The organism is Deinococcus sp. AJ005 (assembly GCF_009017495.1).
Classification (GTDB): Bacteria; Deinococcota; Deinococci; order Deinococcales; family Deinococcaceae; genus Deinococcus.
Map to the genome: position 1 here is coordinate 2,503,484 of NZ_CP044990.1, position 57,671 is coordinate 2,561,154.

At 63.8% G+C, this 57,671-nt stretch carries 47 protein-coding genes and 1 tRNA gene (2 of these 48 running past the window's edge); 14 read left to right on the forward strand and 34 right to left on the reverse strand.

Features of this window, described 5'->3' with window-relative positions:
- A protein-coding gene (locus DAAJ005_RS14035) for an AAA domain-containing protein (RefSeq protein WP_151847657.1) crosses the window boundary here: on the forward strand, positions 1 to 4,831 show its 3' portion. Its footprint begins 320 nt before the window's first position; the window shows 4,831 of its 5,151 coding nt (coding positions 321-5,151); the start codon falls outside the window, past its left edge; it ends in the stop codon at positions 4,829 to 4,831.
- A gap of 777 nt (positions 4,832 to 5,608) precedes the next feature.
- Here the strand turns inward: DAAJ005_RS14035 and DAAJ005_RS14040 are convergent.
- From DAAJ005_RS14040 to DAAJ005_RS14130, 19 genes are all read right to left on the reverse strand, one after another.
- On the reverse strand, positions 5,609 to 5,929 hold the full coding sequence (locus tag DAAJ005_RS14040) for a hypothetical protein (RefSeq protein WP_151847658.1): 321 nt from the start codon (positions 5,927 to 5,929) through the stop codon (positions 5,609 to 5,611).
- Positions 5,930 to 6,676: 747 nt separating this feature from the next.
- Positions 6,677 to 7,618, reverse strand: coding sequence for a hypothetical protein (locus tag DAAJ005_RS14045; RefSeq protein ID WP_151847659.1), 942 nt, complete (start codon positions 7,616 to 7,618; stop codon positions 6,677 to 6,679).
- Between the two features lie 378 nt (positions 7,619 to 7,996).
- Positions 7,997 to 10,963 carry a type I restriction endonuclease subunit R gene (locus DAAJ005_RS14050; protein WP_151847660.1) on the reverse strand — a complete coding sequence of 989 codons (2,967 nt, stop codon included), beginning with the start codon at positions 10,961 to 10,963 and terminating at the stop codon, positions 7,997 to 7,999.
- Between the two features lie 63 nt (positions 10,964 to 11,026).
- The gene (locus DAAJ005_RS14055) at positions 11,027 to 12,154 is read right to left on the reverse strand and encodes a GIY-YIG nuclease family protein (RefSeq protein WP_151847661.1); all 1,128 of its coding nucleotides are present in this window, start codon (positions 12,152 to 12,154) and stop codon (positions 11,027 to 11,029) included.
- The gene (locus DAAJ005_RS14060) at positions 12,151 to 12,408 is read right to left on the reverse strand and encodes a helix-turn-helix transcriptional regulator (RefSeq protein ID WP_151847662.1); all 258 of its coding nucleotides are present in this window, start codon (positions 12,406 to 12,408) and stop codon (positions 12,151 to 12,153) included. Before DAAJ005_RS14060 ends, DAAJ005_RS14055 begins: the two co-directional genes overlap by 4 nt.
- 172 nt (positions 12,409 to 12,580) lie before the next feature.
- A complete protein-coding gene (locus DAAJ005_RS14065) occupies positions 12,581 to 12,994 on the reverse strand; it encodes a macro domain-containing protein (RefSeq protein ID WP_226342437.1) in 414 nt (137 codons plus the stop codon).
- A gap of 56 nt (positions 12,995 to 13,050) precedes the next feature.
- The gene (locus DAAJ005_RS14070) at positions 13,051 to 14,139 is read right to left on the reverse strand and encodes a hypothetical protein (RefSeq protein ID WP_151847663.1); all 1,089 of its coding nucleotides are present in this window, start codon (positions 14,137 to 14,139) and stop codon (positions 13,051 to 13,053) included.
- 79 nt (positions 14,140 to 14,218) lie between these two features.
- A complete protein-coding gene (locus DAAJ005_RS14075) occupies positions 14,219 to 15,646 on the reverse strand; it encodes a restriction endonuclease subunit S (RefSeq protein WP_151847664.1) in 1,428 nt (475 codons plus the stop codon).
- A gap of 1 nt (position 15,647) precedes the next feature.
- Positions 15,648 to 17,441: a DUF262 domain-containing protein gene (locus DAAJ005_RS14080; RefSeq protein WP_151847665.1), complete on the reverse strand. Its 1,794-nt coding sequence runs from the start codon at positions 17,439 to 17,441 to the stop codon at positions 15,648 to 15,650.
- The gene (locus tag DAAJ005_RS14085) at positions 17,441 to 17,884 is read right to left on the reverse strand and encodes a DUF6508 domain-containing protein (protein ID WP_226342438.1); all 444 of its coding nucleotides are present in this window, start codon (positions 17,882 to 17,884) and stop codon (positions 17,441 to 17,443) included. The genes DAAJ005_RS14080 and DAAJ005_RS14085 overlap by 1 nt, the downstream gene beginning before the upstream one ends.
- Entirely contained in the window at positions 17,881 to 20,025 is a 2,145-nt protein-coding gene (locus DAAJ005_RS14090; protein WP_151847666.1) for a class I SAM-dependent DNA methyltransferase, read from the reverse strand. The genes DAAJ005_RS14085 and DAAJ005_RS14090 overlap by 4 nt, the downstream gene beginning before the upstream one ends.
- Positions 20,026 to 20,402: 377 nt before the next feature.
- Entirely contained in the window at positions 20,403 to 20,702 is a 300-nt protein-coding gene (locus DAAJ005_RS14095; protein WP_151847667.1) for a hypothetical protein, read from the reverse strand.
- A gap of 95 nt (positions 20,703 to 20,797) precedes the next feature.
- Positions 20,798 to 22,033: an AAA family ATPase gene (locus DAAJ005_RS14100; RefSeq protein WP_151847668.1), complete on the reverse strand. Its 1,236-nt coding sequence runs from the start codon at positions 22,031 to 22,033 to the stop codon at positions 20,798 to 20,800.
- Positions 22,034 to 22,123: 90 nt separating this feature from the next.
- Complete coding sequence (locus tag DAAJ005_RS14105) at positions 22,124 to 22,678, reverse strand: hypothetical protein (RefSeq protein ID WP_151847669.1); 555 nt, start codon at positions 22,676 to 22,678, stop codon at positions 22,124 to 22,126.
- Between the two features lie 454 nt (positions 22,679 to 23,132).
- Complete coding sequence (locus DAAJ005_RS14110) at positions 23,133 to 23,552, reverse strand: hypothetical protein (RefSeq protein WP_151847670.1); 420 nt, start codon at positions 23,550 to 23,552, stop codon at positions 23,133 to 23,135.
- A gap of 43 nt (positions 23,553 to 23,595) precedes the next feature.
- Positions 23,596 to 24,015 carry a hypothetical protein gene (locus tag DAAJ005_RS14115; RefSeq protein ID WP_151847671.1) on the reverse strand — a complete coding sequence of 140 codons (420 nt, stop codon included), beginning with the start codon at positions 24,013 to 24,015 and terminating at the stop codon, positions 23,596 to 23,598.
- The gene (locus DAAJ005_RS14120; protein WP_151847672.1) at positions 24,012 to 24,905 is read right to left on the reverse strand and encodes a tyrosine-type recombinase/integrase; all 894 of its coding nucleotides are present in this window, start codon (positions 24,903 to 24,905) and stop codon (positions 24,012 to 24,014) included. The genes DAAJ005_RS14115 and DAAJ005_RS14120 overlap by 4 nt, the downstream gene beginning before the upstream one ends.
- Before the next feature lie 126 nt (positions 24,906 to 25,031).
- Positions 25,032 to 25,106, reverse strand: a tRNA-Asn gene (locus DAAJ005_RS14125).
- A gap of 110 nt (positions 25,107 to 25,216) precedes the next feature.
- A complete protein-coding gene (locus tag DAAJ005_RS14130) occupies positions 25,217 to 27,055 on the reverse strand; it encodes an ABC transporter ATP-binding protein (RefSeq protein ID WP_151847673.1) in 1,839 nt (612 codons plus the stop codon).
- 86 nt (positions 27,056 to 27,141) lie between these two features.
- Between DAAJ005_RS14130 and DAAJ005_RS14135 the strand changes: the two genes are divergently transcribed.
- From DAAJ005_RS14135 to DAAJ005_RS14155, 5 genes are read left to right on the forward strand one after another with little or no spacing between them, the layout of a single operon-like run.
- Positions 27,142 to 28,059 (forward strand): STM4015 family protein, encoded by a 918-nt coding sequence (locus tag DAAJ005_RS14135; protein ID WP_151847674.1) that lies wholly within the window; start codon positions 27,142 to 27,144, stop codon positions 28,057 to 28,059.
- Positions 28,056 to 29,153, forward strand: a complete 1,098-nt coding sequence (locus DAAJ005_RS14140) for an STM4014 family protein (protein ID WP_151847675.1) — start codon at positions 28,056 to 28,058, stop codon at positions 29,151 to 29,153. Before DAAJ005_RS14135 ends, DAAJ005_RS14140 begins: the two co-directional genes overlap by 4 nt.
- Entirely contained in the window at positions 29,146 to 29,955 is an 810-nt protein-coding gene (locus DAAJ005_RS14145; RefSeq protein ID WP_151847676.1) for an STM4013/SEN3800 family hydrolase, read from the forward strand. The genes DAAJ005_RS14140 and DAAJ005_RS14145 overlap by 8 nt, the downstream gene beginning before the upstream one ends.
- Positions 29,952 to 31,295 carry an STM4012 family radical SAM protein gene (locus DAAJ005_RS14150; protein WP_151847677.1) on the forward strand — a complete coding sequence of 448 codons (1,344 nt, stop codon included), beginning with the start codon at positions 29,952 to 29,954 and terminating at the stop codon, positions 31,293 to 31,295. Before DAAJ005_RS14145 ends, DAAJ005_RS14150 begins: the two co-directional genes overlap by 4 nt.
- Positions 31,286 to 32,284, forward strand: a complete 999-nt coding sequence (locus tag DAAJ005_RS14155) for an STM4011 family radical SAM protein (protein WP_192930775.1) — start codon at positions 31,286 to 31,288, stop codon at positions 32,282 to 32,284. The genes DAAJ005_RS14150 and DAAJ005_RS14155 overlap by 10 nt, the downstream gene beginning before the upstream one ends.
- On the opposite strand, the gene DAAJ005_RS14160 is transcribed toward DAAJ005_RS14155, so the two are convergent.
- Positions 32,205 to 33,206, reverse strand: a complete 1,002-nt coding sequence (locus DAAJ005_RS14160; protein WP_151847678.1) for a DUF6745 domain-containing protein — start codon at positions 33,204 to 33,206, stop codon at positions 32,205 to 32,207. The genes DAAJ005_RS14155 and DAAJ005_RS14160 overlap by 80 nt on opposite strands.
- The gene (locus DAAJ005_RS14165; RefSeq protein ID WP_151847679.1) at positions 33,206 to 33,502 is read right to left on the reverse strand and encodes a hypothetical protein; all 297 of its coding nucleotides are present in this window, start codon (positions 33,500 to 33,502) and stop codon (positions 33,206 to 33,208) included. The genes DAAJ005_RS14160 and DAAJ005_RS14165 overlap by 1 nt, the downstream gene beginning before the upstream one ends.
- A gap of 208 nt (positions 33,503 to 33,710) precedes the next feature.
- On the opposite strand from DAAJ005_RS14165, the gene DAAJ005_RS14170 reads away from it, so the two are divergent.
- Positions 33,711 to 34,442, forward strand: a complete 732-nt coding sequence (locus DAAJ005_RS14170) for a zinc ribbon domain-containing protein (protein ID WP_151847680.1) — start codon at positions 33,711 to 33,713, stop codon at positions 34,440 to 34,442.
- Positions 34,443 to 34,473: 31 nt separating this feature from the next.
- Here DAAJ005_RS14170 and DAAJ005_RS14175 read toward each other — a convergent pair whose 3' ends face one another.
- The gene (locus tag DAAJ005_RS14175) at positions 34,474 to 35,475 is read right to left on the reverse strand and encodes an asparaginase (RefSeq protein ID WP_192930776.1); all 1,002 of its coding nucleotides are present in this window, start codon (positions 35,473 to 35,475) and stop codon (positions 34,474 to 34,476) included.
- 344 nt (positions 35,476 to 35,819) lie between these two features.
- Between DAAJ005_RS14175 and glmU the strand changes: the two genes are divergently transcribed.
- On the forward strand, positions 35,820 to 37,286 hold the full coding sequence (gene glmU, locus DAAJ005_RS14180; RefSeq protein ID WP_151847682.1) for a bifunctional UDP-N-acetylglucosamine diphosphorylase/glucosamine-1-phosphate N-acetyltransferase GlmU: 1,467 nt from the start codon (positions 35,820 to 35,822) through the stop codon (positions 37,284 to 37,286).
- Between the two features lie 58 nt (positions 37,287 to 37,344).
- On the opposite strand, the gene folE is transcribed toward glmU, so the two are convergent.
- The gene (folE, locus tag DAAJ005_RS14185) at positions 37,345 to 37,974 is read right to left on the reverse strand and encodes a GTP cyclohydrolase I FolE (protein ID WP_192930777.1); all 630 of its coding nucleotides are present in this window, start codon (positions 37,972 to 37,974) and stop codon (positions 37,345 to 37,347) included.
- 106 nt (positions 37,975 to 38,080) lie between these two features.
- Here folE and DAAJ005_RS14190 point away from each other — a divergent pair, with 106 nt between their 5' ends.
- Positions 38,081 to 38,422 (forward strand): PadR family transcriptional regulator, encoded by a 342-nt coding sequence (locus DAAJ005_RS14190; protein ID WP_192930778.1) that lies wholly within the window; start codon positions 38,081 to 38,083, stop codon positions 38,420 to 38,422.
- On the forward strand, positions 38,419 to 39,582 hold the full coding sequence (locus tag DAAJ005_RS14195; protein ID WP_151847685.1) for a permease prefix domain 1-containing protein: 1,164 nt from the start codon (positions 38,419 to 38,421) through the stop codon (positions 39,580 to 39,582). The genes DAAJ005_RS14190 and DAAJ005_RS14195 overlap by 4 nt, the downstream gene beginning before the upstream one ends.
- Before the next feature lie 46 nt (positions 39,583 to 39,628).
- Here the strand turns inward: DAAJ005_RS14195 and thrS are convergent, their stop codons facing one another.
- From thrS to DAAJ005_RS14240, 9 genes are all read right to left on the reverse strand, one after another.
- Positions 39,629 to 41,578, reverse strand: coding sequence for a threonine--tRNA ligase (gene thrS / locus DAAJ005_RS14200; protein WP_151847686.1), 1,950 nt, complete (start codon positions 41,576 to 41,578; stop codon positions 39,629 to 39,631).
- Between the two features lie 284 nt (positions 41,579 to 41,862).
- A complete protein-coding gene (locus tag DAAJ005_RS14205) occupies positions 41,863 to 43,926 on the reverse strand; it encodes a glycosyl transferase family protein (protein WP_151847687.1) in 2,064 nt (687 codons plus the stop codon).
- A complete protein-coding gene (locus DAAJ005_RS14210) occupies positions 43,923 to 44,984 on the reverse strand; it encodes a glycoside hydrolase family 26 protein (protein ID WP_226342439.1) in 1,062 nt (353 codons plus the stop codon). Before DAAJ005_RS14210 ends, DAAJ005_RS14205 begins: the two co-directional genes overlap by 4 nt.
- Before the next feature lie 68 nt (positions 44,985 to 45,052).
- The gene (locus tag DAAJ005_RS14215; RefSeq protein WP_151847688.1) at positions 45,053 to 46,774 is read right to left on the reverse strand and encodes a DUF2334 domain-containing protein; all 1,722 of its coding nucleotides are present in this window, start codon (positions 46,772 to 46,774) and stop codon (positions 45,053 to 45,055) included.
- A 297-nt stretch (positions 46,775 to 47,071) separates the two neighbouring features.
- The gene (locus DAAJ005_RS14220) at positions 47,072 to 48,778 is read right to left on the reverse strand and encodes a polysaccharide deacetylase family protein (RefSeq protein WP_192930779.1); all 1,707 of its coding nucleotides are present in this window, start codon (positions 48,776 to 48,778) and stop codon (positions 47,072 to 47,074) included.
- 277 nt (positions 48,779 to 49,055) lie between these two features.
- Positions 49,056 to 50,729, reverse strand: a complete 1,674-nt coding sequence (locus DAAJ005_RS14225) for a DUF2334 domain-containing protein (RefSeq protein WP_192930780.1) — start codon at positions 50,727 to 50,729, stop codon at positions 49,056 to 49,058.
- 153 nt (positions 50,730 to 50,882) lie between these two features.
- Positions 50,883 to 51,512, reverse strand: a complete 630-nt coding sequence (locus tag DAAJ005_RS14230) for a hypothetical protein (RefSeq protein ID WP_151847691.1) — start codon at positions 51,510 to 51,512, stop codon at positions 50,883 to 50,885.
- Entirely contained in the window at positions 51,509 to 51,823 is a 315-nt protein-coding gene (locus tag DAAJ005_RS14235) for a PadR family transcriptional regulator (protein WP_151847692.1), read from the reverse strand. The genes DAAJ005_RS14230 and DAAJ005_RS14235 overlap by 4 nt, the downstream gene beginning before the upstream one ends.
- A gap of 31 nt (positions 51,824 to 51,854) precedes the next feature.
- The gene (locus DAAJ005_RS14240) at positions 51,855 to 52,643 is read right to left on the reverse strand and encodes a TatD family hydrolase (protein WP_151847693.1); all 789 of its coding nucleotides are present in this window, start codon (positions 52,641 to 52,643) and stop codon (positions 51,855 to 51,857) included.
- 123 nt (positions 52,644 to 52,766) lie between these two features.
- Between DAAJ005_RS14240 and DAAJ005_RS14245 the strand changes: the two genes are divergently transcribed.
- Genes DAAJ005_RS14245 through DAAJ005_RS14255 form a run of 3 tightly spaced genes read left to right on the forward strand, consistent with a single transcriptional unit; the run spans position 52,767 to position 55,500 of the window.
- The gene (locus DAAJ005_RS14245) at positions 52,767 to 53,390 is read left to right on the forward strand and encodes a hypothetical protein (protein ID WP_151847694.1); all 624 of its coding nucleotides are present in this window, start codon (positions 52,767 to 52,769) and stop codon (positions 53,388 to 53,390) included.
- Between the two features lie 51 nt (positions 53,391 to 53,441).
- Complete coding sequence (locus tag DAAJ005_RS14250) at positions 53,442 to 54,329, forward strand: LptA/OstA family protein (RefSeq protein WP_151847695.1); 888 nt, start codon at positions 53,442 to 53,444, stop codon at positions 54,327 to 54,329.
- Between the two features lie 46 nt (positions 54,330 to 54,375).
- Positions 54,376 to 55,500: an LptA/OstA family protein gene (locus tag DAAJ005_RS14255; RefSeq protein WP_226342440.1), complete on the forward strand. Its 1,125-nt coding sequence runs from the start codon at positions 54,376 to 54,378 to the stop codon at positions 55,498 to 55,500.
- Here DAAJ005_RS14255 and DAAJ005_RS14260 read toward each other — a convergent pair.
- Together DAAJ005_RS14260 and DAAJ005_RS14265 are read right to left on the reverse strand one after the other, a co-directional pair.
- Complete coding sequence (locus DAAJ005_RS14260) at positions 55,469 to 56,383, reverse strand: L-lactate dehydrogenase (protein WP_151847697.1); 915 nt, start codon at positions 56,381 to 56,383, stop codon at positions 55,469 to 55,471. The genes DAAJ005_RS14255 and DAAJ005_RS14260 overlap by 32 nt on opposite strands.
- A 10-nt stretch (positions 56,384 to 56,393) precedes the next feature.
- The gene (locus DAAJ005_RS14265) at positions 56,394 to 56,843 is read right to left on the reverse strand and encodes a universal stress protein (RefSeq protein ID WP_151847698.1); all 450 of its coding nucleotides are present in this window, start codon (positions 56,841 to 56,843) and stop codon (positions 56,394 to 56,396) included.
- A 383-nt stretch (positions 56,844 to 57,226) separates the two neighbouring features.
- On the opposite strand from DAAJ005_RS14265, the gene DAAJ005_RS14270 reads away from it, so the two are divergent.
- Positions 57,227 to 57,671, forward strand: the start of a protein-coding gene (locus tag DAAJ005_RS14270; protein ID WP_151847699.1) for an MBL fold metallo-hydrolase RNA specificity domain-containing protein. Its footprint extends 1,019 nt past the window's final position; 445 of the gene's 1,464 nt are visible here — the first part of the coding sequence; it begins with the start codon at positions 57,227 to 57,229; the stop codon falls past the right edge of the window.

Sequence of the window (57,671 nt, forward strand, 5' to 3'; positions counted from 1 at the left end):
GATTCAGGATGATGACTTGCGGCCGCAGACCATCAGCGAGACGCTGTTTCTCGATGAGCAGCCGGACGTGCTGCGTGCCTGGAAGACCTACGAGGGCCAGTGGCAGCGCTGGGCCAGCGAGGAGCTGCGGACCAGGGAGGTCCAGAAGGTCTACTCGCAGCTCTTCGACTTTCACCAGAAACTGAGCAACTTCGCCGAGACCTACGAGCTGCGGCTGGGCCTTGGCGCACTGTCCTGGCGAACACCCGGCGGCCACGAGATCAGACGCCACCTGCTGACCGCCCGCGCCGAGCTGACCTTCGATGCGCTGCGAGGTGTGCTGAGCGTTACCGCAGCCGGAGACGGTGCCCGCACGACGCTGGAGCAGGACATGCTCGACGCGGGCGAGCGGGTGGAGACCGGGGTGCAGGCCAGCATCGAGGCCACGCTCAAAGACAGCGGCGAGGACCTGTGGAACGCCGAGGTGCTGCCTTCCGAGCTGAAGAAGTGGGTCCACGCAGCGGGGGACCGGGGCACTTACGAACATGACCTCAAGCCGCCGCGCGGCGTCACCGAGCATCCCACCGTCCACTGGGCACCGGCCCTGATCTTGAGACCACGTGGAGAGCGCAGCCTGGCCGCCGCCTACAGCGACATCATCGGGCAACTGCCGCAACTGCGTGAGTTGCCGCAGAACCTGCGGGGTTTCCTTGAACGCGTCGAGGACCCGAACCCGCCACAGGAACCGGGCGAAGCACAAGAGACCGTGTACTTCCCGCTGCCTGCCAACGACGCCCAGCAGGAGATCGTTCGTCGGCTGCGCCGCCAGCAAGGCGTGCTCGTGCAGGGTCCGCCCGGCACAGGCAAGTCCCACACCATCGTCAACCTGGTCAGCCACCTGCTGGCCTCGGACCAACGCGTGCTGGTCACCAGCCACACGGCCCGCGCCCTCAAGGTGCTGCGCGACAAGTTCCCACCTGAACTTGCCAGCCTATGCGTGACCCACCTGCGCGGTGAAGAAGGCGCGCGCGCCATGTTGGAGCGCTCGGTGGGAGAGATCCTGGGCCGCTCTGCGGCCCGCCAGCCGTGGCAGGAGGCCGAGGACGAGCGGCGGCTGTTCAGCCTGCTTGAGCGCACCCGTCAGGACGAGACCCGGCTGCTAGACACGCTGCGTCAGATCCGTCAGGCCGAGACGGACTCTCTTGACGTGTTCGGCTACCGGGGATCGGCCCAGCACATCGGTGGTCAACTGCGTGACCAGGAGCCAGGGTACGGCTGGCTCGATGACCTGAGTGATCCTGCACAGGACGCGCCCCTGAGTGACGCTGGGGTGCTGCGGCTGCTGGCCCTGGGCCGCACCCTGTCCGAGGAGCAGGTGCAGGAAGCGGCGCTGCGCCAGCCGGATCCCACCCAGCTCGCCACGCCGGAAGACTTCGTGCGGCTCGTGCGGGCCGAGCAGGACGCCCAGACCAGCGCGCAGGAACGCCAGCAGATCCGGGCATCAGCCTCCTACGTCCCCATCGCAGATGCCGCGCCAGAGGTCCGCGCGGACCTGATCCGCGCCGTCCAGGCACTGGCAACCGCCGCCGAGACCGAGCGCCGACGCCCCATTCCGTGGCTGACTGGGGCTGTAGACGCTGCCCTGAAGGAACAGACCGGGCGCTGGCAGGAGGTGGAGACCCGCAGCGCCGCGCTCCTGCCAGATCTGCTGGCGCGTGCCGAATGGCTGGAGGGCCGCGCCGTCACGGGCCTGGACGGTCATGAGACGCCCGCAGTCCAGAGCGACGCCGAGGCCGTCTTGAAACATCTGAAAGACGGAGGAGGGTGGGGCAACTGGCTGTCCAAGCCACAGGCGGTCAGGAACAGGTTGTACCTCAAAGAGGTGATGGTGGGTGGACGCCCGGCGGCCACACCCGAGGGTCTTCAGGATCTGCTTGACCATCTGCGGCTCAGCGCGGACCTTGAGCGTGTCCAGGCACTGTGGGCCGCCGTCGACGTGCAGGTGAGTGGCCCCCTCAAGCTGCGTGTGACCGAGCTGGATGAGCAGCGGCAGGCCCTGGCACGGCTGGCCCAGCTCAAGCCGCTGCTGCGAAGCGCACAAGACGCCGTGCGTGCCATCCCTGGCCTGGATCAGCCGCAATGGTGGATGGCCGGGCAGCCCACGGCGCTGGTGGAGGCGGCCCAGTCTGCTGACCGTGAGGCTGACCTGCGTGCCAGACGGCACCTGCTCGAAGACGCTCTACCCTCGCTCCAGGCCCTTGCCACACTGAAACCTCACCCGGTGGTGGACAGCCTGATCAGCGCCATTGATGGGCGGGACCCCGACGGCTATGGCCGCGCGTACCTGGAGTTGGGCCGGGTGGCGGCCAACACCGCGCTGTGGCGTGAGAGACAGCAGTTGGAGCAGAAGCTGCGTGCCGCTGCTCCGACGCTGGCCGATGACCTGAGCAAGACCGCACACGAACCTGTCTGGGATGATCGACTGGCCGCCTTCGGGGCCGCGTGGCGCTGGACGCAGGCCAACGAGCGCCTGGCCGTACTCGCCAACCCCGACGCCGAAGATGATGTGCGTGAGCAACTGGCCGGAGCGCGGCAGGTACAGCGCGAGACCCTGGGCCAGCTCGCAGCCATCAAGGCGTGGCGCAACGCCCTGAGCCGCATGCGTGGACCGGAGCAGCAGGCGCTGGTGCGCTGGCAGCGGGCGGTCAAGAGCCTGGGCAAGGGCACCGGCAAGCACGCCGAGCGGCACCGCCAGGTCGCGCGTCAAGCGCTGGAAGAGGCCCGCACCGCCATCCCTGCCTGGATCATGCCGCTGCATCTGGTGGCGGAGACCTTCGGGATGTCAGCAGGCATGTTCGACGTGGTGATTGTGGATGAGGCGTCGCAGGCCGGTCCCGAAGCACTCTTCCTGAGCTTCATCGCCAAGAAGATCATCATCGTCGGTGACGACAAGCAGATCGAACCCGAGGCGGTGGGCATCCAGCTCAACAAGGTTGAGGACCTCAAGCGCCGCTACCTCTACGACTTTCCTGCCCCGGAGATCATCACCGATCCCAAGTCCAGCCTGTTCAGCTTCGGCGAGTACGCCTACTCCCCAATGATCAGCCTGCGCGAGCACTTCCGCTGCATGCCCGAGATCATCAAGTTCTCCAGTGACCTGAGCTATCCCGATCAGCCGCTGATCGCGCTGCGGCAGTTCGGGGCTGAGCGGCTGCGGCCCCTGGTGACCCACCATGTTAAAGATGGGTACACCATGCCGATGCGCGGCGATCCGGTGAACCCTGCCGAGGTGAGCGCCATCGTCGATCAGATCAAGGCATGTATCGTCAATCCGAAGTACGCGGGCAAGACCTTTGGCGTGATCAGTCTGCTGGGCAAGTCGCAAGCCGAGCAGATCGCCCTGGCGCTACGATCTGAACTTTCCGAGGCCGAGATCGAGGCCCGGCAACTGGTCTGCGGCAACGCCTACAGCTTTCAGGGCGACGAGCGCGACGTGATCTTCCTGAGCATGGTGGCCAGTCCCAGCAATGGGCGACTGGCCAAGGTGGGCCGCGACAGCGCCATCTTCCAGCCCCGCTACAACGTGGCGGTCAGCCGCGCGCGTGACCAGTTGTGGTTGTTCCATAGCGTGGAGTTGCGTGACCTGAACCCGGATGACCTGAGGGCTTCGCTGATCCGGCACGCCCACGCCCCGGAGATCGAGAGCGTCAACCCGCTGAGCGCCCAGAAGATCCAGGACCTGCGTGAAGAGGCCGCCCGGCCCGGACGCGGCAACCGCCCGCCCCCTGCGCCCTTCGATAGCTTCTTCGAGCTGGACGTGTATCTGGCTGTGGTGGCGCGCGGCTACCGGGTGGTCCCGCAGTACGCCATGAACGGCTACCGCATCGATCTTGTGGTCGAGGGCCTGCGGGGGCGGCTGGCGGTGGAGTGTGACGGCGACTTCTGGCATGGTCCCGAAAAGTACAGCGACGATCTGGCCCGTCAGCAGGTGCTCGAACGTGCCGGGATGCAGTTCTGGCGGGTGCGGGGCAGCACATTCGCCCGTGACCCGGACGCGGCGCTCGAAAGCCTGTGGCCCGCTCTGGACCGGCGAGGCGTCTTTCCTGAGGGTGATCCACGCAACTTCGCGCCGCTGGAGACGAACGCCCCGGTGCCAGCAGCGCAGGACAGTGACCCGCTCACCAGTGAGGTCTCTGAGACAGCCGCCGACATTGCTGAGCAGATGGGACAGTCTCCCATTGAGGACACGGCTGGCGAGGTCATTGCGCCTCACCGCTCAGAGACGGGCCTTGGGCTGGCCGCCTACACGCACTGGGCGGCCCACACGCTGCCCGATCCGCGTGCCCTGGGCAGCTTCGATCCGGTGATTGACGGACTGCGCGAGATCGTCGCCGCAGAAGGGCCAATGACCTGCCGCCAGGCGTACCAGACCTATTGCCGGGCAGCGGGCATCAACTTCGGTCAGACGGTCAAGAGCGCTTTGAACAAGGCCATGACCCGCGCCCTGCGGGCTGGGGTGTTCGAGCAGGCCGACGAGTGGGGCACGTCTGGGCAGATTGACAAGGTGGTGCGGCTGAGCGGCGCGCCTATGGTGGTGCGGCGTGAACGTGGCCCACGCGAACTTCCCGATATTCCTCCGTCGGAGGTGCGTGCATTGATGCGGGAGTTGATGGGTGACGATCCTGGCCTGAGTACAGAAGACCTGGACCCGCTCTTCCGCCAGGTGCTGAGCGTGTATGGCGCGCAGAGGCTCACTGCTAAGGCCCGTCAGGCTATGGAGCGGGCGTACGCCCTGGCCGATGAGGCGGGGCCACAGGCTGCCACACCGGCTTTGACTGGCGCGACGCACTGAGGGGATCGGGTTCACGGTCTTGCTGTGCTGTATGTGGACGTTGCAGGCGTACCCATGGAGTGATGCTGAGGCGGCTCCAGCACGGACCTGCCTGGCAGCGGGCCACCCACACTGACGCCCGCAGTAAGAAAGCGCTTGGCCAGCGCACAAGGGGCTGACAGGGCCGGGGCATCATCTGACGCGATCTGGTAGGTGCGCCAGATCAGGGGAGAGCGCCCACCCCTCCATCAACGGGCGCGCGAGTGGGTTGCTGCCGGCCACAGGAGGGTTCGAGTCCCCCCGCCCACCACCACAGCAAGGAGGCCAGAGGCGCAGTTGTCGCTCCTGGCCTTCTCTTTCGGAGCGATCAAGGCCGTGCCGCAGGGATGAAGTGCGTAACACAGGACAGTGTTTTGGAGCAGGAAGGCAGGACGTTGCTGGGCCACCGCGAGACCCGTCGAAGTTCTTGCCGTGTTGCACCCGAACGCCCCAGGCATGTCCCAGGGCGGGTGAGAGTGGCGGGGCGGGAGCACCAGCGCCCACCGGAGAGATCACGCGGTCCCGAACTCCCCGGAACTCACACAGGTCTGCCCTGGGTGCGGCCTGCGGCCTTGTCGACGCGTCAGAAGGAGCGTCTCCTGTGCAGATGTGCAGGCCGTTCATCTGCGTGTGTGACAGGAAAGCGTATGACCCGCACCGCTAAAGTGCGTCGTCTCACCGAGGCGAGAGAGACCCCACAGCAGCCCATCCATCAACCCCGAAGCGGGTGGTGCGTGGGCTGCTTGGCTGTGGCTCAAATCAGGCCGCGATGACCTGTCCATTGGCCTCCAGCACATGATCCAGCGTGAAGTGAACTTGCTGGCCGAAACGGATCTCGGCGAAGTGGTCCAGCGGCGTGATCAGGCGCCCCAGATAGACGCCGTCGTCAGAGCAAGCCAGCACTTCCACCCACCCCGTCTCGGAGCGCAGGGCGGCCCCAAAGCTGTCCTCGACGAGCAGACAGGCGTGTGTGCCAGGCGCAAGGTGGCGGTGATGCCTGTAGGCGGCGCGGAAGCTGTAGGTGCATTCGGTGGCGGTGGCCGTGTCGATGGCTGGCGTGGTACTGGATATTGGGTTCATGGTGTCTCCTCAGAAGCTGCTGTCTGCATACCTCTCGGTGAAGTTCTTGCCGTGTTCATCGCAGCGGGCAAGACAACGCCCGAAGCTGGTGCGCTTCGCGTAGGGGTGGGGAGTAGGGGGGCGTCCTTGCAACCTTGTCGTGGCCTGGTTGCGGGGCGACGCGCAGAGAACTGGGCAGGAACGGTGTCATGGCGGGGCCGAAGCCTCAATGTTTCTCTTCCGGTGAAAGCGTCAACGCTGGGTCTCCAACGTGGAAGGCAACCTGTCCCAGACAGCGCACAACACGGCAAGAACTTCGGTGAGCGGGGTTGACAGACGCACGACGAGCCTCGCAGATGCCCCCGGAGTGGGGGGGGGGTAGCAGCGGTCCCAGGTAGATGCGCCTCACCCCTGCATCGACGTAGATTTTTGTCCGGCGAACCCCGTAGAGGTCTTGCTTGCAGGCGCATGTCGTGGCGTGGGGTGTCTGCCGCACCGCGAGTCCCTAGACCGGCGCACCTCAACCGGACCAACGTGGGCGTCTGCTGTTAGGGCGACTTGAGGTGCTGTTGGGTGTTTAACTCAGCGTGCGGCGCTGAACTGACGCGGCTCAGATCCCGTAGCGCAGGGCCGGAGTCTCCCCACCGAAGTGCTTGGCATGACCAAGGAACAATAGCGTGTCCAACAGCTTCTCAACCGCTGTACACGATTGAGAAACCGTCGCGATGAGGCGACATCAGAAACTCATGTCAAGCAAAGCAGTGAGATCTAATAGGGACCGCCGAATACTAAACCATTTGAGAGCATTCTCTTGGTCTGATCCGAAAGTACAATTTCAACACCCTCACTAGCCGCCAGTTCCAATGCCTGTGGAAGTACTTGCCCCATAGCATAGATGCGAAGTTTTTCTCCTGGCTCTACTTCTCTCAATAGAGATCTAATTTGATGTCCCTTAATAGTTTCGCCAGAATCACTTATATACACTCTTACTACGTCATTGGAGTGTTTAAAAATAGCTTGACTTAGCTGCTCTGAGGATCGTGGAAAGATCCGATATGAATCTAAGTTCGGGACAACTTTAAGCAATAGATTGAGACGCTCGTAAGAAGAAAGACTAGGTAGTTTAGAAGAGAACCAGATGGATTCGGACTTCGCCTGGTGCCCATTGCTTATAGTAAAGCTACCTGACCCTATCCAGGAAAATATAGCACCTCTACTCTTCGAGTCAGCTTCGATTATTGCCTCGTTAAGAAAGGGAATCAAAGATCTTGGAGGAACATCTTTGATCACATCATAGTTATCAGCGACCACGTGCTGTAAAACCTCCTCTATCACTGCCTGATTCTGAAGGCTACTCGTGTTCTCAAGGAGTGCTTTCGTCATAAAGTCAACGATCATGTGCCCCTCTTCTGCTGTGGGTTCTTTCATGAATAAACCAGCGCTCATATATCTAGGGTCAGAGGGCAGATCGCCCGCATTCATCAGTTCTCTAGCCCAACTCGTCAGGGTGTAACTGTTGTATCCAACGCGCCTGATTGGGCTATATCCATCCGACTGGTTTAGTAATTTGGATGTAAGATTTGTGATGCCGCTTGCATCATCTTCAACTACCGTTTTAATATCTTCTATGCTCATAGGGTCATCTGAACTATAAAGCGCATTGAGTACTTCATTGTAGATTGTTTTAGTTCTGGGGGATCTGCTATTCATTTTCGACTCCTTTGCACCAGCTAGTCGTGCATCGTTACACCTTGATGAAGTAGCTGGCGTGCAGAGAGTAACTCAGAATTCATTTTTACGATCTGAGATTTTCGTCATTGAGCATTCAGACCGTTTTTTACTGTGGTTCGTCTAATAAAGTTAACCTATTTTCGACATAAACTGATGTGAGGTCAGGGACGGCCCGCAGCCCCTCAACGTCCTCAATTTTCCAGCGACTTGCTTACATGCACCGCAGGAGTCGCCTTGACTTACGTCCGCCCGCACGAGACGCCTGACTTACGTCCACCCAGTGACATGAATGACAAGGTGACAACCGGAGAGCGCCAAGTCATCCCGTCATTCATGTCACCCACTTCTAAAAGCTGCTCAGCGGCCCCCGCCCTTCTCCCTCGGCGGCGGCGAGTACGTCAGATCGAACACCATGTTCTGGAGCCACTTCTTGAAGCTGCCGTTGTCGGAGTACGCCTTGAAGACGTTGGTGTTGCTCTTCATGACCCTGATCAACACCCGGTCCACCGCGCGGTCATTCTCGACACGGGCGTTCTGTCTGTCGGAGTGCTGCACGGCGTTCTGATAGGCAGGGTCCAGGGCCACCAGCGCTGGGATCTCCTCGGTGATCAGCTTGTAGACGCGGTCATCGGCGCTCCAGCCCGTGTTGCCGAACTGGTCATGGAACGCCTTGAGGATGTTGCTCAGGCGCTCCAGCTCCGGGCCAATCTGGGCACCTGCCCCTGCCACCGGAACCGGGTCCAGCTCCGCGTCAGCGTCGGCCAACAAGATCTTGATCATCGCCTGCTTCTCAGCGCGGTAGCTGTCCATGTCGATGGTCTCCAGGATGCCGCGTGACAGGTCCTCGTCCCTGGGGGCAGGCAACTTGGGAATCAGGAAGCTCAGGAAGATCGAGAGCCGCTCCCAGGCCGCCGTCGTGTACGGCAGCAGCGATGCCAGAAAGCTGTACGTGCGCACGAAGGTCTTCGCCTGCCCCTTGAAGGCCACCTGCCCGTCCTCGTCCAGTTCGTTGTAGACGGCCACGCAGGCGTCCAGCACCGGGTCGAGCTGCTCACGCGGCGCGTCAGTCAAGTACAGCCCTGAGAGCGTATCCACGTCGATCTGCGAGTACACCTGCGCCCCGTCCAGGTCCGCCTTGAGGTCGTGCAGCTTGTTCGGGTCGGTCTCGTCGCTCAGGACCGTGGCGCGGTAGTACTCCTCGAAGGACTTCTGGATGGTCCCGGTGTCGTTGTAAAAGTCCAGCACGAACACGTCATGCTTCTTCGGGTGTGCCCGGTTCAGGCGCGAGAGGGTCTGCACCGCCTTGATGCCCGACAGCGGCTTGTCCACATACATGGTGTGCAGCAGCGGCTCGTCGTAGCCGGTCTGGAACTTGTCCGCGCAGATCAGGAAGCGGTAGGGGTCCTCCTGAATCCTATCGGGGATGTCCGTGGACGGGAAGCCATTGAGGCTCGCCTCGCTCACCTTTACCCCCCTGAACTCGGGTTCGCCTGAGAACGCCACGATGGCGCGGTACGGACTCTTGCGCTCCGCCAGGGCGGCGTTCACGGCGTGGAAGTACTCGAGAGCCTGCTGGATGCTGCCGGTGACCACCATCGCGCGGGCCTGACCGCCGATCTTCTGAAGGGCCAGCACCTGGGCGTGAAAGTGATCCACCATGATCCCGGCCTTGACGCGGATGGCGTGCTCGTGGCCCTCGACGTAGGCCCGCAGCTTCTTCTGGGCACGCCGCACGTCGAACTCGGGGTCCGCCTCGACGGTCTTGATCAGGCGGTAGTAGCTGCCCACGGGCGTGTAGTGCGCCAGCACGTCCAGGATGAAGCCCTCCTGGATCGCCTGTTTCATGCTGTACAGGTGGAACGGCTGGTGGGGCACCTTGCCGCCCCCTGGCACCGGGGTGCCGAAGATCTCCAGGGTCTTGTTCTTCGGCGTGGCCGTGAACGCGAAGTAGCTGGCGTTGGGCAGCATCTTGCGCGCCTGCATGCGCCGCTGGAGCGTGTCGTTGATCAGGTCCTCGGGATCGTCTGTACCTTCACTGCCGTCCTGAGCACCCGCCATCGCTTCGTTCATCGCGGCGGCGCTGCGGCCCCCCTGACTGGAATGCGCCTCGTCGATCAGGATGGCGAAGCGTCTGCCGCCCTCCAGGCTGATTTCATCAAGGATGAAGGGGAACTTCTGGACGGTGGTGATGATGATCTTCTTGCCGCTCTGGAGAAAGCCCTTCAGGTCGCCCGAGTGGACCGCGTGACCCACCGTCGCCCCCACCTGCGCGAAGTGCTTGATGGTGTCCCTGATCTGCTTGTCGAGGATGCGGCGGTCCGTGACCACCACCACCGAGTCGAAGACCGGCTGGCCGCCGCGTTCCAGACCCACGAGTTGATGCGCCAGCCACGCGATGGAGTTGGACTTGCCGCTGCCCGCCGAATGCTGGATCAGGTAGCGCTGCCCTGGCCCGTGTTCGCCCGCGTGGGCCAGCAACCGGCGCACCACGTCCAACTGGTGGTAGCGCGGGAAGACCTGCTCGCGGCGCTTCTTCTTGGTCTTCGGATGCTCGCGCTCCACGATCTGGGCGTAGTTCTCCAGGATGTTGGTCAGGCCCTCTGGCCGCAGCACCTCTTCCCAGAAGTACGCGGTCTTGAGACCGTGCGGATTGGGGGGGTTGCCGGCCCCATTATTCCAGCCCTGGTTGAACGGCAAGAACCACGACGCCTTGCCCTGGAGGTGGGTGCAGAAGCGGACCTCGGCGTCGTCGATGGCAAAGTGCGCCACGCAGCGGCCCAGGCCGAACAGCAGCTCGCGTGGGTCGCGGTCACGCTTGTACTGCTCCACGGCGTCGGCCACCGTCTGCTTGGTCAGGCTGTTCTTGAGTTCGGCGGTGGCGATAGGCAGTCCGTTGATGAACAGCCCCAGATCCAGCGCCAGCGCAGTCTCGTTGCGGCTGTAGCGGAGCTGCCGGGTCACGCTGAAGCGGTTGTGGGCATGCTGCTCGGCAGCCTTGACGTTGCCGGACGTGGGGGTGCCGTAGAACAGCTCCAGATGGTGCGCGCCGTGCGAGACCCCTTTGCGTAGCACGTCCACCACGCCCCGCTTGGTGATCTCGCCCTGAAGCCGCGACAGGAACTTGTGACGGGTCGGCGAGGCGCTGCGCAGGTCAAAGGCGTCCACCAGCGCGGGCTGTGTCACCTCCAGAAAGGCGGTGAGCTGTGCGAGGTCCACGGCGTACTCGCGCTCGTAGTCCTGTGGGGTGCCTGCGAGCCAGCCGCCCCCAGTCAGCGAGTCGACGATCAGGCGCTCCAGGCCCGCTTCCGAAGTGTCTGTGTGCATCACTGGCCTCCAGCCTGAACGTGCAGGGCCGCGCACACAACGGGACGTGTTCCGCCAAGTCGATCAGCCCTCATCTTCGTCCTCTCCCGCTTCTACCGCCGCGACGATCTCGTCCATCCGGGACACGAACTCCTGCATGGCGGCCCCGGCCAGATCGAGGCTGTGGAACTTGCTGAAGTAGGTGGGTCCCTTGCGCATCAGGCGCAGGTTGAACAGCCGCATGCCGTCCGTGTGGCCTGGGCTGAGCAGCAAGTCGCGTACGTCCTCAAAGCTGCCCGCCACGAGTTGCACCTGATCGTGGCCTCCCGGCTTGTACTGCTGGTCGGTGGTCTCCCAGCCCAGTTCGGTCAGGCGCGCTCGCCACTGTGCTCCGAACTCCTGCTGATAGACGCTGCTGGCGAGGTGAAAGCTGGCCCAGATGCCGTGCTCGTCGACGCCCAGCGCCAGCACTTCTTGCATGTTGAGGCTGACCCGGCAGTACAGCGAGGTGCGAGGTGGCCCGCCGTACGGCAGGCACGACACGTTCCAGAAGGTCAGCTCGGTACGCCGGGGGAACGGGACGGCCTGATCTAGGTACAGCCCCAGCAACAACAACACGTCGTGCGCCTGTGGCAACGTCATGAACCGCTCGAAGCTCCGGTGATGCCGACGGCGCAGGTCATCGTCCCGCACCTGCTCCTCGGCGTCCTGCAAGTCCGCCACGTCGCCGCCCAGCCAGCGCTCCTGCTCGTCGGGCGACACCAGCAGGTCCAGGTCGCGCTCCCCCGTCACCACACTCATGTGCGCGATGTTCCGCAGCCCCAGGCCCTGCGCTTCCAGGTGGTGGATGTGCTGCCGCTCCACCTCGTCGAGCTTGGCCCTGGACACGGGCTTGAAGGTCAGGTGTGAGAGGTCCGCGTGGGTCTTGCGGTGCTGGTTGAAGCGGCTGACCACGTCGACGGCCTGCCCAACGTAGCGCTCGCCGTTCTCGAAGCCCAGGACGTAGATGCCGCAGCGCTTGCCACGCGCGTGCAGGTCCGCCACCGACAGTCGCCCGCGCACGTCCTGCCACGCCGGGAAGCCCAGCGCCCAGAGGTCTTCGTCACCGGGCAGTACAGGAGCAGCCTGTGTCCGCTCGCCCTCGTTCTGCTCAGGGACGCCCAGTGCGTCCAGCCTCTCCAACTCCTGCCGCCTGCCCAGCTCACCCGTCACGCCCTCTCCTGTTTGCTCAGCAGCACTCCGGCTACCGCCGCGAGGTCCGGGTCAAAGGTCAGGAAGCGGATGTCCCCATGCGCCCGCGCCTCCAGTGCCGAGGCCAGATGCAGGGTGTCCAGGCTGGGCTGCCGCTTATCGATGTACATGTCGTTGATGGTGGCGTGGCGCACTCCTGAACCCTCGACCAGTTGCTTGCGGTTGAGGCGATGCTGCGCCAGCAGTTCGGGCAGCAGGACACGAATCTGGGTCATGACCCACTCTAGACGGTTGACTGTCACACGGCCTGCCAGGGTACATGCAGCACCCCGCTTCATCAAACACCCGTCAAAGCATGTGAGATGCGGAGAAGAGCGTGTCGGACGCTTTCAGAACCACACTCTCTACTGAGAACACCCTGAGCAAGCAAGACGCCCTCAAGCAAGCTCACAGCGGCCCGTAGACCACCACCTGCACGCCGGGCAGCGCACCTAGCGCCGCCACGATGCGGGCGCGCACCGCAGGCCAGGGCAGCCCACCCAGTCCGGCCCCCAGTGCAGGCAGGGCCGCGCTCTGCACACCCAGCCGCTGCAAGTCGGCGGCCAGCGCCGCCAGCCCGGACTCAATGTCTTCCATGCGGCTCGCATCCCACCAGTGACGCTTGGTGGGGAAGTTGATCAGGTACTCTGGCCCGCCAGAGTCGCCCCGCTCGGTGATAAACATGTACCCCGGCACCACCTCGCCGCGCTTGCACGCCGCCGCGTAGGCCCTAAAGTTCTCCGAGTACTGGGTCTTGAACTGCAACGCGATCCCCCGGCCCATCACGCCCACGCAGTTGACCGCGTTGACCAGCGCCTGCACGTCCGCTGCCAGCAGGTCACCCCGGACGTTGGGACAGGGTCAGTCATACGCTCTCCTCACGCGACGTACCGGTCCACCACGCGCTGAAAGGCCAGCTCGCACTCTGCCGCGTAGGCGGCCTCGGCCCGCTTGACCGCCTCGTCGCGGTTCCTGGCCGCCTTGCTCCGCACCTTGGCTGCCGCGATCTGAAGGTCATGCAGCGCCCTGTGGAACGCCTGATCCACGTCGTCCTTGAGGCCAAGCGTGACCAGCAGCTTCACGACGAGTTGTCCCGTCGCGGCGGTCACGGGCTTCACGGTGCCTCTGGTTCCCACCTGCTGCCGGGCGACTTTCAGGTACAGCCGGGCCTCGGCGCGCTCATCGAAGGCCATGGAGAACACCTCCGCGTCGTCGTCCAAGTCCCAGCGCCCCTCGCTCTCGCGCCTGACCCGCTCGGCCTCACGCTGCCGGCGCTCGTCTGCCGCCTGCCGTTCACGGTCACGGCGCAGAGCTTCGGCCTGCTGGCGTGCTGCCTCGGCCTGCTGTTGCTTCTCCTGCCTCTGCTTGAACTGCTCGGCCCTGCGCCGTTCCCCGGTCTCGGCCATGTACCCAGCGCGGCAGTAAGCCACCAGATCCTCGAAGATCGTGTGCGAGGCGGGCCGGGACTCCACGCGGGACCCCTGACGCGACAGCGCGTGGCCCAGCCAGACCATCAGCTCACCGTCTCCGAGACCCACCCCCACGTTGGAGCGGTCCAGCGAGTGAATCTCGGCCAGCAGGCGCATGTAGGCGCTGGTGCGCTCGACGGCCCTCAGCAGCCCCTGACTGAACAGCGGGCCTTGCAGCCGCCGCTTGCGCTCGGCCACGTCCATATGTTGAAACAGCAGGGACTCCAGATCAACGGGTGCCGTTCTGTGCGCCTGACCCTGCCCCTCTGGACCCGCAGAGGCCGAGACCACCACCAGACCGATCCTGACCCGCAGCAACTCGGCGTCCCAGCTCCTGGGCAGCGAGGCATCGATGTCGCACAGCAGCAGCCCGTGCCGCTCGCCCAGACGCGACAGCACCTGCACGCACTTGAGCTTCTCGCCCGCGTGGCCCGTGGACACTCCCTGCCGGAACACCTTACCCGCCTTGTCGATGGCCCTTTGTCGATCTGTCGGCATGACCCTTATGCTCTCAGCCGCCCGCCCCCAGCACTGTCACGGCGTTCCCAGTTCAGCCGGAGTGAACACAGATTCAGGCTCACGCCTCCACCCCTTCCTCCTCAACCTCGCCTTCGCCCTCGTCCAGTTCAAGTTCGTCCACATCCGTCTCTACCTCATCGGGCAGCATATCGGCATCCAGCTCTGGCAACAGCGCTGCCGCGTCCCGCACGTCCAACTTGCCCGTGACCACATCGGCAATCAGGCGGGTGCGGTACTCGCGCAGGAGGGAGATCTCAGATTGTGCGCGGGAGATGACTTTGTCCAACTCCTCTGACTTGTGATCAATATGTTTGACGATGGCTTCTTGCTCAGATACTGGGCAAATAAGCAGTGGAATGGCAGTGATCTGTCCTAATCTAAGGTGGCCCACCGTGCTGCCGTTCAACTCAAGATCCATATAACGTTGTACCATCGGCCCGTAAATGCTGTGAAGCAAAAATTTGCTATTGAGCTGTGTAGGGTCAGGTCTGAAGTACATCATTCGTTGACCCATACACAATCCACCACCAGCAGGAACGAGACAGGCTTCGCCAACTGGAGCTTCACGGGTAAAGAACACATCACCTTCCTGCGGCGCTCCACGCTGAGTCCAGATAGTGAAGTTGTTCAAGTTCGTTTGGAAAGAGCCTTCTCGCTTAAACTGACCGTTTCTGATGTTAGTTGTCCTGACGACAGTGAACTCACCATCATCAACTTGCTCTGGAGTGCGGTTCTTGCAATCAATAATATCAAGGCAGACCGACTTCAGCCGCTTTACCTCCCACCCCTTCGGCACATCGCCCAGCCACTCCACGCCGCTCGGCTTCAGCTTCACGTCCGGGTCAAGGCCCCGCGTCACCGCCTGATGGATGATGACCTGCTTCTGCTCTTGCAGCAGCTTGATCAGCTTCTGCTTGGCGGCAATGGTGCGGCGGATACGGCGGTCTGCGTGATCCAGGTAGCGGACGATGGCGTTCTGCTCGTCGTGTGATGGAACAAGTACAGGCATGCGCCGAATGTCTTTGAAGTCCAGATTCTGTCGCAGGCCAGAGCCATAGCCGTAGATGATCTTCAACAGGTCATAGGCGTTGAGATACTGGTAGCCGAACTCGTTAAGAACGCGGTCAGTCGTCTCAAGACACATGTACGCCGAGGTGATGATGCCCCGGTCTTTGGCATGGCCGATGCGAAGACTGTTCTTGTCGTTCTGGAGATCAGTGGTTCGGACGATGATGTTCCCCGGTTCCACGATCTGGTACGTCTCGAAAGATTCAGGAACCAAGCCGCGCAACTTCTCTTCCGGCTTGATCACGATGCGCCCGTAGCTTAGCGACAACACTGTTTTTTCGATCATGCCTTTGTTCTTGATCTCACGAGGCTTGTACACGGCGAGGGCTGGTGTTACATCCCAATGCTCCGGCACCTGCCCCAGCCAGGGAACGCCACTGTCCTTCATGGCGGGGTAGGGGGTTAGGGCGTGGATCATCTCACAGCCCTCCGAACCACGCCTGGAGCTTCAGGGCCATTAGTTGGCGGCGCTGCTCCAGGAAAATCTGATACGGCATGGACGGGTCATCCAGCATGGTCTCCGGGATGCAGTGGGCGCGCAGGTTGGCCCGCATATCGGCCTCGTCGGTGATGCCACCGTACTTGACCTCGCCACCATTGACCTGTGTAAGCAGTTGCGTGAAGTACAGTTGCGGGTCCTTGTTGCCGATGGCGATGTTGATCTCGCTCTGCGCCAGCGCGAAGTTGGCGATCTGGTTGTACTTGCCTTTGGTCATCCCCTGCTTCTTCAGAAAGTCTGAGGGGTACAAGTGATGGACGTCAACGCGGTGCAACAACAGGTCAGGCACGGTGATGGCCTGCGACAGAAAGCCCCGGTCATTGGCCTTGACCTGCGCGGCTTGATACGCGAGGAAGAAGGGACTATTACCGCTTGAAGTGTCCATCTGCTGTGGCAGTAGCGCCGTCCAAAAGCTGTCAGTGAGAGTGGCCCTGACGACTTCACTAATGTGGGTGGCGAGGCCACGCTCGTTGATCTGCCGAATGTCGCGATCAAAGGCCGACTCAGAGCTGCCCGAATAGCGCCCGGTCAGGATGGACAGGGCGTACCAGCGGCGCACATAGCTCTCTAGTTCAGACTGCTTAATGCCTTTGGCCCGACCGTGCAGATATACGATGTACGCGGCGTTCAGGGCGTTCTGGCTGCTGATCAGACTGGTGCTGATGAAGCCAGCCGAGCGAATGATCATGGTGAACTTTTCAAAGTGGGCTTCGTTGATGAACTGGTGGATACCGTGGCTCAGGCTGGCAAACGATGCCTCGGCAATGGCCTCTTCATTCTGCTTGGTTTCAAAGTTGCGTCCAGACAACAGCGCCACCAGATCTTGCAGGCGGCCACGCCCGAACTGGCTGGTGAAGGCCACCCGCAGCATGTCGGTATAACCAGGCTCGTAGATGTCGTCCATCACATTGCCCCGCCATTTCATCTTGGGGTAGAAAGCGGATGCCTTGAACGCCGCGTCCTTCTCAAAGGTGCTGAGAAAGCTGGGGTGTGCGGCCAGGTGGCAGAAATAATCAATGGCTTTGCGGAGAGTATTGCCGCCGTAGGTTTCGTTGGCGGCGATCTTGGACATCACGAAGTCGGCCTGCGACAGCGCCACGCCCTCTGAGTTCACGCGAATGAAGATCTCGGTGACAGTCTCAATGTCAAGGTCTTTGTCCAGATCAATTACGCCCACCTGACTGGCTCTGATGTTGGCCAGTCTCTGAATGCTCTTCCGGACATCAGCAGTCTTCTGTTTTGGATTGGCGGCAGTATAGGCGTCCACAATCTCAAACAGATCGGCGTCATCTTGAAACATTGTGGCAACATCATGAATCCAGGCAGGATCTTTCTGAATCGCGGGATTGGATACTTCAAACTTCTCCTCGCCTGGATGAAATGCAATCTTCATACGCACCGACTCGTAATTTTTATTGACGACCTCGGTTGCCATTAGTGAAGCCATGAGCGCTGTTACACGCTGTTGACCGTCAATCAGAATACGCTGGCCTTTGGAAAAGGTGCCGTCCTTGAGCTTTATATTGGCGTTCTGCCAAGTGATCAGGTAGCCAACAGGAAAGCCACGGTAAAGCGAGTCCAGCAGATTGCGAACCTTGGAAGCCTCCCAGACAAAGGGGCGCTGTATCTCAGGAATGGCGATCTCGTTTGTGCTGATCCAATTCAGGAGCGTGCTGACGGTATACGGAGTAATAGTGTAGAGATCGCGTGCCATTAGGAAGATACTCCTTGTGTGTTGGTGGCAAGTTGTTCGGCCCGCCGCAGGGTGCCCAGCAGCACGCCGCTTTCCCAAAAGCCCAGCATGGCCCCGTCGTTGAAGCGCTCCTGGCGGGCGAAGACGGTCAGCAGCCGGGCGAGTTGGATGGGCGTGGCCTGCGCCAGCGTGCCGGGATCGTCGCGCAGTTGCCTGGCTTCGTCGGTCTGTGCCCACTCCGGCCAGCCGAAGATATCGTCGCTGTACACCCACCCGTAGCAGCCCAGCACGTCCAAGAACGCCCGGACCTGCGGGTCATAGGCGTAGCCCACCATCTCAAAGCTCTTCTCTCCGGTCTGGCGCAGCGGCGAGTCGTTATGGGCGAAGCGGAAGTCCGGGGCAGTGAAGATGGGCAGGAAGGCCGCCACGGCCTCCAGCGCCTCTGGCGTGAGGTCTGGCGTCACCGCGCCGTCCCGATGATCTCGGCCAGCAGCCCATCGGTCTCGGCTTCCAGGGCGCGGATGTCGGCGGTGATCTCGTCCAGCGTCCGCAGCGGCTGGGGCTTGTAGAAGTGGCGGGTGAAGCTGATCTCGTAGCCGGTCTTGAGGCTGCCCGCGTCCACCCAGGCGTCGGCGGCGTGCGGCCAGACCTCGCGCTCGACGAACGCGGCCACGCCGCCCTCTTCCAGCAGCGGGATCTGCTCGGTGTCGCGCAGCTCCGGGTCCGGCTCGTACTCGAAGACGCCGTGACGCGAGGCGTACAGGCCGTGCAGCGCGTCTTCCTGGGCCTTGCCGGGCTTGTGGATCTTCTTGACCACCGGGTCGGCGTCCTCGTCGCGTTCGGCCAGGCTGCTCTGGATCAGCTTGAGGCGCTTGGCGGTCAGCTTGAAGCCCTGCTGATCGGCCAGGAGCCGGAGCTGCTGGCTGAAGTCGTTGTAGTTGGTGTGCGGGCCGGCTCCGAACTTCCCAGCGGCCAGGGTGATTAGCTTGACCACGCCGGGTTCGTCCGCCTCGGTGCAGACCGTCTGGAACTGCCGCCGCCGCTCCTCACCTAGGTCCACCCGCAGGCGCAGGGGGCGCTCCACCGTGACCTTGTGATATCCGAAGGCTTCGTTGGGGAAGACTCTGGACTGCTCGCTCTCCTCCAGCGTCAGGAAGGCGGCCAGGATGCGGTTAATGTCGCCCTCGCCCAGTTCGCAGTTCTTCTTGCCGAGGTTCTTGCGCAGCGGCTTGCTCCAGCCCGTGGCGTCGATGAGCTGCACCTGGCCCCGGCGGTGCTCGGGCTTGCGGTTGGTCAGCACCCAGACGTAAGTGGCGATGCCGGTGTTGTAAAACATGTTCAGCGGCAGCGCAACGATGGCCTCCAGCCAGTCGTTCTCGATGATCCAGCGCCGGATGTTGCTCTCGCCCTGCCCGGCGTCCCCGGTGAACAGGCTTGACCCGTTGTGGACGCTGGCGATGCGGCTGCCGCGTGTGGAGTCCTGTTTCATCTTGCTCAGCAGGTTCGCCATGAACAGCATCTGGCCGTCGCTGCTGCGGGTGAGCAGCGAGTAGTCGCTCTCCCCGGCATGGTCGATCACAAAGCGCGGATCGTTGATGTCGTCCTTGCCGCCCATGCGTTCGAGGTCGCTCTTCCAGCTCTTGCCGTACGGCGGGTTGCTGAGCATGAAGTCGAACTCATGGCCTGGAAAGGCGTCGTTGGACAGCGTGGAGTACTCCGGGCCGCCGACGATGTTGTCTGCCCCTTCACCCTCACCCTTGAGCAGCATGTCGGCCTTGGCGATGGCGTAGGTCTCGGCGTTGATCTCCTGGCCGTACAGGTGGGTGGACACCTGCTTGCCGTGAGAGGCCGCCAGTCCGGTCAGCGTCTCCTCGGCCACCGTGAGCATGCCGCCTGTGCCGCAAGCCCCGTCGTAGAGCAGGTAAGTGCCGCTCTCCAGATCATCGGCAACGGGATCGAAGATCAGCCGGGCCATCAAGCGCACGGCGTCGCGGGGCGTCCAGTGTTCCCCGGCCTCCTCGTTGTTCTCCTCGTTAAAGCGGCGCACCAGTTCCTCGAAGACGGTGCCCATCGCGTGGTTGTCCAGGCCCGGCACCTTGACGCTGCCGTCGCCGTGCAGCACCGGGTCTGGCCCGAGGTTCACCGCCGGGTCGAGCAGCTTCTCGATCAGGGTGCCCAGCGCGTCGGCCTTGGACAGCCGGGAGATCTGGTTGCGGAACTCGAAGTTGTCCAGGATCTCCTGCACGTTGGGCGAGAAGCCGTCCAGGTACGCCTCGAAGTCGGCCTTCAGCGCCTGCTGGCTGGCCCGGTTGCGCAGGTCACGCAGCGTGAAGGGCGAAGTGTTGTAGAAGGCTTGCTCTGCCGCCTGCCGCAGCGCACCTTCCTGGTTGGCGATGCCGGCCTCGTCCAGGGTGGTTTTCATGCTCAACACGGCGAGCTTGGTGGGTTCCAGAACCGCGTCCAGGCGGCGCAGCACGGTCATGGGCAGGATGACGTCGCGGTACTTGCCACGCACGTACAGGTCGCGCAGCACGTCGTCGGCGATGCCCCAGATGAAGTTGGTGATCCAGGAAAGCTGAGGGGGGTGGGGGTGGGCTTGATCCATGTGGTCTCCATTGTCGCGTATAGGTGCGTCAGTTGATGTCGGGGGACGCGGTGGGGGGTAACGTGAATGACATGGGTGAACAGGCGGTCTGATGTCACCGTGTCACTCATGTCAGCCCCGGTTCGGGGTGGGTCAGAAGGAGGAGGGTGGTGAGGCACCCGTTGTTTGCAAGTGTCCTGCGGTGACGGGCTGGTGGGTGCAGATGGGCGCAAAGTCGGCAATCAACATGCGGGTGGATGTAAAGTCAGCAATGGACATGCGGGTGGATGTAAAGTCAGCAATGGACATGCGGCTGCATGCAAGGAGGCTCTTCATAGCCCCGATTCAGGGTGCGGTCAGAAGCCAGGCGACGACTTAAACACCCTTCTTTTGGCAGGCTAGTCGATGCGGAAGAACGCACCGTCGGCAATGGCCCAGCGGGCGTCTCGGAGGATGCTCTCCATCACCGAGTCGTCCAGCGCTTCCTCGTTTTCAGAGGCGCTGCTGGAGACGTACAGGTAGGCTTGGAGCTTGCCCGGCCCATAGTTGCGGTGGTCCTGAGCGGGGAACAGTGGGGCCACTGCCAGCGTGCCGTCGGAGTGGATGGTCAGGTGCATGGCCTCATGCGGGATGTCAGTGGCCACCAGCAGGGCGCGGAGTTGGGCGGGGGTGCAGGTGGTCAGGTTGGGGTTGGTCATGGTGGGGTTCCTTTGGGGATGAGCAATGGAGCGCCGGCGCGGCCTTGCGCGGACGCCCCAAGAGAGAGGGTTGGTGAAGTGGATGAATGGGTGACTCAGATCAGGGCGGAGTAGTCGGGTTCGGCGATGTCATCCAAGTCAGTCATGTCACCCAGGTCTGTGGCAGCATGTCCTGGCAGGTGGTAGGAGCCTCTAAATGTTTTTTCGATGTGGCCGTCGTCGCAGAGGATCTTGAGCATGTTGGCAACGGCAGTCCGGCCTTTGCCCACATGAGCCACGATGTCGTTGGTCTTGGTGCATCCCGCAGCGACAGCGTCAAGGACTTTCTGGCGCTCTGGCGAGAGGGAGGGTGCGAGCTTGCCGCCCACCTCGTTCCAGCGGAAGCTATCGCGGTCAAAGTTCAAGTTGAACTGCCGTTCTTCGATGTCACGGCCCGTGATTCTCAGGACCGCATCATTCTCCATGCGGGTACGCGTGAGCATCATGGTGGCGTCCATGTTGCTGGTCAGCGCCTGGCTACCGAGAATCCCGTCGAATGGATCAGCAGAACTAGAACCGTCGCTTGACGACTTCCGCGTGTGGTGGACAAGACAGATCGCGATGCCGTACTTGTTCGCCAGAGCTTGGAGCGGCTGCATTGCTCTGGTCGTCTGCTCGTACTCGTTCTTAGAGACCCCGGATGAAGTGGGGGCGAAGCGGCCCCACACGTCAATGATGACCAGCTTCGGGTTGCTGGCGGCTTTCAACCAGTCTTCAATGTACTCAAGCCCACCCTCATCGGCACGCGCACACAGGGTCTCAAAATCGAGCGGGATCTCGCTGAAGTCCACATCAGGCGCAACTTTGGCGAGACGGTCTGCCAGACGTCGGCCCGTGTCTTCTAGAGCCAGATACAGAACGGCACCTTGCGACGTGTTGCGTTCCAGGAAAGGCTGCCCACTGGCAACGCTGACGGCGAGCTGCAAGAACCACCAGCTCTTGCCAATCTTGGGTGCACCTGCCGTCATGATCAGGCCCGTTGGCAGGAGGCCGTCGACCAGGAACACCTGCTCAGGAAAGTCCATCTCCATCAACTCAGCGGCTGAGAACCTGGTGAGGCGCCTGCGTGGTGCGGGCGGCACTCTGGTCGGGAACTCCCTGCCGTACTTCCGCTCGTAAGCTCGCCGAAGTTCGCGGTTAGGCTGGTACGAAGGCATCTTGGTGATCAAACCTGCGTGCGACGACTTGGAGAGATGGGTCCTGAACGGAACCTCTTCCTTCATCGGGCTGGCGGCCATCATGGCGGAGGTGGCGAGGGCAGCAGGAAAGTTGATCTGGTGAGCTAAGTTCATGAAATCTCCTGGCGGCCCGTACAGGACCTGAAAAGGCTGCCCCCGACGGTGTGTCGGAGGCTGGCGGGCGAGATGCGTTGGCGTGTGGACTCAGGCTTGGATCGTGGCAGTTGGAGCAAGCAGTCCCCAGTCCTCACGCGCTGGCTCGAAGGGGCCGCCCCGGCGGATGCGGATGTCTTCGGGCAAGGTAAGGCTGCTCAGCAAGTAGAAGTCGGGCGGAGTTTCATCGGGGTACAGCGCCACGAGCGCGATGACCTCGCAGTCTTCGGCGTAGTTCTTGCGGTAGGCGTACTGCCCGAAGAGGCTCTCCCTCATGCGGTGCATCCTGAAGCGCCACAGGCCGTCCGTGAGCTGCATGGCCGCCTTGGCATCAACGCGCTGGCCGCTGATGAGCAAGTCATGGCCGTCGCGCTCCCGCGCGTGCCAGTCCACCGTGAGGCCCCGCCGGGCGGCCTCGGCGGCCACCAGTTGCTCGCCCAGCTTGCCGCGCTGGGCCGTGACGCAGTGGGTGGTCAGGCCCAGCCGATCCCTATAACGTTTGACGGTGGCGAGGGACACCCCGGCGTGCTGGGCGATGGCAGGGTCGAGCATGCCTGCGGTGTGGGCGTCTTTGATCTGCTGAACCTGAAGTGCTGTGATGGCCATACGGCCTCCCCACGCGCATCCGGCAGGGCCGGGTAGGAAGGAGATGTTCAGGGATGTTGGGAGGGTGTCTGGCACGAGAAAGCGGCCAACAGGCGAAGAACCTGGAAGCCGCTTGATGTTGAGTTCTGGATGTCGGTTGGACTGCGCGTGCTGTCCTATAAAAAAAGTAGCACACCGGTTTTTCCAAAATTCTCTGGAACTTGAAGCGCGAGGAGCAGTTGGAGGATCAGGGCATGGGGTTCTCCTGGGTTGAGGTGTGAGAGGGCGGTGGCTAAGCAGCAACCACGGCAGGCGCCCCCACCAGAAAGGCAGGGGCGCACGGGTTGGTTCAGTCCGATGAGGGAGACGCTTCTGACACTAACAGCACTGTCAACCCCCCCCTGCACCTGGCTCATAGGAGGAGGAGTGTTCTGGCATTGACGGCGTGCTGGAGCTTGCCAACGCCACTTTCTCCTCAGTGGATCTGGGGCACGTCCGTGACCGTCAGTGCCAGTGGTCCTGTCCCAGCCAGCCGTGCCTGCTCGATGTGCTGGGCCAGCATCGCGCCCAGTTCTTGAAGATCGAGATGCTGGGTATCAACGAGTTTGCGGTTCAGGGCCAGGAGGACAGGTAGAGGAAGAGGCCCAGACCAGATCACCAGCGCGTGACCGAAGCCTGCGTTGCTTACGGCCTGAACGGTCTGCTCAAAGTTCTCTGGACGGACATGCAGTTGGCCGAGCCGGATGCCCGTCAGGTGGGCTGCGTCGGTGGGGATCTGGGCGTGATCCGGCCCCACGTACAGGACCAAGACGCAGTGTTCCAGGGACGCCAGGTGGTAGGCGAGTGAGATGATGAAAGGGGTGGACTCAGGGCCGAAGAAGGTGAGCTGGGTCATCACCGCAGTTCTTAAGCCCTGACCCCGGTGAGCAACAGCGCCACTATTTCTCAAACTCGCCCGTGAACTGCACCCACAGCACCAGGCGTTGAAGACGGCGGTTCCATTCCACCAGCTCCACCAGCTCACCAATCAGATCGGTGTGGTGCCGGCCGGTGGCGTCGATGGTCACCTGCTGGGGGTAGGAGGGTCCGAAGTGCTCCTCCAGGCGCGTGCAGATCAGGTGGTCAAGCCACGCCGCCCGCGCCATACGGATGGCGGTGTTCAGCTCGCTCTCCGGCACCCGGAGTTCGCCCAGGCCCGGTGGGTTGAAGGGATCGACGTAGCGGGCGTCCAGAGGACTGGTGGATCTGGAGACCAGGCAGGTCACGGCCCGCTGGCCCCGGCGGTGCAGTGCGTGGCCCAGCGGGTGACACAGATGGTTAGCCTCCCAGTTGATCGTCGTGCAGAGCATGCCCTTCACAGGCGGTCTCCCGGCGAGAAGCGCAGGTGGGCCACCTTGAGGTCGTCGTCAAGGAAGTTCACGTAGCGCCGCGTCATCTCCAGGCTGCTGTGGCCCAGGATCTGTTGCAGCGTGAACACGTCGCCGCCGTTGCGCAGGAACTCCACGGCAAAGCCGCGCCGGAAGGTGTGCGGTGAGCAGTCGGCGCGCGGCACCCCGAGGGCCTGGGCCAGCTTGAGCAGCCGGATGCCGATGCCGCTCTTGGTCAGCGGCTGGCCGCCGCGACCCAGGAAGACGCTGGGTACCCCAGCGTGGGCCGGACGGCGTTCGCGGCGCAGGTAGACGTTCAGGGCCTGCATGGCCCGCGCCCCGATGGGCACGAAGCGCTCCTTGTTGCCCTTGCCGTGGATGCGCAGCAGCCCGCGCCCGAACAGCAGGTCGCCCAGTTGCAGGTTGATGGCCTCCTGAACCCGGATGCCGGTATCGAACAGGACCAAGACCACCGCGCAGTCCCGCAGCGGCTGCTGCCCCTTGCGGCACAGCTTGAGCAGTTGCTGAACCTGCGGCCCGGACACGGCGGGCAGGCGGCGGCGGTCCACGCGGGGCATCTCCAGCCGCTTGACGGGGTTGACGCTGAGCAGCTCTTCCTTGAACGCCCAGGTGAGCAGCGCCCGCAAGGCTCGGGCGTGTGCGTGGACGCCTCCTGGAGCCAGGCCATCGGCTTCCAGATGCCGCAAGAAGCCTCGCAGGTGATGGACCGTCAGGGTCGTGGCTTCTTGTGGGAGGTCGTGGGCCGCCATGTAACGCCCGAACACCGTCTGGGTGTTGGCGTAGTACCGCAGGGTGGCCGGGGTGCGGCGGCGGGCCTGGAGGTGGAAGAAGAACTGCTGCCAGAGTTCGTCGGTGGTCATACCGGCTCCTTCTGACGGGGTGTGCGCAGCCCCTTTCGGAGAGCGCACGATCACGGTTGTCACTCGCGTGTCGTCCAATGAGGGACAAAACAAAAAAACCCCGTCAAGAACGAGGTTTTCTTCTCTTGGCTCGGCAGGTAGGGGTCGAACCTACGACCATTCGATTAACAGTCGAACGCTCTGCCACTGAGCTACTGCCGAACATGGGTCCTTCTCGCGGTGGCGGGCCGTTTCCGGCGCGAGAAGGATAGTACCATTCCCCCCCAGAACACGCAAGCCCCAGCCAAACGGCGCAGGCCGGGCCGCCTGTCTCAGGCCAGTTCCGCCTGCGCTTCCTGCTCCTGACGGAATTGCAGTTCGTACAGGTCACGGTACAGGCCGCCCTGGGCCAGCAATTCGGCGTGGGTGCCGTCCTCGATGACTTCGCCGGCGTTCATGACCAGAATGCGGTCCGCATTGCGGATGGTACTCAGGCGGTGGGCGATCACGAAAGTGGTGCGGTGCTGCATTAAGCGTTCCAGCGCGGCCTGCACCAGATATTCGGATTCGTTGTCCAGCGCGCTGGTGGCCTCGTCCAGAATCAGGATGCGCGGGTCTTTCAGGATCGCGCGGGCAATGGCGACGCGCTGGCGCTGACCGCCCGACAGCTTGACGCCGCGCTCGCCCACCACCGTTTCGTAGCCGTGTTCAAAGGCGCGGATGAAGTCGTCGGCGTTGGCAGCTTTCGCAGCGGCCTCCACCTCCTGCGGCGAGGCGTCCGGGCGACCATACAGGATGTTCTCGCGCACGCTGCCGGAGAACAGCAGCGTTTCCTGCGGCACCAGCCCCACCTGGGCGCGCAGGTCCTCCAGCGGGTACTCGCGGATGTCCTGGCCGTCCACGCGCAGAGAGCCGCCCGTCACGTCCCAGAAACGCGGAATCAGGTTGACGAATGTGGTCTTGCCTGCGCCGCTGGGGCCAACCAGGGCGACAACCTGCCCGGCGGGAACGTCCACATTGATGTGACGCAGCACCGCCGCGCCCGCAAATTCCGATTTGCCATCGTAGGCGAAGCTCACGTCGCGGAATTCCACGCGGCCCTCGGCACGGGCCAACGGCAGCGGCGTGGTGGGAGCGGGCAGATCGGTGCGCTCATCCATCAGCTCGAAGATGCGGCTGGATGCCCCCAACGCTTCCTGAAACTGGTTGAAGATGCCGGTCAGCCCAGCCACCGTGCCGCCCACTTGCAGGGCGTAAATCAGGAACGTGACCAGACTGCCGGGGGTCAGGCTGCCCGCCATGACCTGTCGCCCGCCGTACCACAGCACCACGGCCAGCGCCCCGAAGGTCAGGAAGCTCAGGACGCCGCTCATCAGGGCTTGCAGGCGGGCACGGCGCAACGCGGCCAGAAAGCTGACGACGATGCCCCGCCCGTAGCGGCCTCTCTCCACATTTTCAGCGGTGAAACTCTGGACCACACGCACACCGCTGATGGCTTCCTCTGCGTCGGCGTTGGCGGCGGCCACGGCGTCCTGCACCTCGCGGCTGACCTTGCGGATGCGCCGCCCGATGAACACAGCGGTGCCGATGATCAGCGGAATCACCGCCAGGGTCAGCAGGCTGAGTTTGAAACTGGTCAGGATTAGCAAGATTACAGCCCCGATCAGGCTGACCGACTGCGCCGCCAGTTGCGCCAGCGCCGTGCTGGTCACGGTCTGCACGGTGCCCACGTCGGCGGTCAGTCGGCTGGTCAGGTCACCGGTCTTGTGGTCCCCGAAAAAGCGCGGCGACAGCGTGAGCAGGTGCGAGAATAGCGAACGCCGCAGGTCCGCCACCACGCCCGCCCCCACCCGTGAGAGCAGGTACGACTGCGCCGCCCCGAACAGCGACGACAGCGCGAAGATGCCCAGCAGCAGCAGCACGGTACGGTCCAGCGGCCCGGTGTCGGTGCTGCCCACCTTCAGGAACGAGGCGTCGATCAGCCGCCCGAACAGCAGCGGAAAGACCAGATTCAGACCGCTGGAAACCAGGGTGGCCAGCGCACCCAGAATAAAGATGACCCGGTACGGCCTGGCGTAGGCTAGCAGCCGGATGAGTTGCCGGGGATCGCGTTTGGGACGGGGCGCATCCGGGTCGAAGGTGGATGTGGGACGGCCAGGGCGCGAGAACATGGGTTCAGGGTACGCCTGCGTGCGGGGTCAGATGGCCGTAAAGATGACCGAGCTTGCCATGAACGCCACCCAGCTTAAACTGGCGCATGACCATCGGTGAACATCTGACGGAATTTGGCGGCTTTCAGGTTACGCAGTGGGAGCCGGGGCAGCCGCTGGGCGACCCCGCCACCACCATTCACCGCATTGCCGTGGATTACGACAACGAAACGGAATGGACCGATAAGTTCCGCGCGTTTCTGGCGCTGCCAGGGGTGGAGGCCAGCCAGGGCTTCGTGGTGGGTTTGTGGACCGACGAAAGTATGGACGGTGTGCCCGACGAGGTTATTGAGGCATTAGTGGCCGCCCACACGCAGCTTTCCAACATCAGGGTTCTCTTTATCGGCGACATCACTTACGAGGAAAACGAGGTGTCGTGGATCACGCAGGGCGATCTCTCCCCCATTCTGGCCGCCTACCCGCAGTTGACGCATCTGGGCGTGCGCGGCGGCAACAGCCTGAGCCTGGGTCAGATTGAACTGCCAGAGCTGCGCGAACTGATCGTCCAGGCGGGCGGCCTGAGCGCCGAGGTGGTGCGCGAGGTGGTCACTGCCAACTTGCCCCGGCTGGAACATCTGGAACTGTATCTGGGTACCGAAGACTATGGAGCAACGAACGCCGCCGATGACCTGACGCCGCTGCTGGACGGCTCGCGCTTTCCGGCCCTGAAATATCTAGGGGTCAAGAACAGCGAACATCAGGACGAGATCGCGCAGATGTTCGCCCACGCGCCAATCCTGGATCAACTGGAGGTGCTGGACCTGTCGCTGGGCACCCTGACCGACGAGGGCGCGGCAGCGTTGCTGGACAGCGAACGCGTCAAAACCCTGAAGAAACTGATCCTCACCCACCATTTCTGCACCGAGGAAATGATGGAAAAACTCGGCGCACTGCCCATCGAGGTGGACACCTCCGATCATCAGGACGACGAGGACGACTGGCGGTTCGTGGCCCTGGGGGAATGACCCCGGCACCCCGCGATGTACTGCTGATCGCCCCGCCCGATGGCCGACGCGCCCGCTCTTTCGGGGCCACGTTAGAGAGCATGGGCTGGCCCCCAGGGCGGGTGCTGTCGTATCTGAATTTGATGACAGGCCGTGCGAATCTGGCGCAGGAGGTGCGCCCCGGCAGCGTGGTGCGCTTCGAGTCGCCGGGCGAGGACATTCAAACCGAGTTGGCCCTGATCGAATTGGGTGGCGGGCAGCCCGTGGACCTTGAGGCGGGCGAAATCGCACCGTCGCGGGCATGGTACGCGGGCTTCAGTCAGGTTTTGCGGGAGCTGGACGCGCAGTTGCAGGGTGCGCCACCCCATACCCGAATGCAAACCACGGCCCACATCCTGACCATGTTCGATAAACCCGCCACCCACACGCTTTTACAGGCGGCAGGCGTGTCAGTGCCAGAGGCGTTACCAGACATTCAATCATTCGACGGGTTGATGCACGCGGCGAAGGAACGTGGCTGGTCACGGCTGTTCGTCAAGCTGGCCTACGGCTCCAGCGGTTCTGGCATCTTGGCCTTGCAGTGGACCGGGAAAAGGGTCAGCGCCGTCACCACCGTTCGTCATGAGGGCAGGCGGCTGTTCAACTCACGGCGGCTGATCAAACTGGAGGACTGGGCGGAGATCGAGGCGCTGATTGACGCGCTGGCCCCGCACCGCCTGCATGTGGAACGCTGGCTCCCCAAAGCCAGTTTTGGCGGCGGCACCATCGATCTGCGCGTGGTGGTCATCGGCGGGCGGGCGCAGCACGCGCTGGTGAGGGCGTCACGCGGACCGATCACCAATCTGCATCTGGGCAATGAGCGGGGCGACATCGAGGCGCTGAAAGCTGGGCTGGGCGCGGAACGCTGGGCAGAGGTGGGCCGCACCGCCGAGGCCGCCCTGGCTGCCTTTCCCGGCGCACTCTACGGCGGCGTGGACCTACTGCTGACGCCAGGGTGGAAACGTCAGGCCGTGCTGGAAGTGAACGCGTTTGGCGACTACCACCGAGGCGTGCTTGTGGACGGATGGGACACCTACGCGGCGGAGTTGCTGGCGCTGGAGGTGCGGAATGCTTGACGCGCGTGAGCTGATCGGACGCTGCGACGTGGCCCTAATCACGCTGGACAGCCTGCGCTACGACGTGGCCGTGGCCGCGCTGGAGGCGGGCGAGACTCCGAATCTGGCCGCCCTGCTGCCCGGCGGCGTGTGGGAGAAGCGGCATACGCCCGGCAGCTTTACCTACGCTGCCCACCACGCCTTTCTATCGGGCTTTCTGCCCACGCCCGCGCGTCCGGGACGGCATCCGCGCCTGTTTGCCGCCGCCTTCGAGGGCAGCCGCAGCACCTCGCCGCAGACCCTGACCTTCGAGGAAGCGACGTTGCCCGCCGCCCTGGCCGCACGCGGGTATCACACCGTCTGCGTGGGCGGCGTGGGCTTCTTCAACGGGCGCTCGGCGCTGGGCAGCGCGTTGCCTTCGCTGTTCGCGGAAGCGCATTGGTCCCCGGCCAGCGGCGTGAAAAACCCGGATTCAGCGGACGTGCAGATGCGTGTGGCGGCGGAAGCATTGCGCGCCGTTCCATCCGAGCAACGGGCATTTCTGCTGCTGAACGTGGCGGCCACCCATACGCCCACGCACTTTTATGTGCCGGGCGCGCGGCAGGATTCGCCGGAAACACAGCGGGCGGCGCTGCGAACCGTAGATGCCGCCCTGCCCATCCTGCTGGACGCCCTGCGCGCACGCGGCACTACTTTGCTGATCATCTGCGCCGATCACGGCACCTGCTTTGGCGAGGACGGCTACCACGGCCACCGCCTCGCACACCCGCTGGTGTGGACGGTGCCATACGCGGAACTGGTTTTGGGGGAAACTGGGGCATGACCGCCACCCTCCCTGAGCTGCTAAGCGGCGGCCCGTACCAGAGCTACACCTACGGCTACCCGCACAAGACGGCGTACCGCCCGCTGACCAGACTCGTACCGCTGCGCGACGCCTGGGCCGCCGAGAACCGCCAAAACCTGTTCCTGTACCTGCACATTCCCTTCTGCGAGATGCGCTGCGGCTTTTGCAACCTGTTCACCGTCGCCAACGCCCCGGTCAGCTTAGAGCGGGCGTATCTGGACGCGCTGGAACGGCAGATGGAAGTGGTGCGGGACGCGCTGGACGTGGCCACGTTTTCGCGCCTCGCCATCGGCGGCGGCACACCCACCTATCTGGAGGCACCTGAGCTGGAACGGGTATTTGACCTGCTGGACACGCATTTCGGCGTGGCTGGCCTGCCCGCCAGTGTAGAAACCTCCCCCGCTACCGCCACTCCGGAGCGGTTGCGCTTACTGGCCGAACGGGGTGTGTCCCGCGTCAGCATCGGCATTCAGAGCTTTCTGGAATCCGAGGTCCGGGGCGTGGGCCGCGCCCAGAGCAACGCGGAGGTCTTTGCGGCGCTGGACGGCATCCGCGCCGCCGGGCTGCCGGGGCTGAACATAGATCTGATCTACGGACTGGCGCACCAGACGCCGCAGACGTGGCTGGAATCGCTGGAAACAGCGCTGACGTGGACGCCGGAGGAACTGTTCCTCTACCCGCTGTACGTGCGCCCACTCACTGGAATCGGGCGGCTGGGGCGCACCTGGGACGACGAGCGGCTGGGGCGCACCTGGGACGACGAGCGGCTGGAGCTATACCGGCTGGGGCGCGATTTCCTGCTGTCGCGCGGCTACCTGCAAACGTCCATGCGCCGCTTTCAGAAAGCGAGTCTGCCACTGGAATCCGAGCCGGAGTACACCTGCCAACTGGACGGCATGGTGGGCCTGGGCTGTGGGGCGCGGTCCTACACGCGGCATCTGCACTACTCCAGCGAGTACGCCGTGGGCCGCGTGGGCGTGCGCGAGATCATTCAGGACTTCGTGGAGCAGCCAGCCGAACGATTCGGTCAGATCACGCACGGCATCCATCTGAGCGAGGACGAACGGCGGCGGCGGTATGCGCTGCAATCGCTCCTGCACATCTCCGGGCTGAACCTGCGCGCGTACCAGCAGGAGTTTGCAAGCGACGCACTGGCCGACTTTCCTCAGCTCGCAACGCTGCCGGAGACGGACCTCGCCCGCCTGCAAACTGGCACCCTGACCCTGACTCCTGCTGGCCTGGAACAGTCCGACGCGCTGGGGCCGTGGCTGTATTCGCCCACCGTGCGGAAGTTGAGCGAGGAGTACGAGTGGAGTTAGACCACCTGAGCGTGATCTACCGGGGACCGCTCTCCAGTTGCAACTATGCCTGCCCCTACTGCCCCTTCGCCAAGCACACCGAGTCGGCGGCGGAACACGCGGCGGACGCACGGGCGCTGGCGCGGTTCGTGGCCTGGGCGGAGGCGCAACCGTTTGACCTCTCCGTCTTCTTTACCCCCTGGGGCGAGGCACTGGTCAGGCCACGCTATCAACAGGCATTGGCCCGCCTGAGCCACCTGCCGCACATTCGGCAACTGGCTATTCAGACCAACCTCTCCGGTTCGTTGAAATGGCTGGAGGAGGCCGAGAAATCCAGGATCGCCCTGTGGGCCACCTACCATCCCGGCGAGGTCAAGCAGGAACGCTTCCTGGCCCGCTGCGCCGAACTGGATGCCCGTGGCGTGCGCTACAGCGTGGGCGTGGTGGGCAAGAAGGGCCATTTTGAAGATATCGAGGCGATGCGCGCCACCCTGCCCGCGCACGTCTACCTGTGGGTCAATGCCTTCAAGGTGGGCGCGGGCTATTACTCGGCGCACGATCTGGCCCGGCTGGGCGCGGTGGACCCACTTTTTGAGGTCAACACCCGCCGCTACCGCACACGCGGGCTGCCGTGCGGCGCGGGCGAGACGGTCATCAGCGTGGAGGGCGACGGCACGGCCCGCCGTTGCCACTTCATTGAGCGGCCCATCGGCAACATTTACACCCAGAACGTGCGCGAACTGCTGCGCCCCCGCCCTTGCTCCCGCGCAAGCTGCGAATGCCACATCGGCTACGTGCATCTGGGTGAACTGGACGCGGCGCAGATATACGGCGACGGCCTGCTGGCACGCATTCCTGATCTGGCGGTGTGGGCGGACAGGGAGAGACTGGAAGCGTATCTGGCGCGGGCGCGGGAGTTGGGAAGCCCCTCTACGCCTCAATCACCGGCGCATACAGCCCCGGCTCATCAAACCCCGCCAGCCACGCCGACGCCGCCTGGGCACGGGTAATGGTGGGCGGCACGCGCAGGGTATAGCGCCGCCCGGTAGAGGGACAGCCCACGCACACCGCCACGAACGGCTCGTCGTCGGGCAGCTCCACGCGGACTAGGGTGCGTTCACCGCCCGCATCCGTATCGCGGTCCAGCACGGTTGCGCCCACTTCTTCCAGAAAGCGCTCGGAGCCGATGCGCTCCATCATCACGCGGCGGACCTCAGCGTTGGGCTGGGCCAGGATTTCCGCGCCGCTGATGGTTTCAGGGGCAAAGGCCAGCCGCTCGTCCACGCGCACGCCGCGCCAGCGCAGAGCCGGAACCGATCCGGCAGGCAACACGGTCAGGCCGCTGCCCGCCACGTCCAGCCAGCCGCTGACCCGCAGGCCCAGGGGCAGCTCTGTGATGCCCCGGCAACCGGAGATGTCCAGTTGCGCCACCTGGGTCAGCCACTGGGGCAATTCGCGCAGGCTCAGGCAGTCGCGGGCCGACAGGTGACCGAAGCGGATCTGGGCTTTGGAGGGCCAGCTTGAGAGGGCCTCGCAGCGGTTGATGTTTAGAAAGCAGACGTCCAACCCCTCGGGCAACGCTTCCAGCGAGAGGCAGTCCTGCAAGTTCAGCGAGCCGACGTTCAACCCTTCGGGCAGGGTCTGGAGCCGGGAACAGCCGTCCAGGGTCAGGCGAAACTGCACGCGCAGGCTGGCGGGAACGCCCATCAGGGGCAGATTGCGGGCGATCAGTTCGCCCACATGCAGGTCTTCGGGCAATTCGCTCAGACCCGTGTCGCTGATGTCCAGGGTGTCGCCGCTCAGGCCAGCAGGCAGGCGACGCAGCCCCTTCTGACCCGACAGATCAAGCCGTCCACGGAACTTGAGTGGCCCCTGCGCCTCACCACTCAGGAGCAGTTGCCGCGCCTCGGCAGCGTTCAACACCTGCGGCATCAGTCCAGCACCCGGCGAATCGCTTCGGGGCTGTATTCGCGCTGCATCCATACCTTGTAAAAGCCGCGCGGCAGCGTGATGGTGGCGTGTTCCTCGTGGATCAGATCGGCGGTGTCGGCCAGCACCTGCACATAGGTGTCCGCGCCTGCCGAGTACAGTTGCACCGCCGCAGCCTCGGCAAAACGGTGGCTGTGACCTGTCACCTCGCCGCGCGCCAGCGTGACGCCGGGGCGGGAGTGGGCTTCGGGCAGGGTAGAAACGCTTTGGACGAGAACATCACCGTGTCGGTAAAGCATGGGAAACCTCCTGAGCAGATTGAATGGGCTATGCTTATTACGTTGATAGCATAACAGAATGCGAGGGTTACGGCAACCCTGGGAACAGTTCGGGGCACCCGTATCTGGCGGCGGGGGGACGATGGCTTCCCCTGATCGCTGCGCCGCCCTCACGTTTTCTTGCCCGTTCGGAACCGGCCCCGGCGATTGAGGGGTACACTGGCGGGTGATGACTGATCTTTCCCCCCTCCGTCGCCTGCACCGCGTCCAGGAACTTGACCTGGGCCTTGACCGTCTGCGCGACGAGGAACAGAATTTCCCCGATGACCTGCGGGCCGCCCGCGCCGAGCAGGGCCGCCTCAACAACGATCTGGAAGACACCGAGATCACCCTGGAAGGCGTGGACAAGCGCGTGCGCCAGCAGGAGCAGGACCTGGGCGGCACCCGCGAACAGATGGCCCGCGCCGCCGAGGAGCAGGAGAAGAACGCTTTCGACGCCCGCGCCCAGAGCCAGTACGGCAGCCGGATTCAGCAGCTCGGTGAGCGCGCCGACGAGATGGCCGAAGATCTGGTGCCGCTGCGCGAGCGTCAGCGCGAACTGAACGAACGGGCCGCCGATCTGCGTGCCCAGCACCGCGCCCTGCGCCCCAGCCTGAACACGATGGAAGAGAAGGACGAGGCCCGCATTGAGGACCTGCGCGCCCAGGGTGAGGCAGACCGCCAGGAACGCGCCGCGCTGGTCAGTGATCTGGACACCCGCACCGTGCGCGAGTACGACATGATCCGCAAGGCCAAGAAGGGTCTGGGCGTCGTGGAGATCAAGGGCGGGCGCTGCACCGGCTGCAACGTGGTGTTGCCCATTAACGTGCAGCAGAAAGCCGCGCTGGGCAAGTTGCCCCCCGTGAAGTGCCCATCCTGCGGACGCTTCCTGATCCGGCTGGATCTGGAGTCAGCAGAGTAAGGGAAGCGCGGTCAGTTCGGCTAATCCCCTCTTAAAAACCCGCCTCCCCGAACACCGCCCTGATCTCCTCTTTCCCCAGGCCCGATCCCAGCAGCGTCAGCAGCAGGATGCGGGCCTTGTGGGCGTTCAGGAAGCTGGCGGGAATGGCCCCGGCTTTCACCAGCGTCGCGCCGCCGCCCGTGTAGCCGTAGACCGGCAGCACGGGTCCGGCGTGGGTGCGGGTGGCAATGATTACTGGCTGCTGCGTGGCAGCGATCAGGGGCAGCAACTCGGCGGGCAGGTTCCCGGTGCCCAGGGCCGCGATCACGATGCCGTCGGCGTCCGCCTGCGCCCCCGCGTAGCCCTCGCCGCGCCAGCCCGCGTAGGCGTACAGGATGTCCACGCGGGCATTCAGGCTGCCGGGCACGTAGGTGCGGCGCTGTTCGGGGGTGGCGAAGAACCGGACATGCGCCGTGTCCACTGTTCCATTGCTGGTGCGGTCAATCCGCCCGATGGGGCCGGGATAGCCGCCGAACGCGTCAACGGCGGTGGTATGCACCTTGGTCACGGTACGCGCGTCGAAAATGTCGCCGCCAAAGACCACCAGCGGACCTCTTCCGGTACTTTGTGAATGCAAAGCCACCCCGGCGGCGTCCAGCAGGTTGGCTGGGCCGTCCCAGGACACCTCGCCCGCATGCCGCATGCTGCCGGTTAGGACGACGGGCGTGGGCGTATCCAGCAATAGATGCAAGGCGAAGGCCGTTTCCTCCAGCGTATCGGTGCCGTGCGTCACGACAATTCCATCATGTTCGGGCGCAAGCTGCCGGATCAGCCCTGCCAGCTCCAGCATGTGCGCGGGTGTGATGTGCGGGCTGGGCAGGTTGAAGGGATGGAAGTCATGGACCTCCACGTCCGCCAGACCCGGCACGCTGGGGGCCTGCTGGGGGGTCAGGCCGCGCCCGTCGGGGCTGGGACGGCTGGCGATGGTGCCGCCGGTATGGATCACCGCGAGACGCTTGCTGGGACGCTGCTGCTGCACAGTGGAACGTTGCATACGGGGCATTGTGGGGCCTGACGCGGGCCGGAACGCCACACATCTGATACCGAATCTAATTTCCAGAAGTTTTTCAACACTTGAAATCCGAACGGGAAGAAGAGCGTCCTCGCTTCGAACTGTCCCAGTCATAGGAAGGAGGGGAGGAGTAGCTCGATACGGACGCGCTCCCACGACGACAGTCTGTTCATGACGAGAGTGAGCAGGAGAAAAACATCCCTCCGGGCGTGGAGTGCAGAAATCGGGACAGCGCCGACTCCTGCCGCGTTATGGACGGAACCCGTATGACCAGCCGCCCCCAGGCGGGGAGGACTTGCATTACACTGGAATAAAGGTGAAATGGAATGACTGCATATAGACGTCCGCTGGACGTGGTGATCCTTGCGGCGGGACAGGGAACCCGCATGAATTCGGCCCTCCCCAAGGTGCTGCATCCCGTGGCGGGCCGCCCGATGGTGGCCTGGGCCGTGAAGGCGGCGCGTGAACTGGGCGCACGAAACGTCGTGGTGGTGACCGGGCACGGCGCAGAAAAAGTAGAGATGACGCTGGGGGGGCAGGGTGTCGTTTTTGCCCGCCAGGAACAGCGGCTGGGCACTGGCCACGCCTTCATCTGCGGCATCGACGTGCTGGTCGATTCGCTTCAGGGCAATGGCCATGAGGACGCGGACGTGCTGGTGCTGTACGGCGATACGCCGCTTCTGCGCTCCGGGACGCTGGAAGCCATGCTGGAAGACCACCGCGCGCGTGGCAGCGCCCTGACCATCCTGACCGGAGAACTGCCGGACGCCACTGGCTACGGGCGCATCATCCGCGACGCGCAGGGCGACGTGGTGCGCATCGTTGAGCAAAAAGACGCCACGCCCGAGGAAGAGGCGGTGGGCGAATTCAACAGCGGCGTGTACCTGATGGACTCGCGGGCGGGGGAACTGGCCCACCGCATCGGCAACGACAACGCGGCAGGCGAGTATTACCTGACCGATCTACTGGGTCTGTATCGGGCCGAGGGCGAGGCCGCCCACGCCTTCAAACTCGCCGATCCCGACGAAGTGATGGGCGCGAACGACCGCACTGGTCTGGCTGAACTGGAGGCTATTCTGCGCCGCCGCACCAACGCCGCACATATGCGCGCGGGCGTGACCCTGCAAGACCCCGAGCGCATCAGCATCGAGGACAGCGTGCAGATCGCCCGCGACGTGACCCTGGAACCCGGCGTGATCCTGCGCGGACAGACGGTGCTGGCCGGAGGCGTCACCATCGGCGCGTACAGCATCGTCACCGACAGCGTGCTGGAGGCGGGCGTGGTGGTCAAGCCCCACAGTGTTTTGGAGGGCGCACACGTCGGCGCGGGCAGCGATGTGGGGCCGTTTGCCCGCCTGCGCCCCGGCAGCGTGCTGGGCGCGGGCGTGCATATCGGCAACTTCGTGGAGACCAAGAACGCCCGTCTGGACGCCGGGGTCAAGGCCGGACATCTGGCCTACCTGGGCGACGTGAGCATTGGCGCGGAAACCAATGTCGGCGCGGGGACGATTGTCGCCAATTACGACGGCATCAACAAGCACCCCAGCGTGATCGGCGCGGGCGTCTTCATCGGCAGCAACAGCACCATTATCGCGCCGCGTACGGTGGGCGACGCTGCCTTTATCGCCGCCGGGAGTGCCGTCCACGACGACATCCCCGAGGGTGCGATGGCCGTGGCCCGTGGAAAGCAGCGCAATATCGAAGGCTGGTCGAAGCGGTACTGGGGCGGCATGCGCGACAAGGTAGAGAAGAAATTGCCGTGGCTGGCTGGCTGGCTGGAACGGCAGGGGTAAAAGAAGGAGAGGGGGCCAGTGACGCGAATCACAGCCCCCTCTCCTCTTCAACCGGGCTTCAGCGTGAGCGCAGGGTCGTCTGTGTGGCGCTCATGAACTCGGCGCGGGTGCGGGGATCGTCCCGGAACACGCCGCGCATGGCGCTGGTGGTGGTGGAAGAATTCTGCTTTTGCACGCCGCGCATCGCCATGCACAGGTGGGTGCCTTCCATCAGCACCGCCACGCCCTTGGGGGCCAGCAGTTCCACCACGGCGTCGGCCAGTTGGGTGGTAATGCGCTCCTGTACCTGCAAACGCCGGGCGTACAGGTCCACGATCCGCGCGAACTTGCTCAGGCCCAGGATCTTGCCGTCGGGAATGTAGGCGATGTGCGCCCGGCCATAAAACGGCAGCATGTGGTGTTCGCACATGGAATAGAACTCGATATCCTTGACGATCACCATCTCGCTGCCCTCGGCCTCGAAGACGGCGTTTCCAGCGGCTTCCTCCAGGGTCATGCGGTAGCCGTCAGTCAGGAAGTTCCAGGCTTTGGCGACGCGGTGGGGGGTTTTAAGCAGCCCCTCGCGCGTGGGGTCTTCACCCATCGCACTGAGCCACTGTTCGGTCAGGGCGCTCAGACCGGGCAATTCCAGTTCTTCTTGCATGAACGGATCGGCGGCGGTGTGGACATCAGGGGCGTTCGTGGTCATCCAAGCAGTATGCCCCTTCATGAGAGGGCCTGAACGTAATTTAGGGCCAAAAGTGCGCCATCCTCCACCATTGACAGCCCTATTCACTTTGCACCACTATGTAGTCATGCAAGGCAGAGGTTCGGACGGAAATTTACTGCGCGGCACGTTGGACTTTCTGCTGCTCGCCAGCCTGGAGGCGAGACCGCTGTACGGCCTGCGGATCATCCAGGACGTCCAGGCCACGACCCAGGGACACTTCAACTTCAAGGAAGGCACGCTGTATCCAGCGCTGCACCGCCTGGAGAAACGCGGACTGATCCAGTCAGACCGTCAACCCAGCGACAGCGGCGGCCCGCCCCGCAAGTACTACGAACTGACCGAGGGCGGCAGAACGGAGCTGGCCCGCCAACGTGAGGAACAACGCGCCCATATCGCGGCCCTGCGCCCGTATCTGGAATTTGCATGACCGACGAGGAACGCTTTCTGAACGCCGCCACACGCGGTTTAAGCCGAAAACTGTGTCTGGCTGCGCAGGCAGAATTGCGTTCCCATCTGCATGAGCGGGTTCAGCAACTTGTCATGGCAGGTGAATCAGAGGAAGGGGCGCGGGTTCAGGCCATGCGGGAACTGGGCCCCGCCCCGGCCATCGCCCGCAGCCTGCGCCGGGGCGAACAGGTTCACCCGGCCCTGAGCTTTCTGGCCCTGGGGGCGCTGGCTGCCCTGCTGCTGTTGCCGCTGCCCACGCTATTTTCGGCGCAGTGGCTGGCCGGGGCCGGTTCCAGCACCGCCAGCGTCGCGGAAATGCGCGCCGAGGGAGCCATGACGGTGACTGAAGCTCGGCGTCAACTGCACCCACTGGGGATTGGCCTGACCCGCAAATATGGAAGCTACGTCCTGACCCATGCCGGGCTGCCGGACGCCGAACTGGGGCAAGGCGGGTCAGTCATGTGTTACGGCCCGTACTATTCCGACAATCAGAACACGCCGACGCTGCCGTTTTCACGGACTCCGCGTGATTTCTATATCTCCATGCCCAGCATCCTGTCCTGCGCGAGTCTGGCAGGCTGGCCGCTTGATATCCGGGTGGGGCAAATCTTTTTAGACGAGAAGCCCTTTCCACCAATGGGCGATGAGAATTTTACGTATGACACGCGCGAGGCCACCCTGGGCCTGCTTTACGCGCCCGCCATTGCCGCCAGCCTGCGCCAGTTGCCCCGCGAGGTGTGGTTTGCCGATATGGAATTCCAGACCCTCCCTACTATCTGGCCGCTGTATTCGGACAGTCCGACCCGAACGGTCAAGCTGCCCATTCCAGCAGGCACACCTGTCCTGGTGCTGGTCAAAAGTTGGAACTGGGTCAATCAGATTCCAGCCCGGAACACTCCCAACCCTCCCGCTTTCAGAACATTCGTCAACGTGGCGGATCAGGCAGGCCAGATCAAACTCCCCGTCGATCTTGCATTTCCCAGCAAACTCGGTGAGGGCCGTAACAAAACCATCCAGCTTCATACGTCGCTTGCAACCTGGGAAACCGCCCCACCAGATCAGAACGCCGCCATCCTCTTGCCGTTGACCGAGCGCATCAGTGATCCGGTCAGGCTGGAGCCGCTCAAACCACTGCAATAGGAGGGCCGCCCCCAACCCAGCAGGCGGCCTCTCCCCTACTTTTTCCTTAGCTGCGGCTCTTATAGCGCTCCAGCAACTCGGCCTTCAGCTCGTCAAAGCCCACGCCCTTGCGCTCCTTGTGACCGTCGGGCCAGCGTTCGCGGGTGCTGACCTCGCGGGCTTCTTGCTCCTTGTCGCCCACCACCAGAATCATGGGAATCTTGGAGAGTTCGGCGTTGCGGACCTTGGCCTGCATCCGGTTGCTGGTGTCGTCTACCTCCGCGCGCAGCCCGGCCTTGTGCAACTCGGCGCGCAGTTCCTCGGCGTAGGCGTTGTGGCGGTCTGCAATGGGCACAATGGCGATCTGACGCGGGGCCAGCCACAGCGGGAAGTCCCCCGCGTAATGCTCGATCAGGATGCCCACGAAGCGTTCCAGGCTGCCGAAGGGGGCGCGGTGGATCATCACCGGACGGTGATCCTGGCCGTCCTCGCCCACATACGATATGTCGAAGCGTTCAGGCAGGTTGTAATCCACCTGAATGGTTCCCAGTTGCCACTCGCGGCCCAGCACATCCTTGACTACGAAGTCCAGCTTGGGGCCGTAGAAGGCGGCGTCCCCTGGCTCGATGCTGTAGGGCAGGCCGACTTCCTCCACGGCCTGAATAATCCCGTCCTCGGCCAGTTGCCAGTTCGCCGCGTCACCCACGTACTTTTCATCTGCGAGGTCACGGGTGCCGACGCGGAAGCGCACATCGTTCATGCCGAAGGTCCGCAGCACCAGCACCGTCAGATCCAGCACATCCAGGAACTCTTTTTTAAGCTGATCGGGGCGGCAGAAGATGTGGGCGTCGTCCTGCGTGAAGCCGCGCACCCGCGTTAGGCCGTTCAGCTCGCCGGATTGCTCGTAGCGGTACACCGTGCCGAACTCGGCCAGGCGCACGGGCAGGTCACGGTAACTGCGCGGTTTGCTGTCGTAGATGCGGACGTGGTGCGGGCAGTTCATCGGCTTGAGCATGTACTGCTCATCGTCCACGGTGATGGGCGAGAAGTTACTATCGCTGTAGTTCTGGTAATGCCCAGAGGTTTTGTACAGCTCCAGATTGCCGATGTTCGGCGTGATGACGCCCTGATAGCCGCGCTGGAACTGCTGCTCCTTCAGGAACGCCGCCAGTTCCTCGCGCAGCACCGTGCCGTTGGGCAGCCACAGCGGCAGGCCCTTGCCCACCAGCGGATCAATAGTGAACAGTTCCAGCTCGCGACCCAGCTTGCGATGATCGCGGCGTTTGGCCTCTTCCAGCCGCTCCAGATACTCGTCCAGCTCTTTTTGCGAGGCAAAGGCCACACCATATACGCGCTGTAGGATCGGGTTCTTCTCGTTGCCGCGCCAGTACGCGCCCGATGTGCTGGTCAGCTTGAAGGCGGTGGGCAGCTTGCCGGTATTGGGGAAATGCGGCCCCCGGCACAGGTCCACATACTCGCCCTGCGTGTAGAAGGTGATCGGCTCATCATCGGGCAGCGCGGAAATCAATTCCACCTTGTACGGATCGAAGCCGAACTGTTCCAGCGCCTGCGCCTTGCTCACCTCTGAGCGCTTGATGTCCAGATTGCGTCCAATGATCTCGCGCATGATCTTCTCGATCTCGGGCAGTTCTTCCTCGCTCAGCGGTTCGGGCAGATCGAAATCCTGGTAAAAGCCGTTCTCGATGCTGGGGCCGACGCCGCGCTTGACTGCTTCACGCGGATGGCCTTTGCGCTCGTAATACTCGCCCACCGCCTGACTCATGGCGTGGCCCAGCGAGTGCCGGAAGACGCTCTGGGCCTGCCCCGGATTCTTCTTGGTAATCAGGCTGATCTCTGCACCCTCGGGCAGCGGGGTCTGCAAGTCCGTGAGTACGCCATTGGCGGTAGCTGCCAGCGCGTCCTGGGCTAAGCGCGGGCCAATCGCCTGGGCAGCGTCCAGGGCCGTCGCACCCTGCGGTAATTCAAGTTGTTTTCCATCGGGTAAAAAGACGTGCATATGTTTAACTCCTTGATTCAAGACACGAGAAGACCCGATCTGGCCGCATTCCAGCACAACGCCTGAAAACCAGTGAAAGGCTTTCAGGCGCTTGGAGTTCGCGTCAGACCGGGCAGATGGGACATTCGCAGCCACACGCCTCCCATCACCAGATCGGAGTGATAGGCACGTGACTTCATACAGGCCATGTTAGCGGGTCCGGGCGGGCGGCGGCAACTGCGGTGGCCCGTAGACCTGCGCGCCCCGATCCGGCCCACGGCATGGGCGGCAGACGGGCGCTCAGATCACCCCTTGCCCACCGAAACCCGGAGCTTGCTGGGACGCTGGACCCCGGCCACCCCGGAAGCCCAGCGGGTTTCGAGACCGCCCATCTCACGCTGCATACGCACGCGCTCGAATTCGTGCGGCAGCATGTCCAGCGCGATGCGGGGATCACGCAGCGCCCGGCGGTAGATCGAGCCGCTGATGCCTGGACGGCTGTAGGCATGCTCCAGGCTGGCCCGCGAGGTCATGAACACGGTGACCCCCAGTTCGGCCAGCCCGGGCTGCTGCGCCAGCACCCGCAAAATCCCGGCCAGACGCTCGGTGTGACTGGCGTGCGGCGTGGCGATCAGCACCTGGTCCTCCCGCTGTCCCAGGACCGCGAAGCCCATCTCCCGGCCCAGCACGGTGGGCAGCAGGCGGGCGTCGATCATTTCCGGGGTCAGCTCCATGAAGGTCAGCCCATGCAGGGTGGCCAGCGACTGTCGCAGCGCCGCCTCGGACATGAGCTGGCCGCTCAGCATCAGTTGACCCAGCGGCCTGGACTGGCTCTGGCCCTCGCGGATCAGGCGACTCAGCGTGCGCGAATCCACCCCGCCGGAGAACAGCACCTGATCGCCCAGGCGGCGGCGGGCGTCGTCCAGCACGGAATCGGGCACATACGCCTTGCGCTCGGTCTTGTCCCACACCGCCGTGCCGCGCGTCTGGCCCTTGGCGGGAAACAGGAACAGCCGCCACGCGCGCACCGTGGCCAGGGTGTTGATATAATTGCCGATCAGCCAGCGCAGGGGCAGGCCCGGCAGCACCAGCGTGGCGATCAGCGCCTGCCGCAGCCCGTAAATGCGCCGCACCGCCGCGCCGCGCATCAGCATGCGCCACGCCGTAATGCCCAGCACGGTGTACAGCAGGCCGCGCAGCAGCGGCGTGGACTCGAAGCCGACGCCCAGCAACGTGCAGAGAATCAGCGCCGCCGAGAAGGGGTAGCCAATCAGGTGGATCAGGTTGGTGAACTTGCCCTTCTGATCGTGCCACAGGGTCAGGCGGTCCCGCAGACCCAGCTTCATGCCGCGCAGGCGCTGCGGCGTTTGCAACGTGATGCCGTAGGTCCAGCGGCCTTTCTGCTTGATGGCCGCCGCGATCTCGGTGGGAAAGTATTCGCGCACAGCCACGTAATCGCACTCGGTCCGACCATCCTGGCGCAGGCGTGGCAGCGGCTGGACATGAAAATGCACCTTGATGCCCTTGCGCCACAGCCGTAGCGCCAGCTCGTAGTCCTCGGCCAGCGCACCCTCGGTCAGCACCTGACCGTCTTCCTCGTCCAGCAGGGCCATCACCTCGCGGCGCATGGCAAAGCCGGTGCCCGCCGAGGGCAGAAACAACCCCAGTGCCTCGCGGGCGGGCAGGTGATGCAGATGATGCTCTGCGAATTCATCGGCGTAACTGCCAGTGACCAGTTGCGCCAGCGTGCGGCGCACCAGCCCGCGCAGGCCCACACCGCCCACCCGTGGGAACAGCGCGAACACCGGTAACTGCACCATCTGGTGCTTCTTGAGCAGCGCGCTGTAGGCGCTGAAGGTGTATGGGTGGATCACATCCTCGGCGTCGTGGACGGCGATGATGTCGAACTTCTGGCCGGTGCGGGCCTCGTGGGCCTGGACAGCAGCGTAGACCCCGTTGAGATTCTGGGACTTACTGGTCGGCCCCGACTTCTCGTTGACCACGCAGTGGACGCAGGCGGCGCGCTCATCCAGCGCCTGCACCTCGGGGGCGGTGGCCAGATCGTTGGGGTACACGCCCACGAAGAATTCCACCTGCGAGGCGGGGTAGTGCATCAGTTTCAGGGTACTTTCGATCATCGGCGTGACCACGCCCGCCTCCTGCCACGCGCCCACCATCACGGCGATGCGGGCCGGGCGGTCACGCTGCAACTCGGCGGCGCTGAGCTGCCAGTCCCTGATCCTGCGCCGCCGCAGAAGGTAGGCCAGGTCCAGCAGCAGATCATCCAGACTGACCACGATATACAGTGCCAGCAGCAGGAAAACCCCGGTGGACAGCAGGGAAGAAAAATTGAAATCGAGCAGGGTCACGGTGCCTCCTGGGCAGGGATTGAGGATTGAGGTAAAGGGGGAGTCAGGTTCAGGCGCTCGGTCACGCCTGGCCCGTCCAAAAAGCGGCGGAAGACGGCGGCCAGGGCCGGCTGCGTTTCGACGCGCATCTCGGTGTCGTGCCGTGGATCGTCGTCGTTGGTCCACGCACTGTTCCACCAAGAGAAGCCACGCAGGCCAGGCCAGCGCCCGGCAATCAGGTCCGTCAGGGCGGCCCCGGCCCAGGCTTCGGGCGCTACCGCCGCACCCCGCGCGCTGCCGAATTCCAGCAGCAGCGCGGGCTTGCTGGGGGCCAGCGCACTCAGGCGCGGCATCACGTCGTCGAGCTGGGCGCGCAGGCTCAGGATGTCTGAGGCGGCGTCTTGCGGCGACTGCGCGCCGTAGGCCGAGACGCCCAGCACGCTGATCACGTCGCCACCGGGGTAATAGGCTTCCAGCGTGTTCCAGCGGACTGGTGGATCGTCCTGGGCCGCCACATGGAAGACCCAGCGCACGTTGCTGCCGCCGCCCTCACGAACCACCTTCGCCATCCGGCGGTACGCCTGCACGAACTGCGCCGCGCCCGCCGTCTCTCCATTCCAGCGGGCGTTCCAGGCAAACCACGAACCGTTGACCTCGGTGCCGTACTCGGCGTACACAGGGCCGTCCACCCGGCCCGCCGCCGCGCCCCAGGCCCGCAGATCGTCGTCGAACCGCCCGGCGATGATGGCCTGCAAGGTGAACAGCGGATCAGGACGGACCGCCTCTTCGTCACTGCTGCGCAGCATCAGGCGAATGAACGGCGTGGCCCCGCGCGCCCGGACCCGCGCCACCTGCTCGGCGGGAAAGGCCCGCGAGCGAAACCAATTGTTGGTCAGGTAAACGTAGGCCAGTTCCCGGCCCACTGCCGCCGTGTAGGCATCGAGCTGCGCGTCAGCCACGGTATCCTCGGGCTGATCCGGCGAGGCCACGAACACGCCGTGGGCCAGCGCAGGCCCTTTCACGGTCCGGCCCGGCTGGCCCACCGCCGGGCTGGTGAGACCCAGCAGCAGCGCCAGCACACTTCCGCGCCAAACCGCCCCGGTCCCGTTTGCCCTGCCCACAACTCCACCATACCGCTGGGTCCGCTCTACTTCAGTGTCCGGGTGGTGACATTCAGCGGGTTGACGAAGGTGTAGCCCTTGGCCTGGATGCCCTGAATCAACGCGGTTAGGCTGGCTTTGGTCAGCTTTTCTAGCCCCGTGTAATTGTCGGCCATCAGGTAGGGGTGAACGAACACGCTGGCGTAAGCGCAACTCAGATTTTTATTGGCCTCGGCAGCTTCCAGAATGGCGTCACTGCGGTAACTGGCCTGAATATTGCCCAGGTTCTCGGGGACGACCAGCGTGCCGTACTCGTCGCGCACCGGGTACGGGAAGAACTGGCCCTCGCGCACCCCATCAGCAGTGTACATGCGGCGTTCGATGACTTTAGGGTAGATCTTGTTGATCGCGGGGTACAGGCTCACCTCGGCCTCGTAATGCGGTGTGGTCCACATCTGCGGCCACAGGCCCAGTTGCAGCAGCGTCAGGCGGCCCTGCTGAATCCGTTGCTGGGTGGTCCTGGGATTGAGCTTGTCCAGCGACTTGTTGTTTTCCTTGTCCCACAGCTCCCATCCCTCGCCGCTGTTGCCCTCAGGGTCACGCAGGCCGTGGTAGTTGTGCGTGGTCCCGTGCTGGATCACCAGACCGCCCATCGTGACGGCGCGGTAGACCTGGAGCAGACTCTGCACGTTGCCGGTCCAGGGGTAATGGACCCCATCGTAGTAACTTTCGGGAATGACGGTCATGGCAAACGGAACTTTGAGCGTGTTGATCACGTCCAATGTGTTGCCGAGTCCCTGCGGGGCAGCGAAGGCGTTGATGTCCTCCAGACGCAGGATCGCCTGTTTCTTGCAGGTGGCCGTGCCCGCGTCGCCCAGCATGGTTTTGAGGCTATCAGCCATGACCAGATAGCGGTCCGTGGGGTGGATGTACTGAAAGGGGTTGTCGGCCACGTAATAGAAATTCTTGCTGCGGACCAGATACGGCACCTGATCGCCCGCCGCGTCTTTTGCCACCGCCAGCGTCTGTGTTTTGGCCGGATCGGCGCCCACCTCGATGATTTCCTGCGGCCCCGCGAACTTCTTGTAGTTGTAGCCCTTGTAAGACACGGTGTTGTAGGCCGCCGCGATATCCGTGGGCGTCAGGGCAGTGTGCAGGCTCTTGTAAGTCAGGCCCAGCGCCGACATGTCCCCCAGCTTCCAGATGTTGTAGCCCAGCCAGGTCACGGGCGCGCCGCCCTTGACGTCATCCATGAACGCGGTGGGAATGGCTTCATCGAAAACGGTGCCAATGTAAAAGGTCCGCAGGCTGCTGAGGGCGTCCGCACTGCGGTACTGCGAGATGGGCGCTCGGATCACCTTAACGTTGTCGTACTGGCCCAGCAGGTTGGCCAGCATGATGGCGTGGAAAGCTCCGCCGTCGCGGTAGGCAGACGAGGCGGGCAGGGGATTGCTGTAATACACCCGCACGGTCTTGCTGGCTGCCTGTGGCTGGAGCGACTGCGTCTCAAGCGGCTGATCCGGCAAGGGTGCCCACAGATCGGAGGGCTGCGCGGGAATCCGGTCCTTGTACGGCGCAGGCATGCTGTGGTCCCCGAACAGCGGGGTCATATCGCCGCCCACCGGTTGGGCCTGCTGCACCTGGGTGGGTGCGGGGTCCGTGCCACCCGTCTGCGGCGTGGACCCCAGACCGGAGGGCGATGACCCGCAGGCCCCCAGAATCAGGCTGAGGCTCAGGATCGAAACGGGCAGGGCAGCTTTTAGAGTCATTTTTTTCCTTTACGGTCCTTCACAGGGAGGTGGTGGGGAGGCGGGCCGGAAAGCACGGTCCAGCGAGGCGGCGGACCTGCTTGCCCTACACTTTCCTCCCACTGTCATTTCTCCAGATTTCCAGGCCAGCGCCCTTCAGAGTCGGAACAACGATCTGGCCTAGCAGGCGACAGGCAAAAATGTCAGGCAATAGAAAACAGCGTACTGAGAAAAATTATACATAAAACTGCCATAAAAGTGAAGAAACCCCCAAGAGGGGATCTCAAGGAGGTGAATGCTCTAGGTACCGAGGCCGCCCTACTTCAGGGTGCGCGTGGTGACGTTCAGCGGATTGACGAAGGTATAACCCTTGGCCTGGATGCCCTTGATCAGTGCGGTCAGACTGGCTTTGGTCAGCTTGTCCGGGCCGACGTAATCCTTTTCCAGCAGGTACGGGTGGACAAAGACGCTGGCGTAGGCGCAACTCAGATTTTTATTGGCCTCGGCGGCGTCGAGCACAGAGTCGCTCAGGTAGCCCACCTGGATGTTGCCCAGGTTCTCGGGGACCACCAGCGTGCCGTACTCGTCGCGCACCGGGTACGGGAAGAACTGACCCTCGCGCACCCCGTCAGCGGTATACATGCGGCGTTCGATGACTTTAGGATAAATCTTGTTGATGGTGGGGTACAGACTCACGTCGGCCTCGTAGTGTGGCGTGGTCCACATCTGCGCGTTAATGCCCAGCGAGAGCAGCACGTCACGGCCCTGCTGCACGCGGGCCTGGGCAGACGCCGGATTGAGCTTGTCCAGCGACTTGTTGTTTTCCTTGTCCCAGAACTCCCACTCGTCACCGCTCTCGCCCTCGGGGTCGCGCAGACCGTGGTAGTTGTGGGTGGTCCCGTGCTGGATCACCAGACCGCCCATCGTGACGGCGCGGTAAAGCTGTTGCAGGCCGCCCCGGTTGCCTTTCCAGGGGTAGGACACACCGCCGTAATAACTTTCCGGGATCACGGTCATGGCAAAGGGCACCTTCAGCGCGCTGATCACGTCCAGGGTATCGCGCATGCCCTGTGGATCGTTGACGGCGCTGATGTCTTCCAGGCGCAGAATGGCCTGTTTTTTACAGGTGGCGGTCTCGGTGTCCCCCAGCATGGTTTTGATGCTGTCGGCCATGACCAGATACCGGTCCGTAGGGTGAATGTACTGGAAAGGGTTGTCGGCCACATAATAGAAGTTCTGGCTGCGGACCAGATACGGAATCGCGTCGCCCGCCGCGTCCCTGGCCACTGCCAGCGTCTGGGTCTTGGCCGGATCGGCCTTCAGTTCGATGATTTCCTGCTGGGCGGGGTATTTCTTGTAGTTGTACCCCTTGTAATTCACGGTGCTGTACGTGGCAGCGATCTGGGCGGGCGTCAGGGCGGTGTGCAGGCTCTTGTATTGCAGGCCCAGCGCCGACATGTCGCCCATTTCCCAGATGTTGTAGCCGATCCAGGTGACTGGCGCGCCCGCTTTCACATCGTTCAGGAAGGCGACGGGGATCTTCTCGTCGTACACCGTGCCGATGTAGAAGGTCCGCAGGTCCTGCGCCGCGTCCCCGGATCTGTACTGCGAGATCGGGGCGCGAATGACCTTCACATTGTCGTACTGCCCCAGCAGGTTGGCCAGCATGATGGCGTGGAAGCTGCCGCCGTCGCGGTAGGGATACGTGGTGGGCAGGGGATCGCTGTAGTACACCCGCACGGTCTTGATGCTGCTGGCTGGCCCACCACCGTCCTGCGGCGCAGCGGCCTGATCCGGCAGCGACGGCCACAGGTCCGAAGCCAGCGCGGCCACCCGGTCACGAAACAGTTCAGGGTGGGCGTGGCCGCCGAACAGCGGCGTCACGTCGCCGGTCACGGGCTGTGGCTGCGCCGGAGAGGTGGGCGGCTGCCCCGGATCGGCGGCTCCCGGACCCGCAGGTGGTGCGCCGCAGGCTCCCAGCGCCAGGGTCAGGCTCAGCATCAGCAGTGGAAAGGTCTTTTTCATGGGCATCACGTTCCTTGTGGATGAGGCGAAAATGAACTGCTCAGGCCCTGGGTCGTCACAAGAAATCGTCAGGAAAAAGGGAGGCCGGAATGCGGGGCAACCGCTGCTGCTGCTGCTGCTTCATCTTCGAGGCTTCCTGTCTGCCGTCAGGCGGTGCTGGACCACCCAGCACACCTAGAACGACGGAAAAACGGGAGAAACCCGCGCCTGACAGAATCATAACGCAGTCAGACCTTAAAGTGAAGAAGTTCTCATGACCGGCTGCACATGTGGCAGCTTATTTCAGCGTGCGCGTGGTGATGTCCAGCGGATCGACGAAGGTGTAGCCCTGCGCCTGGATACTGGTGATCAGCGCCGTCAGGCTGGCCTTGCTCAGCTTGTCCGTTCCCACATGCCCGCTTTCCAGCAGATACGGATGCACGAAGAAACTGGCGTAGGCGCAGTCCAGGGCGCTGTTGGCCCTGGCGGCGTCCAACAGCGAATCGCTCAGGTAACCTTTCTGAATGTTGCCCAGGTTCTCGGGCAGCACCAGCGTGCCGTACACGTCGCGCACCGGGTACGGAAAGAATTGGCCGCCACGCACACCATCGGCGGCGTACATGCGGCGCTCGATCACGCGCGGGTAGATGGCATTGATGGCCGGGTACAATTCGGTGGCAGCCTCATAATGCGGCGTGGTCCACAGCCGGGGGCGCAGTCCCAGCGACAGTAGCGTCGCCCGGCCCTGGCGGATACGCGCCTGGGTGCTGACCGGACCCAGTTTGTCCAGCGCCCGGTTGTTCTCCTTGTCCCACAGCTCCCATTCCTCGGCGCTGTTGCCCTCGGGGTCACGCAGGCCGTGGTAATTGTGGGTGGTCCCGTGCTGGATCACCACGCCGCCCAACTTGACCGCGCGGTAGACCTGTTGCAGGCTCTGGATATTGCCCTTCCAGGGATAGGCCACGCCGCCGTAATAGCTTTCCGGGATCACCGTCATGGCAAAAGGCACCTTCAGCTTCTCGATCACGTCTAGGGTGTCTTTCAGGCCCTGCGGCCCGCGCAGAGAGGTCAGGTCTTCCAGCCGCAGGATCGCCCGCTTCTTGCAGGTGGCCGTGCCACTGTCGCCCAGCATGGTCTTGAGGCTGTCGGCCATGACCAGATAGCGCCCCGTGGGCTGGATGTACAGGAACGGGTTGTCGGCCACGAAATAGAAGTTCTTGCTGCGGACCAGGTACGGAATCGCGTCGCCCACCGCGCTGCGGGCCACCGCCAGCGTCTGCGTCAGGGCCGGATCGGCGCGGACCTCGCTGATCTCCTGCCGGGCCGGGTACTTGTTGTAGACGCGGCCCTTGTACGTCACGGCGCTATAGGCCCCGGCGATCTGGCCCGGCGTCAGGGCGGTGTGCAGGCTCTTGTATTGCAGGCCCAGCGCCGTGATGTCGCCCAGTTTCCAGATGTTGTAGCCCATCCAGGTGACGGGCGCACCCGTTTTGACCTCGTTCATAAATTCTGCCGGGATCTTCTCGTCGTATACCGTGCCGATGTAAAAGGTCCGCAGGCTGTTTTTTGCATCCCCGGATTTGTACTGCGAAATCGGGGCGCGAATGACCTTCACGTTGTCGTACTGGCCCAGCAGGTTGGCCAGCAAAATGGCGTGTAGACTGCCCCCGTCCCGGAAAGCGCTGCTCTTGGGCAGGGGATCGCTGTAGAACACCCGCACGGTTTTCAGGGGGCCGCTGGGCGGCTTGAGCTGTGGCTCGGGCACGTCTTTGGCAGCGGGCCACAACTGGCTGGGCCGCGCTGCCACCCGGTCGCGGTACGGCGGGCTGACGCGGTAGCCGTTAAACAGCGTACCGGAGTCGTTGGCCCCCGGCGCTGCAGCCCCGGCAGAAGCAGGAGCCGTCGGCGCGCTGGCCTGCGCCCAGGCCCACATGCCGAGGGACGCCGTGCCCAGCCCCAGCAGGCCGATCACCCCTGTCCTCCAGTTCAACACAGACCCTGGTGGGCCACAGGAGATGGGCAGAACAGGTTGAGGTTCGCGGGCAAGGGCAGGAGAAGATCCATTCTCTAGCACCATAGCAATGCCAGGGGTGTAAAAAGTGAAGTTCTTTACACCTTGAGGGACCTATGCCACCAGTTCTGCCCGCCGCACCTTGCGCCATAACCAGCCACTCCAGACCGTGACCAGCAGCAACAGCGCGATGACGGCGAACAGGAAACCTTGCATTTGCATTGGCGCAGGCCAGGGCAGTTGAGGAATCAGCGCAAGAGCAGCGGCGAACATGCCGACAGAGATACACAGGCCAGAAATTCCAGCCTCCTCGCGGGTGGAGCTGAGTGTGGTCTGTCGTTCACCCCACAGCAGCCCAGCAGCGAAGACCACCCCAAACAGGGTGCTTCCCGCGAGAGCCTGGAACCAGGTCAAATCAAAAGCTTTGTACCCCAGGAGGCCGTAAATCCCTATGAGCAGCGGCGTAGACCACCAAATTTTCTGTACGAACCAACCTTTCGTGGCAGCTCCCCACGGGCTTGGAGCAATCGCGCTCAACACCTTCATGTCGGCAACCGTCAGATGGACGCGCCGCAACTCCCGGTTCACGCGGCGCGGATCGCCCCAGGCGGCCAGAATGTTCGTGTCGCCCGCCGCCTGGGCATCGGCAAAGGCAGACCTGTATTCATCCTGAATCCGCTGGGTCGCGCTGGGGGCGAGGGTGTGGGTGGCCGTGTCCAGCCAACGTTGCAATTCTGAATTCATATCTCGCCTCCAATCACTGCGCTCACCGCGCGTACCTGCTCTGCCCACGCCCGGCGCGATTTTGCCAGCGCCCCGCCACCCTTCTCAGTCAGGCGGTACTCGCGGCGCATCCGCCCACCAACGTCATGTTCCTGGCTGTCCACCAGACCCTCAGCCTCCAGCGCGTGCAGGGCGGGGTACAGCGTGCCTTCGCGGGCATTGAGCAGCCCCTCACTGCGCGCCTTGATCGCCTGCGCGATGGCGTAGCCGTGTTCCGGCTGCCGCTCCAGCACCGCCAGGATTAACAGGCGCAGTTTTTCGCGGGTATTCATGCTAGGAGCATACCTCTGGATTCGATGTATCTCAATGGGGGGTATTGGGGGTATCCGCACCCAGCCCATACACCCGCCGCGCGTTGGCATCCGTCATGCGCTCCAGCGTGGCAGCGGGCATCTCGCGCAGCCCGGCGATGAAATCCAGCGTGTGGCGCACGTAGCCGGGGCGGTTGGGCTTGCCGCGCTTGGGCACCGGGGCCAGAAAGGGAGCGTCGGTTTCCAGCAGCATGCGTTCCAGGGGAAGGGTGCGGGCGGCGGCGTGAATCTCGTGGGCGTTCTTGTACGTCGTGTTGCCCGCGAAGCCGAAAAAGGTGTGTTCGCCGCGCTCCAGGCCAAAGCGCAGCAGCTCCGGGTGACCGCTGAAGCAGTGCAGGATCACGGGCACGTCCGGCCACTGGCTCAACACGTCGATCACACCACGGTGGGCGCTGTCCTCTCCCTGTTTGTCGCGGGTGTGGATCACCAGCGGCTTGCCCACCCGCCGCGCGAGGTCCAGTTGCCACTCGAAGGCGCTGAGCTGCGCGGCCCGCTTGGTGTCGTCCCAGTAGTCGTCCAGCCCGCTCTCGCCGATACCCACCACGCGGGGGTGCAGCGCCAACGTCTCCAACTCCTGCCGCGCCTCTGAATTGTCCTCGTCGGTGTCGGTGGGATGCAGGCCGACGGTGGCGTACACGTCTGGGAACTGTTCGGCCAAAGCGACGGCCTTGCGGGCATGTTCAGGACTCGCGCCGATGCAGACCATGACGTTCAGGCCCAACTCGCCGCGTGCAGTGGCCGGATCGTCCAGGTAATCGAGATGGCAATGGGTGTCGATCATGAGGAACAGGGTAAGGGGTGAAGGGCGGCCTGTCTGGGCTTCCGCCGCTGCCCCCACCGCCCTCCCCCATCAACCCATCCCAGGCCCACCACTCTCATGAGGGCCGGACGCTAGAGTGCGCGCGTGCAGAAAACGGGCCTCTACGCGCTGCTGGCGATCCTCGCCTTCGCCCTGATCTTCGCCTTCTTGCCGGGCGCGGACCGGGAAGGGGCGAAGACGGACGCCACCTTGCAGGGTGTGGAACTGCGCCTGTTCCCATCACGCGACGCGGACGCCGTGTGGAGCTTCTCCGCCAAAAACGTCAGCAGCAATCCGGTCTCCAACGAAACGCTGCTGACCGGGATTTCCGGCGGCAAGCGGGTGCTGAAGGAACGGGGTGCGGACGGCAAACTCACGGGCCGCGAAACGCTGGACGCCACGCTGGACGCGCCAGACCTGACCATCGACGGGCAGGACGACATGACCACGGTTAAGGCCAGCATCAGGCTGGTCAAGGAATGTGCGGGCATCGTGATGACGGGAACGCCCCAGAATCCAGTCAAGATCGAACAGGGCTACGGGTTCACCGCGCCGATAGCTGACATCACGTCTCCCTTCCTGAACGGCCACGCCGAGAAACTACGAATGTCGTTCCAGTTCGACCTCGACGACATGGACAACGACACCTCTTCTACCTCACTCAATCTGGATTCCGAAGAGACCTGCGAAAACGGGAAACTGGTTCCCAGAGCCAAAAGCAAGACCTGACACAACACGTTTTCAACCCTCTCATTCCAGACCGTCCCAAGGAGTCCCACCATGAAACGAATCGCCCTGATGATCGGCCTGCTGAGCCTGACCGCGCTGGCCCAGACTGCCTCCAACCCCAACCGTATCGTCAAGATTCAGGGCGGGGCGCGCGGCAATGTCCGCACCGGACCACTGACCTACAGTGGCAATCCGGTCAAAGCCACCGTCAGCACCCTCAAGATTGAGGCCGCACAGGCCACGCTGGCGGCCCCCAGCGGCATCTCGCTGCTGGACGCCGAGGGCAAACGCACCGCCAACTTCACCGGCAACGTGAAGGTGGAGCGTGGACGCTTGAGCGCGTCGGGCAGCGCCCTGGCCTACAGCGAGGCCACCGGGCAGGGCGTCCTGAGCGGCAGTCCCAGCGCCACCTTTGTGCCCGAGAACAAGGAAGACGGCGACAAGGTCAGCATCAACGCCTCGCAGATGAGCCTGGATGTGGACAACAACATCTCGACCAGCACGGGCAACGTCGGCCTGACCAACGGCAACCAGACCGGCAAGGCCGACAAACTGATCTTCGACGAGGACAAGGAACTGGCGCAGATGACCGGCAACCCCAGCCTGACGCGCGCCGCCAAGGGCAACCAGAAGGAACTGACCATCACGGGGCAGGAAGTCCGCGCGCTGACCAAGACCAAGACGCTGTACGTGTCGGGCGGCGTGAAACTGGTGCAGGGCACGCAGACCACCACGGGCAACGCGGTGTACTACGACGACAAGAAGAACGTGGCCTATGTGGTGGGCAACGCGGTCAGCGTGGACAGCAAGAGCAAGGTCACCGTGCGCGCCCCGGCCAGCGGCTACCTGGAACAGCGCACCGATCTGGCCCGTGTGCGCGCCCTGAACTCGGCGTACAAGATTCCAGTCGAACAGTTCAAGCTGAGCGGCGAGAAGTAAGCTGAGGGCTATGCGGAGGTTTCGGCTGAAGTTTCGGCTCAGGGGGGTGGCAGTCACGCTGGCATTGACTGCGGGCGCAGCGCTGCCCGTGTGGGTGCTGGCACAGGACACGTCGCCAGCAACTCCGACACCCGCCGTGCCTCCCGCCCAGACGCAGCCCTCTGTACCTGCCGCCGATCCCACCTCTCCTGACCAGACCGCCTCCCCTGAGACCGACACGCCGGGCGCGGAAAACGCCAGCCTGGATCTGGTCCGCAAGAGCGACAAGGACGGCAAGGAACGCCGTATCCGCATCGTGCGGACGGGCACCAGCGACGACACTGGCATCTTTGCCGTGTGCAGCCCGCAAGAGGATGACCCGGAAGACGCGCCCAATCTGGCGGTCTTCAGTGAAACTGGGCCGGGAGGCGTGCGGATCACCATCGACAAGAACGTGATCCGCGTGCCGCTGGCGGTGGTCACGCAGCAGCAGCCCAAAGACGGCCAGGACGGCAGCGACGGACGGGTGGACGCCAGCGCCGGGACCGCCCGTTTTCTGGAAACCGTTCCCACCGATGCCAAGGATCGCCTGACCCGTTGCGGTGTGGAAGCCAGTCCCAAACCCGCCCCCGATACCGTCTTTGTCACGCAGGGCAAGACCGAGTTGCAGGGCCAGAAACTGGTCTACGACGAGACAGACGGCATCGCCCGCATCAACGGCCCGGTGACCTTCAAGCGGGCCAACGAGAAAGACCCGCTGACCGGCAGCAGCGAGCGCATCGAGGTCAACGTGGACGACGAGAAGACCACGCTGGTGGGCAACGTGGTCCTGAACAGCGAGGGCGGGCGGGTCAGCAAGGCCGGGCGGGTGGAGTACGACGACGCCGCGAATCTGGCCCGCCTGATCGGCACGCCGGAGCAGCCTGCCGTGAGCATCAAGGGCGGCGACACCCTGCGCGCCGGAACAATCCTGTATGACCTGGACAAAAACGAAGTCTACGCGGTGAAATCCGAGGGCGGCACCATCACCGGGGAATTTGTGGAAGAGGGAGATGCGACGAATTCAGCGCCAGCGGCGACGCCTGATACGGCAACTCCCGGCACCCGTCCGCTCCCTCCGCGCAATCCATCGGAAGACCCCAACGGCTCGCCGCTCGGTCCTACAAACCCAACCTTGCCACGGACGCCCTGATTACCGCCGCACTGCGTTCCAGTGCGGCTTTTTCGTCTTCAGTCAGCTTCGGCATCACGCTGGCCTCGATGCCACCCGCCGCCACGATGCGCGGAATGCTGAGGCTGACGCCGTATTCGGGGGTGGGCGCGCTGACGGTCAGCACGGCGCGGCGGTCCCCCAGTACCCGTTCGGTAATCCGCGCCAGCGCCGCGCCGATGCCGTAATAGGTGGCCCGCTTGCCGCCGATAATGCTGGCGGCGGCGTCACGCGTTCCGGCCTCGATTCCGGCGCGAATCTCGGGAGTCCAGGGCAGGCCACGCGCGGCCATGAATTCGGCCACCGGCAGCCCGGCCACAGTGGCGCTGCTCCAGGCGATGACCTCGCTGTCGCCGTGTTCACCCAGCACATAGCCGTGGACATTCGTGGCGTCGACTCCGGCATGCTGCGCGATCAGCCAGCGCAGGCGGGCGCTGTCCAGCACCGTGCCAGATCCCATCACCGCATGTTCGGGGGCCAGATGCACGGCCAGATCGGTCAGCGCGTCCACGGGATTGGTGGCGATCAACAGCACTGCGCCGGGGGCATGTACAGCCACCTGTGGGATGACCTGCCGGAAGATTTCGGCATTCTTCTCCAGTAGCTCGGTGCGGCCCTCGCCGGGTTTCTGGTTGGCTCCGGCAGCAATCAGCACCAGCTTGCTGCCCTCCAGCGCCGCGTAATCGCCACTGCTGACCCGGACCCCGTGGCTGATCGGCGCGGCGTGGGCGATGTCCTGGGCCTCGGCCCGCGCCCGGCTCTCATCCTGATCAACCAGCACGATCTCGCTGCACGAATCGCGCAGGGTCATGGCATAGGCGGCGGTGGCGCCCACCAGCCCCGCGCCAACGACACCGACTTTCATGGATGGCCCCTCAAGAGCGGCGGTCCGGCAGGCGCACGGTCAGCACTGGCAGGTGACTGCGGCCCACGATCTTCTCGGCGCTGCTGCCAATGAAAAAATGTTCCAGCGCGCCCTGCGAGTGCGTGCCCACCACGATCAGGTCCGCGCCCCAGCGGGCGGCAGCTTCTACGATGCCCGTGACCGGATCGCCCACCAGTTGCTCGGTTTCCTCGCCGTCCTGCATGATCGAGGCCAACCGCCTGGCATCGGCATCTTCCAGAGAGTTGAGAAGCCCGGCATCGAACACGGCGGGGGTCACGCCGCCCATCAGGTCCGGCGAGGTGGTCACACGAGCGTCCGTGACGTGCAACAGCCGAATCTGCGCGCCCGGAAAACGGGCGCGGGCCAGCGCCAGCGCGTTCTGGCTGGAAGGCGAGAAATCCACGCCCACGGCGATCTTGGCAAAACCAGTCGATGTCATAGGCCGCAGGCTACGCGCGTCGACAGGGAACAGGCAAGATGAAGAGGGTGAAGATCGGCCTCATCCGATTGATGGTTTTGATGGGCGTGGCTCTCCGAGAGGAGACGCGGATGGAATTTGGTTTTGGGATTGTCCTGCTCGCTTGACCCCTCTGCTCCGCAGCTCTGCGAGTCCGCCCCTTCGGGGAATCCCCCCGTAGAAGGGAGGCAAGGAGATTTCTCCGTGGCACGTTCAATTGCCACTCTTGGCTCCCTCTAAGGGGAGCTGGCTGCGAAGCAGACTGAGGGGTCAACCCGTGGCAGGCTGCCCAGCCCCCTGAAACCAACTTCGCGCGCCCCCGTTCCCAGCATCAAACCATTCCCACCTGCACGCTAAACTTCCCCATGCGACTCCAGAGTTTCGGCGCGGCCTGTACGGTGACGGGCAGCATGCACCTGCTGACGCTGGACGGCGGACGGCGAATATTGATCGACTGCGGGCTGTTCCAGGGCGGCGGCGACATGGAAGCCCGCAACCACGAAACCTATCCCTTTGACCCGGCGGAGCTGAACGCGGTGATCCTGACCCACGCGCATCTGGACCATGTGGGCCGCCTGCCGCTGCTGGTAAACCGAGGCTACCGGGGGCCGGTGTACTGCACGCCGCCCACCGCCGCACTGGCAGAAACCGTGCTGCTGGACTCGGCACGCCTTCAGGTGGAGGGCTACCGCCAGGACCTGCGCCGCGCCCGCCGCCAGGACCGCGAACATGAAGTTCTGCCCCCGCTGTACGACGAGGAGGACGTTCACCGCACCCTGGCCCTGCTGCGCCCGGTGCTGGAATTTGGGC

Excerpts from the sequence above, each read along its gene's own strand:
- thrS (WP_151847686.1), bottom strand. The coding sequence starts at position 41,578 with ATGCACGTCTTTTTACCCGATGGAAAACAACTTGAATTACCGCAGGGT.
- DAAJ005_RS14050 (WP_151847660.1), bottom strand. The coding sequence starts at position 10,963 with ATGCACACAGACACTTCGGAAGCGGGCCTGGAGCGCCTGATCGTCGAC.
- DAAJ005_RS14060 (WP_151847662.1), bottom strand. The coding sequence starts at position 12,408 with ATGACCCAGATTCGTGTCCTGCTGCCCGAACTGCTGGCGCAGCATCGC.
- DAAJ005_RS14215 (WP_151847688.1), bottom strand. The coding sequence starts at position 46,774 with ATGACTCTAAAAGCTGCCCTGCCCGTTTCGATCCTGAGCCTCAGCCTG.
- DAAJ005_RS14110 (WP_151847670.1), bottom strand. The coding sequence starts at position 23,552 with ATGACCCAGCTCACCTTCTTCGGCCCTGAGTCCACCCCTTTCATCATC.
- DAAJ005_RS14250 (WP_151847695.1), top strand. The coding sequence starts at position 53,442 with ATGAAACGAATCGCCCTGATGATCGGCCTGCTGAGCCTGACCGCGCTG.
- DAAJ005_RS14070 (WP_151847663.1), bottom strand. The coding sequence starts at position 14,139 with ATGCCGACAGATCGACAAAGGGCCATCGACAAGGCGGGTAAGGTGTTC.
- DAAJ005_RS14040 (WP_151847658.1), bottom strand. The coding sequence starts at position 5,929 with ATGAACCCAATATCCAGTACCACGCCAGCCATCGACACGGCCACCGCC.
- DAAJ005_RS14140 (WP_151847675.1), top strand. The coding sequence starts at position 28,056 with ATGACCCCGGCACCCCGCGATGTACTGCTGATCGCCCCGCCCGATGGC.
- DAAJ005_RS14230 (WP_151847691.1), bottom strand. The coding sequence starts at position 51,512 with ATGAATTCAGAATTGCAACGTTGGCTGGACACGGCCACCCACACCCTC.
- folE (WP_192930777.1), bottom strand. The coding sequence starts at position 37,974 with ATGACCACGAACGCCCCTGATGTCCACACCGCCGCCGATCCGTTCATG.
- DAAJ005_RS14130 (WP_151847673.1), bottom strand. The coding sequence starts at position 27,055 with ATGTTCTCGCGCCCTGGCCGTCCCACATCCACCTTCGACCCGGATGCG.
- DAAJ005_RS14045 (WP_151847659.1), bottom strand. The coding sequence starts at position 7,618 with ATGAATAGCAGATCCCCCAGAACTAAAACAATCTACAATGAAGTACTC.
- DAAJ005_RS14145 (WP_151847676.1), top strand. The coding sequence starts at position 29,146 with ATGCTTGACGCGCGTGAGCTGATCGGACGCTGCGACGTGGCCCTAATC.
- DAAJ005_RS14240 (WP_151847693.1), bottom strand. The coding sequence starts at position 52,643 with ATGATCGACACCCATTGCCATCTCGATTACCTGGACGATCCGGCCACT.
- DAAJ005_RS14120 (WP_151847672.1), bottom strand. The coding sequence starts at position 24,905 with ATGACCACCGACGAACTCTGGCAGCAGTTCTTCTTCCACCTCCAGGCC.
- DAAJ005_RS14105 (WP_151847669.1), bottom strand. The coding sequence starts at position 22,678 with ATGGCCATCACAGCACTTCAGGTTCAGCAGATCAAAGACGCCCACACC.
- DAAJ005_RS14135 (WP_151847674.1), top strand. The coding sequence starts at position 27,142 with ATGACCATCGGTGAACATCTGACGGAATTTGGCGGCTTTCAGGTTACG.
- DAAJ005_RS14220 (WP_192930779.1), bottom strand. The coding sequence starts at position 48,778 with ATGAAAAAGACCTTTCCACTGCTGATGCTGAGCCTGACCCTGGCGCTG.
- DAAJ005_RS14165 (WP_151847679.1), bottom strand. The coding sequence starts at position 33,502 with ATGCTTTACCGACACGGTGATGTTCTCGTCCAAAGCGTTTCTACCCTG.
- DAAJ005_RS14100 (WP_151847668.1), bottom strand. The coding sequence starts at position 22,033 with ATGAACTTAGCTCACCAGATCAACTTTCCTGCTGCCCTCGCCACCTCC.
- DAAJ005_RS14080 (WP_151847665.1), bottom strand. The coding sequence starts at position 17,441 with ATGGCACGCGATCTCTACACTATTACTCCGTATACCGTCAGCACGCTC.
- DAAJ005_RS14090 (WP_151847666.1), bottom strand. The coding sequence starts at position 20,025 with ATGGATCAAGCCCACCCCCACCCCCCTCAGCTTTCCTGGATCACCAAC.
- DAAJ005_RS14175 (WP_192930776.1), bottom strand. The coding sequence starts at position 35,475 with ATGCAACGTTCCACTGTGCAGCAGCAGCGTCCCAGCAAGCGTCTCGCG.
- DAAJ005_RS14265 (WP_151847698.1), bottom strand. The coding sequence starts at position 56,843 with ATGACATCGACTGGTTTTGCCAAGATCGCCGTGGGCGTGGATTTCTCG.
- DAAJ005_RS14260 (WP_151847697.1), bottom strand. The coding sequence starts at position 56,383 with ATGAAAGTCGGTGTCGTTGGCGCGGGGCTGGTGGGCGCCACCGCCGCC.
- DAAJ005_RS14170 (WP_151847680.1), top strand. The coding sequence starts at position 33,711 with ATGACTGATCTTTCCCCCCTCCGTCGCCTGCACCGCGTCCAGGAACTT.
- DAAJ005_RS14095 (WP_151847667.1), bottom strand. The coding sequence starts at position 20,702 with ATGACCAACCCCAACCTGACCACCTGCACCCCCGCCCAACTCCGCGCC.
- DAAJ005_RS14150 (WP_151847677.1), top strand. The coding sequence starts at position 29,952 with ATGACCGCCACCCTCCCTGAGCTGCTAAGCGGCGGCCCGTACCAGAGC.
- DAAJ005_RS14195 (WP_151847685.1), top strand. The coding sequence starts at position 38,419 with ATGACCGACGAGGAACGCTTTCTGAACGCCGCCACACGCGGTTTAAGC.
- DAAJ005_RS14190 (WP_192930778.1), top strand. The coding sequence starts at position 38,081 with ATGCAAGGCAGAGGTTCGGACGGAAATTTACTGCGCGGCACGTTGGAC.
- DAAJ005_RS14235 (WP_151847692.1), bottom strand. The coding sequence starts at position 51,823 with ATGAATACCCGCGAAAAACTGCGCCTGTTAATCCTGGCGGTGCTGGAG.
- DAAJ005_RS14075 (WP_151847664.1), bottom strand. The coding sequence starts at position 15,646 with ATGATCCACGCCCTAACCCCCTACCCCGCCATGAAGGACAGTGGCGTT.
- DAAJ005_RS14160 (WP_151847678.1), bottom strand. The coding sequence starts at position 33,206 with ATGCCGCAGGTGTTGAACGCTGCCGAGGCGCGGCAACTGCTCCTGAGT.
- glmU (WP_151847682.1), top strand. The coding sequence starts at position 35,820 with ATGACTGCATATAGACGTCCGCTGGACGTGGTGATCCTTGCGGCGGGA.